Origin of the sequence: Actinomadura sp. 3N508 (assembly GCF_044326375.1) — a bacterium.
Classification (GTDB): domain Bacteria; phylum Actinomycetota; class Actinomycetes; order Streptosporangiales; family Streptosporangiaceae; genus Spirillospora.
In genome coordinates, this window is sequence record NZ_JBIRAX010000011.1 from 115,344 (window position 1) to 172,412 (window position 57,069).

Here is a 57,069-nt window from a genome sequence, read left to right on the forward strand (position 1 = left end):
TGAAGCCCTGTCAGTGCTGGTCAGGAGCCTATAGGGGGTGTTCTGGCGACGGGAGGGGGAGCACGTTGGTCGGGCCCCCGTCCGGACGTGTCGCTCCGGGGACGAAGGGCCGGGAGCTGACGAGTTCGATCGCTGGTGAACTGGCCCTTCCGGCGGACTCGGCTGGGAGCAGCGGCGATCTTGATCGGCGTCGGCTTTGCCTCCGTCGGCGTCGGCGATCAAACTCGCCAGCGGCTCACACACTGCTGCGCGTGCAAAATTCGATTTGGGCGGAGCCTTAGCACGGCTGGCGAATCGCGCCGGCGACACCGTCGAGGTCCACCTGGCCGGATCGGCGCCCGCCGACGTCGTCTATCCCGCCGTTGTCGAGGCGATGGCCGAGAAGGGCATCGACATCTTCACCAAGACACCAAACTTCCTCGCCTTCGGTGCCGTCCGCCTCCGATGTGGTGATCACCATGGGCTGTGGGACACCTGCCCGGTCTTCCTCGGCAAGCGCTACCTGGATTGGGTGATGGACGCCCCAGCGCGTCGAGAGCCTGGTCAGCGAGCTGCAGCTGCAGGAGTGAGAAGCCATCCCATAGGCAGTGCTGGTAAGCGGCTCACCGCCACTGCTGCCGATGACCAGCATGCGCGAGCAGTTCCGGCCGGTGTTGAGTCGACATCATGTGTCGTGCTCAGGCGCTGGTGTCTCGTCCTCGTCACCGCTGGCCTGCTGCTCGGCTGCACTCCCCGAGGTTCGCTCGGACGCGGACGGGTTGCGACTAGTGAGATCAGCAGCAATGCGCTGCATCTCTGCGCGCAGGCCGGGTGGAAAGGTGGCCTCGCGGACCTGGTCGCGCAGGCCGGGTGGAAACATGGCCTCGCGGACCTGGTCGCGCAGGGCGGCCGGAAACATCGCTTCGCGAATCTGGTCGCGCAGACTATCTGGGAACATCGCTTCGCGGACTTGGTCGCGCAGATGGATGATGGCTGATAGCTCACTCGGGCCGACAGAAGCCATGAACCGCAGGCGCCACTCGACTTCGGTGATCTGGCCAGCGAGTGGCTTGCCGTAGATGTCGGTTGTTACCGTGCCGCTCGTGTGGGCGTAGCCGGTGGCCGTGTCGCCATCTGATGCCGTGATGACATAGACCTTCACGCTGAAGCCCCATTTGTGCCCGTCAGTAGGGGGCTGTTCGACCTCGATATCGTCGGCTTCGGGGATGACCAGGATGTCCTCGTCGGTGAAGTCGCCGTTCTCGGTCAACATTCCCGGGATTTCCCCCGCGATGTAGCGCTGGATCGCCTGGATCATCAGGGCCAGGTGTGCGGCGTCGGCATCGCTGTCGAGCTCGCGCTGCTCCAGCAGGCTCTGGACCAGGGCGCCGATGGAGGGCCACAGCGTTAGCCGGTCCGCGACGCCGGCGACCTCGGCCTCGGCGATCAACTCCCTGTGCAGCGCACGCTCAGAGGCGGCGAAGTCTTTGTCCTGGGAGACCCAGACCACTTCCTGGTCGGGGTTGCCGGTCGCGATGTCCAGAACAGTCAGCCAGTTGAGCGTGTCGCGGTAGCCGTCGCCGTTGCTCTCCTTGCAGGGCTTGATGCGTTGGGTCTGCCGCCTCACGATCTCCATCGGGGGAACGTTCACGGGGTCGACCAACACCGCTCCGGCAGCGGCGGCGGCCTCCGTCAGGTTCGCGCGGATGGCGTCGCGTCGCTCCTGAAGGTCAGCACGGGCCAACTGAAAGCCAGAGGTGTTCCCAGCCTTGTTGGCGATCGCCGCCAAGTCCTTGATCAGTTTGTCCGCGTCCCGTTCGGCCTTGGCGACCATCTCCTCGAAGGAGACCCGTGGGATGAGTATCTGAACGTTCCAGTCGTCGCTGGCAAGGGCAAGCACCTTCCACCAGGCGTTGTGGAACGGGGTGGCAGTCAGGGCGTTTGCGTCGAACAAGACGATCACAGGCAGCATTGTGCTCTGGTTCGCGCGGTGCGGCTACTGAGTTAGCGAACGCGGCGGCGCCACGCTTCGGGCTCAGAATTACTGCCTTGCTCCGAACGCGCGGTCGATCATGTTGTCCCTGTCAGATCACGGACCGGCTCTTCTGGTAGCTCCCTGCAGCGTCCTCATCGAGAGATAGATGACTCCCTACCGCACCCGCTTCCGAGCCGTCCGCTAGTCCGGTTAAGGGTGTAATGGCTGTTGTGCGCCATGAAGTTGCGGCTCACGTCCGCGATGATGGGGAACGCCACGATCAGCATTCGGAGCGTGTCGTCCACCTCGCCCGAGATCTGCAGTGTGTACTCGTTCCCGAACCTGTTGAAGAAGTCTCTTGTGCCGCGCACTTTCGTTTGCCAATACCTGGTGGCGACCAGCTGAGCGATTTCGGTGCGGCCCCGGCGGCAGGTATAGCTGAGCGGCCCCTGCTTCGGGAGAATGCGCCTGCCGTGGTCGTCCTTGACATGCGCGAGCGCCTTCTTGTTGACGTCCTTCAACGCGAAGGCCCAGGACGCGAAAGGCCCGAACGGTCCAGTGGCGAAACCGATCACCTCGCCCTTGGGCCCGGTGACCCGGGTCCAGACGCGTTGGGGAAATCGCTGCCGTTTCTCTATCCGCAGCAGCTGCGCCCCGTCGGGTGCGCGCAGCATGAGGTCGAACCGGAACGGCTTGGGCTCCAGCGGAGGCGCGATCCGGAACAGCCGACCATTCCGCCGCTTCGAGTCGGTCGCCGTGGCGAGCACCTCGCCCTCCGCGTCGGCGTAGGTGTACTCCAGCAGCCCCGTCTCGTCGTCGAAACCCTCGTTCCTCACGATGATTGTCGGGGCGCGGAACACGGCGGACATGATCGCACGATACGGCCTGGCGCCGCGTCGCGTGGATGTACCTGATCAGAGGGCCCGATCCGCTCAACGGCGCAGGTCACGCGAGGGGTGGCCGCCCTTGTCCCGTGTTGGGGGGTCTAAACCTCGGTTGCTTGATCGGGGAGGGTTCTTTGCGCTTGTGAGCTGCGCTGTTAACCCGGCGTCCATGGCAAAGCGGGACATTTTTCGCAGTGCTGCTCGTCCCCGTTCATCGCTCGTTCACCTGGATCGGGGCGGCTGGTCACCTCGCCTGCCTAGCGTCGCTTCCGACGGTGACCCCGGCGCCCCAGAGAGCTGACCAGGAACGGCCCCGGGGGTCCCGCGAGACGATATAAGAGGAGACCCTCCGGTGAAGAACGGTTCCCGACTCGCCGCCCTGGGCGGCGTGGTCGTCGCGGGGGCACTGGCCCTCACCGCCTGCGGGAGCGATGCCAACACGACGGCGACGTCCAGCAAGGCCCCGACGGGCGACATCGACTGCGCGAAGGCCAGCGTCAACGCGGCCGGTTCCAGCGCGCAGAAGAACGCCGTCGAGGAGTGGACGAAGGTCTACGCGAGCAAGTGCGCGGGCGCCAACCTCAACTACAACCCGAACGGTTCGGGCGCGGGCATCCAGGCGTTCACGAGCGGCCAGGTGTCGTTCGCCGGCTCGGACTCGGCGCTCAAGCCCGAGGAGGTCACCGCCGCGCAGGCGCGCTGCAAGGGGAACCCGGCGCTGAACCTGCCGATGGTCGTCGGCCCCGTCGCCGTCGTCTACAACCTTCAGGGCGTGGACGGGCTGAAGCTGTCGTCCGACACGATCGCCAAGATCTTCTCGGGCAAGATCAAGACCTGGAACGATCCGGCCATCGCGAAGGAGAACGAGGGCGCCAAGCTCCCGTCCTCGCAGATCAAGCCGGTGTACCGGTCGGACGAGTCCGGCACCACCGACAACTTCACGGCCTACCTGAACAAGACCGCCCCGGACGTGTGGACGTGGGAGAAGGCCAAGAAGTGGCCGAACTCCACCGGCCAGGGCGCGCCCAAGTCCGACGGCGTCACCAGCCAGGTGAAGAGCACCGCGGGCGCGATCTCCTACGTGGAGATGTCGTACGCGGAGAACAACAAGCTGCAGACGGCGCACGTCAAGAACGGCGCCGGCGAGTACACCCAGCTGTCGCCCGACAGCGCGTCCAAGGCCGTCGCCGGGGCGCAGGTCGTCGGCACCGGCAACGATGTCGCGCTGAAGATCGACTACGGCACCAAGGAGCCGGGCGCCTACCCGATCGTCCTGGTCACGTATGAGATCGCGTGCTCGAAGGGGCTGCCCGCCGAGCAGGCCGCGTTCGTCAAGTCGTTCCTGACCTACACCTCGTCCGACGCCGGCCAGAAGATCCTGACCGACGTCGGCTACGCGCCGCTTCCGCAGACCGTGCTGACCAAGGTCCAGGCGTCCGTGAAGGCCCTGTCCTGACAGCGGACGACGGCACCCGCAGCCCCGCCGCCGGCGAGTTCGGCGGCGGGGCAGGCGTGGGTTCGGACGACCTGACCCGAGGAGGAGCCCCCATGAGCAGTGAGACCGGCGTCGAGGCCCGCTCGGGCGCCGAGTCGGTGGCCGGCGCGCGGCATCGTGCCACCGGTACCAAGATGAGCACCGGACGGGCCGGCGATAGGATCTTCGCCGGGGCGGCCCGCGGCTCCGGCATCTTCGTGCTGGGGATCGTCGCCGCGATCGGGGCGTTCCTCGTCTGGAAGGCGATCCCGGCCCTGCAGGACAACGAGGCGAACTTCCTCACCAGCGAGGAGTGGAACCCGAACGCGACACCGCCGAAGTTCGGCATCGCGCAGCTGGCGTTCGGGACGGTGATGTCCTCGCTGCTGGCGATGCTGATCGCGACGCCGGTGGCGATCGGGATCGCGCTGTTCATCTCGTTCTACTCGCCGCGGCGGCTCGCGACCGGGCTCGGCTACATCGTCGACCTGCTCGCCGCCGTCCCGAGCATCGTGTACGGGCTGTGGGGCCTGATCTTCCTGTCCAAGCACATGGAGGGCATCAGCGCGTTCCTCAACTCGGCGCTCGGCTGGTTCCCGCTGTTCGGCGGCGACAGCCCCGGCAAGAACTCGATCTTCACCGCCTCGGTGGTGCTGGCGATCATGATCCTGCCGATCATCTCGTCCATCTCCCGCGAGGTGTTCCTCCAGGTCCCGCAGGACCATGTGGAGGCGTCGCTGGCGCTCGGCGCCACCCGCTGGGAGATGATCCGGATGTCGGTGCTGCCCTACGGGCGGTCCGGCATGATCGGCGCCTCGATGCTCGGCCTCGGCCGCGCCATGGGCGAGACGATCGCCGTCGCGATGGTGCTGACGTTCGTGCCCGGGATCAACTGGCACGTCCTGGAGAACGGCGGCAGCACGTTCGCCGCGAACATCGCCAACAGCTTCGACGAGGCGGGCGTGACCGCCCGCGGCGCGCTGATCGCCTCCGGTCTCGTCCTCTTCGTGATCACCCTCGTCGTCAACATGGCCGCCCGCGCGGTCGTCGCGCGCCGGAAGGAGTTCGTGTGACCGCCATCTCCACCGGCAAGCCCGCCCCGGGCGCCCGGCTCGCGCCGGTGTCCATCGGCCGCCGGATCAAGGACCGGGCCGTCCAGGCGCTGGTCTACCTCGCGTTCGCGCTGGCACTGATCCCGCTGCTCTCGGTGCTGTGGACGGTCATCGTGAACGGCGCCAAGCGTCTGGACCCGACGTTCTTCCAGTTCTCCATGAACGCCGTCGGCGGCCGCGACGCGGGCGGCGGCGCCTACCACGCGATCCTCGGCACGCTGCAGCAGGTCCTGATCACCAGCGTGATCTCCGTCCCGATCGCCGTGCTCACCGCGATCTACCTGGTGGAGTACGCCGGGAACGGGCGGCTCGGCAAGGCGATCAGCTTCACCGTGGACGTGATGACCGGCATCCCGTCGATCGTCGCCGGCCTGTTCGTGCTTGCGCTGTGGCTGCTGACCCTCGGGTTCGGCTTCTCCGGGTTCGCCGGCGCGCTCGCGCTGACGATCCTGATGATCCCCACCGTCGTGCGGGCCAGCGAGGAGATGCTGAAGCTGGTACCGAACGAGCTGCGGGAGGCGTCCTACGCGCTCGGCGTGCCGCGCTGGCGGACGATCCTGTTCGTGGTGCTGCCGACCGCGCTCACCGGCATGATCACCGGGATCATGCTGGCGGTGGCCCGGGTGATGGGCGAGACCGCCCCGCTGCTGCTCACGATCTTCTTCACCAAGGCGATCAACGGCAACGCCTTCAGCGGCCCGCAGGGCTCGCTGCCCACCTTCATCTGGGAACAGGCGAAGGACCCGAACCAGACCTCGATCGACCGCGCCTGGACGGGCGCGCTCGTGCTGATCCTGATCATCATGCTGCTCAACCTCGCCGCCCGTCTCGTCGCGGGCCGGCGCAGGCCCGCAGGCCGCTGACACCCCCGGATAAGGAGCAACCACCCCATGGCCAAGCGGATCGAAGTCTCCGGGCTGCACGCCTACTACGGCGGCGTCCACGCCATCGAGGACATCTCGATGACGGTCGAGCCGCGCTCGGTGACGGCGTTCATCGGGCCGTCGGGCTGCGGGAAGTCCACGTTCCTGCGCACGCTGAACCGCATGCACGAGGTCATCCCCGGCGCCCGCGTCGAAGGCAAGGTGATGCTGGACGACGAGGACCTGTACGCCTCGAACGTCGACCCCGTCGCCGTCCGCCGCGTCGTCGGCATGGTGTTCCAGCGGCCCAACCCGTTCCCCACCATGTCGATCTACGACAACGTGGCGGCGGGCCTGAAGCTGAACGGCGTGCGCCGCAAGGCCCGGCTGGACGAGACCGTCGAGGAGTCGCTGCGCGGCGCCAACCTGTGGACCGAGGTCAAGGACCGGCTCGGCAAGCCCGGTGCCGGCCTGTCCGGCGGGCAGCAGCAGCGCCTCTGCATCGCCCGCGCCATCGCCGTCCAGCCCCAGGTCCTGCTGATGGACGAGCCGTGCTCCGCGCTCGACCCCATCTCCACCCTCGCCATCGAGGACCTCATCGACAAGCTGAAGACCCAGTACACGATCGTCATCGTCACCCACAACATGCAGCAGGCCGCCCGCGTCAGCGACCGCACGGCGTTCTTCAACATCGCCGGCACGGGCAAGCCGGGCAAGCTCATCGAGATCGACGACACCAGCAAGATCTTCACCAACCCCGACCAGAAGGCCACCGAGGACTACATCACCGGCCGCTTCGGCTAAGCCCTGGCAGGGGACTTCTCTTCTGCGTCGCCGGGGCGGTGGTCGGGGACGAAGCGGTAGCCGACGTTGCGCACCGTGCCGATCAGGGACTCGTACTCGGCGCCCAGCTTGGCGCGGAGGCGGCGGACGTGGACGTCCACCGTCCGGGTGCCGCCGAAGTAGTCGTAGCCCCAGACCTCCTGGAGGAGCTGGGCGCGGGTGAAGACGCGGCCCGGGTGCTGGGCCAGGTACTTCAGCAGCTCGAACTCCTTGAACGTGAGGTCGAGCACGCGGCCCCGCAGCCGTGCCGTGTAGGTGGCCTCGTCGATCGTGAGGTCGCCGCTGCGGATCTCGCCGGGGGTCTCCTCGTCGTCGGTCTCGGCGGCGGCGCGCCCGACGGCGAGGCGGAGGCGGGCCTCGACCTCGGCCGGTCCGGCGGTCTGCAACAGCACGTCGTCCAGTCCCCATTCGGGGCTGAGCGCGGCCAGGCCGCCCTCCGTCACGACGGCGAGGAGCGGGCAGTCGAGCCCGGTGGTGCGCAGCAGCCGGCACAGGCTCTTGGCCTGGACCAGGTCGCGGCGCGCGTCCACCAGCAGGACGTCGGCGGGCGGCGCGTCGATGAGCGCGGACGCCTCGGCCGGGGCGACGCGCGTGGAGTGCAGCAGGAGGCCTAGTGCGGGCAGGACCTCGTCGGAGGGCTCTAGCGCGTTGGTCAGCAGGAGCAAGCTGCTCACGTGCCGCCTCCCGTCCCTGAAAAAGACGTTAGGACCCAGGCGGCTCATCCTCCAGCCCCGGCGACGGCCGGCGGCTCAAGGACGAGGCGGCCACGAAGGGGTTACTGATGAACTCCATGGCCTCGTCGCCCGGATCCCTTCCCATGAGCATAACCGAGCACCTCCCGGCGTCCAGGGAAGGCCCGGCCGTCGCCACGACCACGCGGCCGGCCTGATCGCGCAGCGAGCCGCCAGGCGAGACGTGGCGATGCAGCGATCGCATCGCGTTTCTCGACGATGGAGGGCCCCATAAGTGTCACGCTGTGATCCCCCAGGTAGACGGGGGTTCACAAGTGCACAAGACCTCTAGGGAGCCATCAGGGGAGCCGTGATCAACTTCCCCCCGGAACCCTGACGTTCGAATGACCGTTCGAATAAGTGAGGTCACGGCGGAGAGGCCGAACGCCACGAACGTCCGGCCTCCCCAAACGCCCACCACTCGGGAAACGGCGAGAGGCGAACGCAATGGCAAGCGTACTCATCAACGGGTACAACGGCAGCATTTACCGTGAGGGCAAGGGATACACGGGCGTGCTCGATCTCGGATGCCACCCCAACGGCAAGCGCAACCGCCCCAAGCGCAAAGCAGCGACAAAAGCCGCCGTCAAGGAAAAGCTGAAGAAACTGGCTGAATCGCTCGACAAAGGTCGTACCGCCACGAAAGACAAGACCGTCACCCAGGCCGTCACGGACTACATTGACGACCTAGAACGGCAGGGACGCGCACCGAAGACCATCGAAGGTCTACGGTCATGGAATCGCAATCACATCGTGAAAATCGGCGCGCTCAAAGTGGACGCCGAACTCACTCCCACACATGTGTCGGAATGGCTGATCGGCATCGCCGAGAACCTCGCCACGACCACAATCGCGAACGTTCACGGCCTGCTTTCCAGCGCACTTGACCGCGCGATCGTTCACGGCATCACCGACCGGAACGTGTCCCGAATGGTCGCAAACATCCAGGGCAAGAACGACGGACGAGAAAGCAAGAGTTTCTCACCGAGCCAGGTTCGCGCGATTCTGGCCAGGGCCACCGCCGAGGTTCCGTTCCGCGTGCGATTCGGCGCGTACGTGATTCTCGCCCTCACCAGCGGACTACGCGGGGACGAATTGAACGGCCTCAAATGGTACGGGCTCGACCTGGACAAAGGAACGGTATCGGTCTTGCGCGCCGACCGGCACAAGGGAAAGACCAAGACAGAACAATCGTTCCGGTCACAGGAATTGGCCGCCATCGCCATTCCGGCACTCAAAGCATGGCGGGAGATCCAGGCCAAAGAATTCGCCGTGTTCGGCGGAACGGTCACCGACGAAACGCCGGTATTCACGCGCCCGGACGGCACGCAGTACACGCAGCGGACCGCGCGCTACGAATTCCGGAAGGTGCTCAAATTCGCGGGCATCGAGGACCCGGAAGCGTGGACGGTACGGGAAACGCGCACAACATTCGTCAGCGTCATGTCACACAATGGCGTCCCTCGCGAAGTAATCGCGGACATCTGCGGACACACCGTCAAGACGCTAGAAAGGCATTACCGCAAGGTATTGCGCCCGGTTCACCGGCAAAGCGCGGACGTCATCAATAGCGTGTTCCGCGCCGCATAACCACCCACCCGCAAACCCGAAAGCCCCTGACGGCCACCGTCAGGGGCTTTCGCGTTCCTACCCTTCCCCCGGATACCCTGGCACCCTGCTAGGCCGTCAGCGTGGCTCTCAGAGACGCACAGGACCTACCCGTGTCAGCATCGAGCCAGCCGACGCGATCCGAGTCCGGCCGACACGCCAGCAAAGGGGAGCCCCAGGCCGACCCCCCGGATTCTCATAGAGAATTTAGCCAGGCGAATCGGAGGTCTGAGGGCCCGCCACCTGGGGCTTTAGGCGCTGGCAGTCTTCGCGCGAACGAAAGCGGACCCGAAAGCGGACGCGCAGGCCAACGCGAAGACGGGCAGGGCAGCGAACGCGGAACAACACCCCAGGCCCGCAGGCCCGCAGCGCCACCCAGACCCCCGCCCCCCGTCCATAAGAGAGTTCCCGGCAACTGGCGGACCCGCACCGCCATTGACTAGGGGAGGCTGTGAACCGTCCGCGTATCCCGAGAGGTACGCCGAAGGGCACGCCGAGGGATACGCCGAAGAGTGCATTAAGAGACGCACCGACAGATGCACAGGCCGCACCCGGAAAAGTCCGCGCCTTTTCTGCACGGCCGCCAAATAGGACGACGTCGCATATCAAATTCCCCAAAAGTGCCGGCAAATGATCACAATTTTGTCTATTCCTGGGCGGAAACGGCTGCAAATTTAGTGCCCCTCACCGTAGACAACCTTGCCCGCATTCTTGCTGTGATCGAATTCCAGTTGTGGAGCGCCTGGCCGCTGCTCAGCATTTTCGGCCTCCCGCCTAAGCATGTCGCTCAGTGCGTGTCTTTCCAGATCCTGGAGATTGTCGAAGTCGTCAGCGTCTATCAGCTGATCTATGGTCGTGCCGAATAGCTTAGCCAGATTGCCCAGCACAAAAATAGAGGGTCGCTCTCTGCTGTTTGGCCAGCGTTCAAAACACCCTATTCGAGTCCCCGATAGTGGCGCGGTGCCTAGCTTGTCGTGAAGGTCGTTATATCTACATGCCGTGACGTCTTGAGACCATCCGAAAGCGTGCCGCCATGCGACGCGAGGACGATAGCCAAAGCGGCGCATCATTTCGTCCTTAATCATGCGGCGCGTGGCTCCGTTTTGGAGCATTCGTTCTCGCAATGCGTCGCGTTCCGCCTTGCTCGCCAACACCGACCGCCTTATTTCCCCTGTGGATATTAATGGGCCTCCGCCGTCCCTTCGGAGCACTCGGGACGGCGGAGGCCGAGAGAGGGCGGGCAAAGGGTGCGGGACCTATTAACCGCACGCGCCAGCGCCATCTCTAGGAATGGGGAGGACGCCCGGCTCCCAATCGGTCGCCTCCCCGGATGGTCTTTCTAGCGGACTCGCGAAACCAGGCCGACACGCTTACGAACCCATCGGACAACCCGGCGGACACGCTTCTTGTGCTTGTCACCATTCCCGTTCTTCGGAGCGCCGATGTTTCGGTGGGTCAAGATCTGCGACATTGAACGCTTTTCCGGATTCTTTGCGTAGGGAACTGGACTCTTGTTGCACGGGGGTGCGACGGCCATTATGCGGGCTTTCTTGGGGGTTCAATGACCGCCGCACCCCCTGCTTTTACGGGAAGGCAGGCGAACGTCACGCGGACTTTCTCACGGGCCTCCGCCGCTTTCCGAAACGTGCGTTACCTGCTTAGCCGCCTCCGCGATCAGGTCATTAATCGTCTCGGCGAGGTACTTGTGTTCCTTCAACAGCCGTTCGAGAATCGGCCACACGACGCCCCACGCGAGCGTGAGCGCTTCTGTCGAGTCCCGTTCGGGCGCTTCGCGGAGGCGGAATTCGGCCTCCTCTCGCGCGCCAGTCGCCACGACATTCAACAGCGTTAGGGAGTTACCTCGCGAACGCCAAGTCTCTTCGAATGCCGCAACCGCGACGGGAACCAAATCCGCCGGATAAGACGTGAGCGACTCCACACTCGCCGACATTGCCCGTTCCTCCCCATTCAGTCGCGCATTGCCTTTTTGATCGCGGCCGCCGCTCTCGCCACATTGTCAGTCCGCGCGAACGTCGGCATATCAGGAGTGGCAAACCACCACTCGCCGCGCCAATAGATGCACCCGACCGTAAGCGATCGCGTTCCGTCCACACGAGTAATACTCAGCACGGGATAACAGTTCTCGTCCGCGATAACCGCCGCAAGATCCGTCGCGTCCGACAGTTCCACCTGTAGCGCGCGAAAGAACTCCAGACGCTCCCCGTGCACGGGTTCGAGAATGGCGAGCACGTCGGAAGTGCTACGGGGGACCACCCCCCGGCGTGCGCGCGGTACCGGGTAGGCCGTTCCGGCCGGTACCACCGATGCACGGTGCGTCCGTGTTTGTCGCGCATGTTCGCCCATGCCCGATATCACCTCACGGGCTAGATGTATGTGCCGTACGCCACACAGGATGAGCCGCCGCGCGGTACATTCGCTACGTTCATGAACCGATTGCAACAGACGGAGCGTGGCCAGTGACCAGCGAAGAGTCGCTAGACCCGGACCGTTCGATGTGGGACTACATAGCCGTTGAGCTGCGAAAAGAGCGCCGCGCGCGGGGAGTGTCTGGGGCTGCGCTGGCACGCCTTATCGGCCGTGATCGTTCAATCGTTTCACGCATCGAATCCGGCAGGATCCCCATGCAGCTTGATCACGCGGAGATCATTGACCGCGAGTGGAGCCTAGAACGCCGGTTCACAAGGCTTGTGAAGTTCGCCAAAGAGCGCAAAGACGACGAATGGCGACTAGGGGACCTAGCGGAGCAGGAGGCGCGTGCAACACGCGTCCGACTGTGGGAGATCGGACTAGTTCCCGGCCTGCTCCAAACCCCCGACTACGCTCGCGCGGTCTTCTCCGTTGGACTCGTCCGCAACCTGGACGAGGCGGTACAGACACGGCTTGACCGACAGGCAGCCGTGTTCAATCGGGAACAGCCCCCGGAAGTATCCGTAATTCTCAACTGGGTGGTCCTAGAACAACCCGTCGGCCCGTCCGCGATCATGCGCGAGCAACTCGGCCACCTGTTGGAACTCAGCAACCTTCCCCACGTCAACGTGCGGGTACTGGAAAAAAGCGCTGGAGTCCATGTCGGGTATGACGGCATGCTTGAACTTCTGACGGTGGACGCGCGAGACATCGCATACGCCGACGCGCCCCACGGTGGCGGACTCGTGACCGACCCGAAGGACGTGCAGGACTTCGAAGTAAGGTACGACCGTATCGGTCATATCGCGGCCCCCATCGGACCATCGCGAGCGGTGATCCAACAAGCTATGGAGATGTATCAATGATCCAGTGGCGCAAGTCGAGCCGTAGCGCTACGTCGGACAACACAAGTTGCGTAGAAGTTGCAGCGCTCGCGCGAAACATCGGCGTGCGGGACAGCAAGAACCCGGAGGGTCCCGCACTCGCGCTTCCCCCCGCGAGCTTCCGCGAGCTGGTGACCGCGATCAAGCGCGGAGACCATGACATGGCCTGACGAACGCGCGAGGGCCACGCCAGACCCCCGACCTACCTCGGTAGTCGGGGGTCCCGCATTGGGCACGCTCCGAGCGACCTGGGGCCCGCTGGGGGGTGCGGCGAGGTCCCACCAGGAGGGCCCACGAACGTCCGCCAGGGCTCCCCTGAGAACCGGGGGAGCCGTGCCGGGAGCCAACCCCCGCAGATTTGCCCTGATCGTCTCTGACCCGATGGGGAGCAAGCTCGGCATTTCCCCAGGTCAACCGCTATGGGACAGACTCCGTCCGACCCCGTGACCGGCGTGTTTGACTGAGGGCCCCTAGGGCCGGAAGGAGGAGAGAAAGGCAGTATGTAGAGCATGGCCAAGGGGACACTGCGTTATTGGGCGGCGGCGAAGGCGGCGGCGGGGACGCATGAGGAGCCCTACGACGCCGGGACGCTGGCCGAGGCCGTCGCGGCGGCGCTGGCGAAGGAGGGGCGCGGCGGCGAGTTCCAGCGGGTCGTGCAGCGCAGCTCGTTCCTTGTGGACGGCGAGCCCGTGGGAACGCGCGCGCACGATTCCGTGGTGCTGCCGGACGGCGCCGTCGTCGAGGTTCTCCCGCCGTTCGCGGGCGGCTGATCTCACCGTGGTGTGATTTTTCGGGCTATGAGGTCATTCTCCGGTGCGACCCGTTCATGGGCATCCGCGCACTATGGTGTGCGCGGACTGCCATGACGGGGCGCATGACGGAGCCCGAAGGAGAAACATGCGGAAAGTACTGCTGGCCCTGCTGGTCCTCCTGGCCGTCGGCGTGGTCGCCGCCGACCGGATCGGCGTGCGGGTCGCCGAGGACAAGATCGGCGAGCAGGTGGCGGCACAGTACAACCTGCAGCAGCCGCCCGAGGTCACCATCCACGGGTTTCCGTTCCTGACGCAGGCGCTCGGCGGCGACTACGACCACATCGAGGTGACGATCGACGACTGGACGCAGCGCGGCATCACCCTCAGCAGCGTCAAGGTCGACATGCGGGGCGTCAGCGCGCCGCTGTCGGAGGTCACGCAGGGCAGCGCCGCGAACGTCGCCGCCCGCACCGCGACCGCGTCCGCCGTCATCCCCTACGACGTGATCAAGAAGGAGGCGCCGCGGCAGGTCAAGCGGATCGGCCCGAAGGGTGACGACCTGGAGGTCGACTTCGAGAGCTCCGTCCTCGGCCGCCCCCTGTCCAGCACCGCGATCGTGCAGGTCAAGCCGACCGCGCGGGGCATCACGATCTCGCCGATCTCGGTCAGCTCCGGCGGCGGCCCCGCGGTCCCGCTGGCCCTGGTGAAGCGGCAGCTCACCTGGACGGTCCCGGTCGCCGACCTCCCGCTCGGGTCGCGGATCAGCGTGATCGAGCCGACGCCGGACGGGCTGCGCGTCGGCGCCACCGCCGAGAACGTCCGGCTGAACGATCTCCAGCAGCAGCAGAAGTGACGCGGGGCTGATGAAAATCACGCGGCGCTGGTGAACCGGTGCGCAAACGCGTACGTGACAGGGATGTGGGTCCCACCGCGGATGAGGGGTTGCTGCGCGCCCTGTACAGCGAGCACGGAGGTCCTCTCCTCGGCTACGTCCTGCGGCTGACCGGTGGGGACCGCACCCAGGCCGAGGACGTCGTCCAGGAGACGCTCCTGCGCGCCTGGAAGCATCCTGAGGCGCTCGCCGGGCGTCCCGTCCGGCCGTGGCTGTTCACCGTGGCCCGCAACCTCGTGGTGGACGCGCACCGCGCGAAGCAGGCGAGGCCCCCGGAGACGGGCATCGACGAGCATGTCATGATGACCGCGTCCGGCTCGGACGACATCGACCGGGCTCTGGAGTCCTGGACGGTCGCGGAGGCACTGGCCGGGCTGAGCCCGCCGCACCGGGCCGTGCTGGTGGAGACCTACTACAAGGGCCGGTCGGTCGCGGAGGCGGCCAAGACGCTCGGCATCCCGCCCGGCACGGTCAAGTCCCGGACCTACTACGCCCTGCGCGCGCTCAAGCTCGCACTGGAGGAGCGGGGGTTGGCGCCATGAACGGCTGCGTTGACATTCGCACCTCGCTCGGGGTGTACGTCCTCGGCGCGCTCGACCCCGCCGAACGCTCCCAGGTGGAGACCCATCTGGCGGGCTGCCCGGTGTGCCGGGACGAGCTCGCCGGGCTGGCGGGCCTGCCCGCGATGCTCGGCCGGGTCGACGAGGCCCAGCTCGCCGAGCTGGCCGGACCGCCGCCCGAACTCCTCGACGGCCTCCTCGCCCGCGCCGCCGAGCAGCGCGGCGGCCGTCTCAAGCCGCTGACCAGGCGGGCGAAGGCCGGGCACGGGGTGGGCAGGCGGGTCGCCAGGTGGGCGCCGCTGGCCGCCGCCGCGTGCCTGCTGCTGGTGATCGGCGCCCTGTTCGGCGGCCTGGTGTTCCCCTCCGGGTCGGACGAGACCGTGTCGCCTCCGCCGCCGTCCGCGTCCACGTCCACGTCTCCCGGCGTGGAGCGGATCGCCGCGGCGAACCCCAAGACCAACATCAACGGCTACGTCCTGCTCACGAAGAAGAAATGGGGCACGAAGGTCGAGCTGCATCTGGCGGGCGTCCCGAAGGGGTCGCACTGCCGGCTGCAGGTGATCGCGCGGGACGGGCGCCGGGACGCGCTCGGCAGCTGGTACGTCCCGTACGACAAGGGCTACGGTGAGTACACGGGCTCGACGATGTTCCCGCGCGGGCAGCTGTTCTCGTTCGAGATCGTCGGCCTGGACGGCAAACCGCTCCTCACCATCCCCGCCTGACCGCCTCGCCGCCTTCCGCCTGCGGAAGAAGTCGCCCGCCCCTGGGGTTGTCCATGTCGATGACCGGTGCATTGATCGCGGCCGCGGTGCTCGCCGCCGCCACGCTGTTCGGCCTGCTGTGGCAGCGCCGCGACGGCGTGCTGCGCGCGCAGCGGCGGCAGAACGGGGCCGACGCGGTGGACACAGCCCTCAACCCGGATGACCTTGGCGGCGCCGAACTCGGCGAGAAGGCCACGCTCCTGCAGTTCTCCAGCGCGTTCTGCGCGCCCTGCCGCGCCACCCGCCGCGTCCTCGGCGAGGTCGCGGACATGGTCGACGGCGTCGCGCACATCGAGCTGGACGCCGAGGCGCACCTGGACCTCGTCCGCAGGCTGAACGTCATCCGCACCCCGACCGTCCTCGTCCTCGACGGCGCCGGACGCATCGTCCGCCGCGCCTCAGGAGCCCCCCGCAAACCCGATGTCATCGCCGCTCTCGGCGAGGCCATACCTACATGACCTGCGCGAAGACGAATGTAACTGTCTCGCAAGGCGAGACGGATGTGACAGCGCGTGGATTGTCGGCTTACCATCGTGTCCGTGCGTGACTGGACAGAGCAGATGCTCACGAAGCGCCGGGCGGTCGACTTCTGCCGCCTGGCCGCCTCGCTCTGTCGCATGGCCTGAGGCATCGAGCCCGTCTGCCCCCGAGCACTTCCACTTCTAGCTCGTACGCACGCTTCCCTCCGCCAGGAGCACCCTGATGCAGGTTGACCCGCGTGGGCCGCGCTTCAACGCGTCGGTCACGACAGCGGTTCTGATCGCGGTTCTGGTGACCGGAAGCTGGGCATTGCTCGCCGCTCAGGCCGTCGTGTTCGCCATCGCGACCTTCCTCGGCCTCCGGTACGCCCCGTACGGCCTGCTGTACACAGTGCTCATCCGTCCCCGGCTCGCGCCGACCAGGGAACTGGAGGACGCCGCCCCGCCCCGCTTCGCGCAGGGTGTCGGCCTCCTGTTCGCCCTGGCCGGAACGGCCGGATACGCGGCGGGGATCACCTGGCTCGGTATCGGTGCCACCGCCCTCGCGCTGGCGGCGGCGTTCCTGAACGCGGCGTTCGGGTTCTGCCTCGGGTGCGAGATGTATCTGCTGGTCCGACGTATCACCGCGAAAGTCCGTTCCGAGAGGGAGGTTCCCGCATGAGCCGCTCAGACGTCCTGGTGGACACCGACTGGGTTGAGTCCCACCTGGACGACCCCGGTCTCGTTCTCGTCGAGGTCGACGAGGACGTGTCCGCCTACGACAAGGGCCACATCCGTGGCGCCGTGAAGATCGACTGGAAGACCGAGCTGCAGGACCCGGTCCGCCGCGACTTCGTCGACAAGACCGGGTTCGAGCAGCTGCTGTCCGCGAAGGGCATCGCGAACGACGACCTGGTCATCCTGTACGGCGGCAACAACAACTGGTTCGCGGCGTACGCGTACTGGTACTTCAAGCTGTACGGGCACGACAAGGTCAAGCTGCTCGACGGCGGCCGCAAGAAGTGGGAGCTGGACTCCCGCGAGCTCGTCACCGACGTCCCGTCCCGTCCCGCGACCGACTACAAGGCGCAGGAGCAGGACCTCACCATCCGCGCGTTCCGCGACGAGGTCGTCGACGCCATCGGCAGCAAGAACCTGATCGACGTCCGCTCCCCGGACGAGTTCAGCGGCAAGCTGCTCGCCCCCGCCCACCTGCCGCAGGAGCAGTCGCAGCGCGCCGGCCACGTGCCGACCGCGCGCAGCATCCCGTGGTCGAAGGCGGCCAACGACGACGGCACGTTCCGCTCCGACGAGGAGCTCCGCGAGCTCTACACCGAGGCCGGCGTCGACCTGAACAAGGCGACGATCGCCTACTGCCGCATCGGCGAGCGCTCCTCGCACACCTGGTTCGCGCTCCGCGAGCTGCTGGGTCTGCAGGACGTGAAGAACTACGACGGTTCCTGGACCGAGTACGGCTCGCTCGTCGGCGTCCCCATCGAGCTGGGCGCACCCAAGTAAACGGAGGAGCAATGACCACCACCCAGGGCTGCGCAGCCCCCGAGCAGACGGCGCACCTGCCCGCGACCGTCGACCTGACGAACGAGGCCGTCATCCAGGGCAAGGTCACCCGGGACGGCACCCCGGTGTCCAGCGCCTACGCCCGCCTGCTCGACTCGACGGGTGAGTTCACCGCCGAGGTCGTCACCGGTGAGGAGGGCGTGTTCCGGTTCTTCGCCGCCGACGGCGACTGGACGGTGCGCGTCCTGGCCGCCGGAGGCGTCAGCGTCGACAACGCCGTGACGGCCAAGACCGGCGAGGTCGCCGCCCTCGAGGTCGCCATCTGACCGAGCCCGTCCGGCCAAGGCGTCCATGCGGGCGCCCCAAGCGGTGAAACGGCCGCCGGACCCCGCCGTCCCGACCATCCGGGACGGCGGGGTCCGGCGTTTCCACCGTCCCGGCGGCCCATGGCGCGCGGGGACGCCGCCGATCCTCTACGATCAGCGCGATGTTCGGACTGTCGGGGCGGTCGCCGCTGATACTCCCGTGGGCCACGCTGAAGCTCGCGGGACGGTTCGTCTTGCCGCTCGCCCTGTGGTTCACGGTCGGCGAGCTGCTCCGCTCCGGCGCCATGTACGCCGGCTACCGGCTCGGCGAGATGAAGGGCACGGCGGCGACGGTCGCGCCGATCGCCACCATCGGCCTGCTGGTGGTCATCACCCTCGCCGTCGCCGTCCTGATGATCCACAGCGTCCGCGAGGGCCTGGACGTGGTCCACGCCCGCGAGGCGGACGGCGACCTGACGCCCTGGGCGGTCGGGAACGAGGAGTCGGTCATCGGCGCGATGGGCCGCGCCGCGCTCCCGTTCGTCGTCTTCTACCTGGCGTGGGGACTGCAGGGCGAGGACGCCCGCGAGTTCGCCGACCAGGCCGCGAGCCGCGGCTTCCAGGAGGGCGGCCTCCAGGGGCAGCTCGACGCCCTCGACATGCTGCTCTCGCTGGAGAAGCACATCGGCCTCGCGATCGGCCTCACCGCCGGGCTGTTCGTGCTGAAGGTCGCCGCCGAGTGGCGGCTGGAGGAGCGGCTGCCCCGCGCCATCGGGGCCCTCGTCGCCTTCCTCGAGGTCAACTTCGCGCTGTTCGGCATCTTCAGCATCGACCATCTGCGCAGCAAGGGCGTCGAGTGGTTCAGCGGCCGGGAGGCCTGGACGTGGGCGACCGACGTCGCCGGTCCCGTCCTCGAACTCTGGCCGCCGTTCAAGCACGCGGTGCTCGGCGCGCTGATCTGGCTCGTGATCGCCGGGGTGATCCTCGGCCTGGACGCGGGCGACGAGCAGGTCGTGCTCGGCCGGAGCCGGGCGGCGCGGCGGCTGGCCAGGGCGGGCGGCGTCGGCCGGGTGAACAGCCCCCGCGAGCTCCTCACCCGCGGCTTCCGGGAGATGTGGCTGCCCGCCTGGTACGGGCTGCGGCTCGTCCGCCGGTCCGGGATGATGCCGTTCGCGACGTTCTGCCTGCTGTTCGCGGGCCTGGACGTGGCGGCGGACGCGTCCCGCCGCTTCGTCTACGAGCTGATCGGCCCGCACGAGGTCACGTGGTGGATCCAGGTGCTGCCGTTCATCGGGTTCGGGACGTCGCTCGTCTTCGAGATCCTGCGGATCTGCCTGCTGGCGGCCGCGTTCAACCTCGTCATGGCGAGGGTCAGTGTTCGAACCGCAGCGAAGGCAGTGGAGCCTCAGGCTTCCGTGACGTCTTCGGTGCCTGGATCACCAGTTCCAGCGAGTCCGCCTTGGCACGGGGCACCGTCCCCTTGACGATGACGCGCATCGCGACACCCGCCCTAGGGTTCGTCGCGCCGGTCGCCATCGCCGACCATTCCCGGCCCTCATCATCGACGAGCCGATAGACGATTCCATAGGAACCGACCGACTTCGCGCTGGCGGCGTCCCTGGGACGGACGGCGAGCCCGATACGCAGGTCGACCACGTCGTTCGTTTCGTCTCTCACCAGAGGCGGGGCCTGCTGCCGCCCGATGACCTTCCACTGCGCGCCGATGAGCTCGCCGATCTGCCCCGGCTGGACGCTGGTGACCTTCTCCTTCGGCTTCAGGTGCTTCTGGATGCCGTTGGTCTCGTCCACCCACTGCACGACGAGGAAGGCCGGGACGACGCACAGGAGCGCGATCGCTTGCAGAATCCTTCTGTCGCGAGGCCGCAGCCGTTCCGCCCGCTCCTCGGGCTCGGCCGCGGGTTCGGGCTCGGCCTGGACGATCGGCTGGGGCCTGGTCACGGGCGCAGTCATGAACCGCCCACCCTGATGGGGCGCCTGCCATCCGCCCGTCATGGCTTGCCCGCCCGCACGTCGTAGCGCTCGGGGGCGTTGCGGATGAGCTCGTCCGCCCGGTCACCACTGAGACCCAGGTCGATGTCGGCCGCCGCCGACAGCTGCGGCAGCAGCCCGCCCGTCCCGACCACCAGATGCGCCCCCTCCAGGCGCTTCTTCGGCAGCTCGAACACGAACGCGGTCGGCGTCCAGATCATCGGCTGGAACGTCGGCTGCGCCCCGCCGGCCGAGGAGCCCGTCCGGGGGTCCTCCTTGAAGGTGAAGCCGCCCGGCGTCTCCAGCTCCGCCGTCCGCAGCTCCAGCGGCTCGCGGTGGCTCGTCGCCCTGACCCGGACGATGAGGTAGATCCCGTCCGTGCCGACCGCGGGCGGGTTCCCGAAGCTGAGACCGGGCGCCAGCGACTTCGCCGCCTCGACCTTCTCGACCCGCACGCTGAAGTCGCGGTTGCGGACCTCCTCGCCGACCGTGCCGCCGCCCCGGATCGGCTCCAGCTCCTGCGCCTCGACCTTGGGCTTCAGCGAGTACATCCACATCGCGCCGGCGAGCAGCACCGTCCCGCCGATCCCCGCCCCGCCCTTCAGGAGCACCTTCTGCACGTTCATCGCGGGCTCACGGCGGGCTGCGGCTGCGGGCCATTGCCGATGGACGGCTGCGGCTCCGGGCCAACGCTCAGCTCCGCGACGGGAAGGGTGAGACGGCCGACGAGCTTGTCGCTCTCACGGTCGACCTTCCAGCTGTAGGCGTGGTCGGTGAACCCGTGGTCGTACGTCCATTTGCGCAGCCCCACGGTCAGCTTCCGCGGCGCGTCCGCCGGGCCCAGCTTCCACATCACCGACACCTCGACCGGCAGCTCCGGCTGCGCCACGATGGTCTCCGCGCCCCCGGCGACGCCCTCGACCTCCTCGGGCTTCACCCATTTCCCGTCCTTGGTCAGCGCCGCGACGCCGTCCGCCAGCCCGCCGATGTGGAGCGACTTGGTCTCCTTGCCCTTGTTGACGACCCTCATCCGCACGATGAGGAAGCGCTCCTTCTTGCTGCCGAAACCGCCGTCCACCAGCCCGACCCGCGCGTCCCGGACGGTGACGGTGAACAGCCCGAGGTCCAGCGCCTTGCCCGCCGGCTGGGACGGCTGCTTCGGCGTCTCCGCGAAACCGCCCGTCACCCACAGCACCGGAACGAGGACGGCCACCGCGCACAGAACGCACAGGGGCACGACCCAGCGCCGCGCGGACGCGCGCTGCGGCCGACCCCCGGCGGGCTCCGCTGGAGGCGGCGGAACCGGTGCGTACGAGTACATCCGCCCGATGGTAATGCTTCGCCACGTTCCCGGCATGGCAGACATCACCGTCAACAACCGGATGCCTGGGCCCGCGCTGCACACTCGGCCCCGGCCTTCGCCACCGGCTCGGTGCGCTGAGGGCACCGCCCGGCAGAGCCCGGTAATGTGCTAGTTGTTCATGACGCGACCCAGTCTCTGGAGGAATGGTGCTGCGGCGTTCGTCGACATTCGCTCTCGCGTCGGCCATCGCGATGACCGCCCTGTTCGTCCCCCCGCTCCAGCAGCTACCGGCGTGGGCCGCCGCGCCCTGCGAGCAGCCACTGCCCTTCGGCAACCCCGCGACCGAACTCCCCAAGCAGCTGTGGCCGCAGGAACGGCTGAACTTCACCGACGCCTGGCAGCACACCCGGGGCAAGGGCGTGAAGGTCGCGGTGATCGACAGCGGCGTGGACACCGGCCACCCTCAGCTGCGCGGGCACGTCAAGGCCTTCGACGTGACGAAGGCCGGTCTTGAGGACTGCGTCGGCCACGGCACGCTGGTCGCCGGCATCATCGGCGCGCAGGACCTGCGCGGCCAGGGCATCCCGCTCATCGGCGTCGCGCCCGAGGCCGAGCTCATCTCGGTGAAGATGGCCGTCAGGGCGCAGGGCAACCAGCCCGGCTGGGCCGCCGCCGGCATCCGCAAGGCCGTCGACCTGGGCGCCAAGGTGATCAACATTTCGTCCCAGTCGCCCGACCTGCCGGACCTGCGCAGGGCCGTCCAGTACGCCCAGCAGCGCGACGTCGTGATCGTCTCGGTGGCCGGCAACCTCACCGACCAGACCAAGCAGACCCCGCAGAAGGCGTACCCGGCGAGCTATCCCGGCGTGATCTCCGTCGGCGCCCTGACCAGTGACGGCAAGCTCGCCGGCTTCTCCAACACCCTGACTCCGGTCAGCGTGACCGCGCCCGGCCAGAACGTCGTCAGCACCTGGCCCCGCAACTCCTACAAGCTCGACAACGGCACCAGTCTCGCCGCCCCCTACATCGCCGGCACCGCCGCGCTGATCCGCTCCTTCAACCCGAACCTGAACTACATGCAGGTCAAGCAGCGCATCGAGCAGACCGCGGACGGCGCCCAGGTCGAGGGCACCGGCTCCGGCGTGGTCAACCCGCTCCGCGCGGTCACCTCCGTCAGCACGGGCAGCACGGGCAGGCCCCCGGCCGCCGCGGGCGTCCAGCGCGTCTCCATCGACCAGCCACCCCCCGAAGACCGCCTCGGCCGCAACCTGGCTCTCTCCTTCACCGCCGCCTCCCTGGCGGCCGCCGCCATCGTCGCCGCCGCGGCCATAGCCGTCCCCGCCGCCCGCCGCCGCCGCAACCACCCACCCACCTGACTCCGCCGACCCCAGGCCTCCCAACGCCGGAAGCCCGCCCCCTCGTAAGGGGGCGGGCTTCCGGCGTTGCACTCGCTGCTCTCCGGTGACTTCGCGCGCGGCGGAGCCTTATTCGCACCGTATGCAGTTGTGGTTTCCCTCGTGAAGCCGTCAGCTCGTGAGGGTCATTGGGGGGTGTCGTTGCGGTGGGCGGTCTGGATCAGGCGGGTGCCGGTGCGGCGGTCGATGTGGTAGCCGCGGCCCGGGGGAAGTTTGTGCGGTTTGACGTTGCCGAGGAGGATGCCCTCGTCCTTGTTGCCGGACATGAGCAGGCCGGGGGAGGCCATTTCCTTGATGCGGGTGACGGCCGGGTCGAACATGCCGCGGCCGGCGCCGCCCATGGCGCGGGCCAGGATGATGTGCAGGCCGATGTCGCGGGCCTGCGGGAGCAGTTCCACGAGGGGGCGCAGCGGGTTGTCGGACGTCGCGACCATCTCGTAGTCGTCGATGATGAGGAACAGGTCGGCGCCCGTCCACCAGGAGCGGGAGCGGAGCTGGTCCGGGGTCAGGTCGGCCGGTGGCAGCCGCTGCATCATCGCGCCCCGGACGTCGTTGACCAGCGACGTCGCGGCCGGCGCCGACGCGCCGAACCCGATCTGGTGCTCGGTGTTCGCGACGTCGAGCAGGGAACGGCCGTAGTCGATGAAGATGATCCGGGCCTGCTCGGGGGTGTAGCGGCTGGTGATGCCGGTGGCGATGTGCCGCAGCAGGTTCGACTTGCCGCACTCGGCGTCGCCGATCATCAGGAAGTGCGGGTCCTGCGTGAAGTCGAGGTAGACGGGGGTCAGGGACTCCTCGTCGATCCCGATCGGGATGCGCATGCCCGTCTCGGCCGGGGACGGCAGCTCCGACACCGACAGGACCTCCGGAAGCATCCGGACCTGCGGGGCGCGCGGTCCCGACCAGTTCTCGGAGATCGCCTGGCACATCTTCAGGACGCCGTCGTTCATCGACTCGTCGGCGCCGCCGCCGTCGATCCGGGGGACGGCGGTGAGGAAGTGGAAGCCGTCGCGTGACAGGCCGCGCCCGGGGCGCCCCTCCGGGACGTTGTCGGCGAGCTTGCGGTCGATCTCCGACTCGTAGGGGTCGCCGAGCCGGAGTTCCAGCTTGGTGCCGAACAGGTCGCGGACGTTGGTGCGGAACTCCGTCCACTTGTTGGACGCGGCGATGACGTGGATGCCGTAACCGAGACCGCGGGCGGCGAGCTGGGTGATGGTGTCCTGGATCGCCTCGTAGTCCTGGCGGAGCGTGAGCCAGTTGTCGACGACCAGGAACACGTCGCCGTAGCCGTCGCCGGGGTGCTCGCCGGACGCGCGCATCCGCCGGTAGGTCGCGATCCCGTCGATGCCGCGCTCGGCGAACTCCCGCTCCCGCTGCTCCAGCAACTGGCTGACCTCGGCGACCGTCCGGCGGACGCGGTCGGCGTCCAGCCGGGTGGCGATCCCGCCGACGTGGGGGAGGTCGGACATCGAGGCGAGCGCGCCGCCACCGAAGTCGAGGCAGTAGAACTGCACCTCGGCAGGGGTGTGGGACAGCGCGAGGGACGCCATCAGCGTGCGGATCGTGGTGGACTTCCCGCTCTGCGGGCCGCCCGCGATGCCGACGTGCCCGGCGCCGCCCGACAGCTCCAGCCAGTACGGGTCGCGGCGCTGGTGGAACGGCTTGTCGACGATGCCCGCCATCGCGTAGAGCTTGCCGCGGCCCTCCCAGCCGGCCGTGGTCAGGCCGTACTCCGGGGTCACCTGGAGCTGCGGCATCATGTGGTTCAGCGCGGGCGGGTCGTCCAGCGGCGGCAGCCAGATCTGGTGCGCCTTCGAGCCGTGCCCGGCCAGCTGCCCGACCACCACGTCGAACAGCGACGCCTGGTTCTTGTTCTCCTCGGGCCGCTGCTCCTGCTCGGTCTGTTGCTGCTCGATGACCTGCGGCCGGATGTAGCCCGGCAGGTACGGGACGAGCTGCGTGGCGACCTGGCCGCGCTGCTGGTTGTTCTCCTGCTGGTTCGGCTGCTCGTCCACCGGGCCGGACACGTACGCGGCCTTGAACCGCACCATCGGCTCGGTCGCGAACTTCAGGTACCCGTTACCGGGCGCGGGCGGCAGCTCGTAGGCGTCGGGCACGCCGAGAACGACCCGGGACTCCATCGCCGAGAACGTCCGCAGGCCGATCCGGTACGACAGGTGCGTGTCCAGCCCCCGCAGCTTGCCCTCCTCCAGGCGCTGCGAGGCGAGGAGCAGGTGCACGCCGAGCGACCGGCCGAGGCGCCCGATCATGACGAACAGCTCGGCGAAGTCGGGCTTGGCGGACAGCAGCTCGGAGAACTCGTCGAGGACGAGGAACAGCGTCGGCATCGGCGGCAGGTCGGCGCCGTCCAGCCGGGCCTTCTCGTAGTCGCGCAGCGAGGCGTAGTTGCCCATGGACCGCAGGTACTCCTGCCGCCGCACCATCTCGCCGTGCAGCGCGTCGTACATGCGGTCGACCAGGGGGAGCTCGTCCTCCAGGTTGGTGATGATGGCGGAGACGTGCTCCAGGCCGTCCATCCCGAGGAACGTCGCGCCGCCCTTGAAGTCGACGAGGACGAAGTTGAGGATGTCGGGCGCGTGCGTCATGGCGAGGCCGAGCACCAGCGTGCGCAGCAGCTCCGACTTACCGGAGCCGGTCGCGCCGATGCACAGGCCGTGCGGGCCCATGCCGCCCTGCGCCGACTCCTTGATGTCGAGCTCGATGGGCCGGCCGTCGGCGTCCAGCCCGATCGGCACCCGGAACCGGTTGCGCTGCGCGCGCGGCCGCCAGACGCGTGCCGGGTCGACCGCGTAGGGGTTCTCGACGCCGAGCAGCGACGTCAGCGTCATGTTGCCGGACAGGACGTCCTCTTCGACCTCGGTGTCGCTCTGGCTGCTGCGGAACGGCGACAGCTGGCGGGCGAGGCTCTCCGCCTGGGGGATGTTCACCTTGTCGGGCGTGCCGATCGGGGACGGGACGTCCTTGCCGGTGCGGTCCTTCTTGAGCATGACGACCCGCTCGCGGGACACGTTCAGCCGCAGCGTGCCGGCCTCGGAGGTGTGCCCGACGGTCTGGCCCAGGTCGATGACGCAGACGCCCTCGATGCCGTCGGCGGCGAGCTGCGAGTCATAGGACGCGAGGCCGCCGTCCACCACGACGATGTGCAGCGGCAGCTCGCCGGACGGGCGCCCGGCGACGAACCGGGACCGGTCCTTGACCTCCTGGCCGAGCATGACCTCCAGCTCCGACATCGTCGGCGCGATCCGCCGGACCTGCCCGGCGGCGTCGTGCTCGGTGGGATGCAGGGCATGCGGCAGCCACTTCGCCCAGTCCCAGTACTGAAGGTGCTCCTGGGAGGTGCAGATGCTGATCTGGACGTCGTCGGGGGAGTGGAACGCGGCCGTCTGCATCAGCATGGCGCGCAGCATCGCCCGGCCCGCCGTCACGTCGCCGGACAGGAAGACGCGGGAGAACGAGCGGAGGTTGATCGCGACGGGGAGCGCCGGGACGGTCGAGTGCGTCCGGATGAACCGGCGGAGGGCGCCGGCGCTCATCGGCTCAAGGTCTTCGACCGGCTTGGTCTCGGGGGCGACGAGCTGGACGGCGAGCCGCTGCGGCCCGGCACCCACCCGCACCTGGCCGAAGTCGCCGTCCTCGGGGCGCCGTTCCCACAGCCGGGAGCTCATCGCGATCGACCACAGCCGCGACGGGTCCGGGTTGTACCATTCCAGGGCCTCGCGCTGCTGGGAGGCGGCCTTGCGGACCTTCGTCCTGACCTGCCCGAGATAGCGCAGGTAGTCGCGCCGCTCGGCGTTCAGCTTCGACTTGCGCTCGCCGGAGCGCTGGCCGACCTGGCTGAACATCATGCCGAACATCGACAGGCCCATCATCCCGCCCGCCACCATCTGCAGCGGGTTGGAGTTGGGGTTGAGGAACATGAACGCCATCGCGCCGGACCCCGCCGCCATCGGCAGGAAGGTGAGCACGTTGCGGAAGCCGTCGGTGCTGACCTCGGGCAGCTCGGGCGGGGACTCGAGCAGGACCTCCCCCCGAGGCATCTCGGGCGGCTTGCGGCGTTCCTTGCGCCGCACCAGTACCGTGCTCACTGGACTGGGCTCCCCTCCTGGCTGTCAAACGTCACAGGCCCCGACATCATACGGAAAAGTTCGCGTCGGCGGCTTTTGGGCCGCTGGGCCGCAACCCAACGGACGCTATCAATGGTGACCCGAACCACGGGATAGGGTCTAGCGTCACTAACTGAACCCCCTTCGCAAACCCAACGGACGATCATGGAACACGGAGACAGAAGATGTTCGGACCGGACGGCGTCGACCTCGAAGACCTAATGCGCCAGTCGCAGGAGCGAATGGCCAAGCTCGCTGCGGTCCGGGAACAAATGGCCGACCTCAAAGGGCGGGCGGAGACACCCGACGGCCGCGTCAGCGTGGTCAGCACCGCACAGGACCCGCTCGCCGAAATCAAGATCGATCCGCGCGCGATGCGGATGGGTTCGGAAGAGCTGGCGACCGCGATCAGGGAGACCGCCCGCCTCGCCCGGCAGGACCTCGACGCCCAGGTGCAGGAGCTCACCGCCGGGACCTACGGCGAGGAGGGCAACCCGCTGGACGCCCTCAAGAACCAGGACGCGCTGAAGAAGTCGCTCGACGACATGCAGGACATCTTCAAGGACGCCGGGCGCAGGTCCGAGCAGATGATGGAGGAGCTGCAGCGCAAACTGGGCATCCGGGACCCCGGGCGGTGATCGCGGACGCGTCCGGCGCGGCGGTGATGCCGCTGGCCCAGCAGGATCCACTGGACGGCACCGGGGGTCGGCTCGCGCTGATCTTCGTCCTGCTGATCGTGCTGGCCGGCCTCTTCGTCGCGGGCCTGATGGCCTTCACCGGGCGCTGGCGATCGTGGTACTCCGACAGCTGGCGGGCGAACTACAAGCCCCTCGCGGCGCCGTGGTTCGCAGGCGCCCTCTTACTGATGGCCGCGCTGGTAGGGCTGAACTTCCTGCTCGACCCGGCACCGGCTCCGGTCCTGGCGCTGGGATCGCTGCTCGCCATGGCCGGGATCATCGTCACCGGCATCTACGCCATTCACCCTCCGCGCCGGATGCTTCCCAGATGGATCAGGGCCATCGAGGACGACCCCCTCGGCCCCGAAGCCCGCGCCGAGCCGGCCCTGGACGAAACCTTGTCGAGTTGGAAGTCGAAATGGGAGCGAAGCGCCTTGAGAAACAAGCTCATGGTCGGAGTCCTGTGTGTGGCGATACCCCTGGGGCTCTTCTACCTGGCGCGGCCGCTGTGGTGGTACGCCACAGGCACGTCGACGACGGCGGTGGTGGAACGCTGCGTCGACCCCGGCAGGGAGCAACTCCAGTGCGCCGGACGGTGGACGCTCCCAGACGGTGAGAACGTCCGCGGGGACGTCGCGGGCGCCGGAAGAGGCGACGTGGGGCAAAGCGTCAAGGTGCGCGCCACCACGTCACACGCCGCGAAGCTCACGCTCCGGCTCCTCTACGGCCCCCTGCTGATGCTGCTCGTCATCGCGGTGCTCGGCTACACGAGCTACCGGCAGTACCGGCAGCGGTCCCGCAGAAGGGCGGGGCAACAGGAGGCCCCGCCCTCCTGACGGTCAGCGGTGAGGCTGGGTCTCGTCGACGTACTCCTGCCCGTCGGGCTTGCCGTCGTTGTCCCCGTCCTCGGAGCCGTACGAGGCCCCGACGCCTGAGAACGGAATGCCCAGGATGTTGCCCCCGTTCAGGGTGTCGGCCGTCATCAGCGTCCCGGCGAACTTCTCGGCCGTCGTCATCGCCCCGACCCGCGAGGACAGGGGGACGCCCAGCGCGGTCGCCGGATTCGCCCCGAAGACCCCCGCGGTCCGCTTGGTCAGCAGGTAGGCGAGGGCGCCCTTGAGCATGTCGTCCGCGCCGTTCATGGTCGCCTTCCCGAACGTGGCGAAGACGTCGGTGTTGCCCTTGAACAGCTGCCCGACCATGTTGGTGGTGAGGAAGGCGCCCCAGACGATCGCGGCCCCCTTCGAGACCAGCTCGATGGCCGTCGAGCTGACGTTGAGCACCTTGTAGGCCATGGCGGCGTACTGGTTCGCCTGCGCCTCCAGCTGCAGCGCGGCGGGCGCGCCGACGATCGTCCCGGCCGCGATGCAGATGGCCGTCGCGAAGATCGCCAGCAACGTCATGATGATGAACATGATGTAGATGAACACGGCGATGAGGACGGCCAGGATGTACAGCGCCACGATCACCGACCAGGCCATGACGATGGCGAAGTCGAGCTGGGCGGAGTAGTCGTCCATCTTGCTTTCGAAGGCGTCGCGGTCGTCGCCGGCCCACTGGCTCTCGGCGACGCGGCGCGTCAACTCCTCGATCTTCTGCTGGGACTGCTCCAGCTTGCCGACCATCTCCTTCCAGCCGTCGGCGGCCCGCCACAGCTTGCCCGGGTTCCCCTGGGCCTGGTATGCGATCGGCACGATCGGGATCGCCGCCGGGATCACCACCGATACCCAGAGAGATTCGAAGAAGGCCGCCTTCGCCAGGCCCTCCGCCGCGTCGAGTGCTCCGGCCGACATCAGATCCCCTTCAGCGTCGACATGCGCTCGGCCTCGTCCTGGATGCCGGCCGTCTTGATGAGCTTGTCGTTGATCTCCATGGCGTGCTTGCTCTTGTCGATGAGGTCCTGGTCGGCGAACTCGATCATCTGCGTGTAGGTCAGCGCGGCCGCGATGGCGAACATCGTGTAGGTGTCCGGCTGGGCGTCGCGGGGCTCGGCGTTGAGCTCGTTCCGCGCCTGCTTGAACAGATCCATGAGCTCCTTCTCGACGGCGGCGCCCAGCTTCTTCAGCTCGTCCGGGGAGAAGCGCACCTCACCGCCGGACTTGCCGCCGCCGTTCGGCGATGACTGCGGGGAGGGGGACGTCTGCGGGGAGGGAGACGGCGTGCCGGCAGGGGGCCCGCTTCCGGATGTTGTCGGCGATGGGGACGGGCTGGGCCCGTTCAGGGCTTGCGCGACTCGATTCTCACCCAATCGGTGCCTCCGTTCATGGGGAGCGGGCGCCGGGACCACCACTCGTCGCCCGGCTTCGGACGCGGGCGCCGCTGGATCTCGCGACGCCGCGGGCTGTCCGGCCGGCCTGAGTGGGCCGGATGACAGGCTGGTTCGGTCCAATCATGACACCTGGTGGCCAGATGCACGACAAACCGTATGCAATGACCCTTGGTGATCCTGCTACCGTGCTTTCCGCGGTGGAACAGTGCGGTACCCCGTGATGTCACAATGCATCTTGTTACGGTTTCGCCGGGTGTCCGGACGCTCCCCAAGGGGCCATGCCTACATGTGAGGAAGAACAGTGGCTTCAGTCACCGGAGCGGAGCTGTGCAGGGTCACGGTGGTGGCCCCAAAGCGCCGCATCGACATATCGCTCCCCGCGCACGTGCCGTTCGCCCAGTTCTTTCCGGCGATCCTGCACTATTCCGGCGCCCAGATGGCCGACGCCGGGCTCGCGCACGGCGGCTGGGTCCTGCAGCGGCTGGACGAGGCCCCCTTCGACGGGGGGATGACGCCCGCGCAGGCGAACGTCCGCGACGGCGAGGTCCTCTACCTGCGGCCGGGCATGTCCCAGCTGCCCGAGCTGGCGTTCGATGACGTCCCCGACGTCGTCGCCACCGCGGTCCGCGACCGCCGCGACCGCTGGCGGCCCGAATGGACCCGCCAGTTCTCGCTCTCCGTCGGCGGGGGCGCCTCGGTGGTCGCCGCGGCCGTGGTCCTGCTGGCCGGGCCGTCCTGGATCGTCCCCTCCATCGCCGCGGGACTGACCGGCCTGCTGTTCATCGCTGGGGCGGTCGCGGTGTCGCGGTCGACGGGCGACGAGCAGGCGGGCACCGTGCTCGGCTTCGCCGCGCTGCCGCACGCGTTCCTCGCCGGCCTGCTCGGCCCGGCGCGCGACGATCCCTTCTCCGCCCTGGACGCCCTCAACACCCTCGCCGGATTCGGCGTCCTGGTGCTGTTCGCGGTGATCGCCGTCGTCGGCGTCACCGGCGGCGCGTCGGTGTTCTGGGGCGCCGTCCTCGGCGGGCTGCTCGGCGCGATCGCCTCCGGCTTCGCGCTGCTGTTCGATGACCTGTCCGCCGCCGGCATCGCCGCGGTCACGGTGGTCGTCGCCATGATGATCACTCCGCTGACCCCGACGCTGGCGTTCCGGTTCTCCAAGGTCACGCTCCCGCCGGTGCCGCAGAGCGCGGAAGACCTCCGGCGCGACACGATCATGGTGGACGGGCAGCAGGTGCTGACCCGCACCGGCCGGGCGAACCGGTTCATCACCGGCTTCACCGCCGGGCTCGGCGTCATCGCCTTCCTCGGGCTCGTCCCGTCGGCGTTCGACGACGGCTGGCTCGGCCCGACCACCGCGGGCGTCATCTCGCTCCTGCTGCTGCTGCGGTCCCGGCTGTTCCGCGGCCGCGCGCAGCGGCTGAACCTGCTGGTGCCCGGCATGCTGGGCCTCGGCACGGTGGCGATCGGGCTGTCCTGGGACTCCTCGCCCGTCACGATGGTGGTGTCGTCGCTCGTCCCGCTCATCGCCATCGCCTCCACCGTGGTCGGAGTCGGCCTCTGGCTCCCCGGGCACAGGCCCTCGCCGTTCTGGGGCCGGGCCGGTGACATCCTGGAGATGTTCCTGCTGATCGCCCTCATCCCGCTGGCGCTCGGAGAGTGCGGGCTGTTCGCGTACATGCGCGGTCTCGCCGGTTAGGAGCGCCTCGTGCAGACTCGCAAGGACCTGCTGCAAGCCCACCGCCTGATGACCCAGCGCGCCTCGCTCGCGCTGATCTCCGGTGAGCCGGACAACCCCGAGCTTCCGCTGCGCCGCATGAACATCGCCGCGTTCAGCGGCATCATGATCGGCATTCTGGTCTGCGCCGCGTTCGGCATCTGGGGCGTCATCCGTCCCGGCGGCGCCACCGGCCTGGAAAAGGCCGGAATGCTGATCGTGGAAGAGGAGACCGGCGCCCGCTACGTGTGGTGCGAGAACGGGAAACTCTGCCCGGTCAGCAATTACGTGTCGGCGCGGCTGGTCGCCGGCGCCGACAAGGCCAGCCGCAAGACCGTCAACCGCGCGTCCCTCAAGGAATTCGAGCGCGGTCCCACGATCGGCATCCCGGGCGCGCCGAACACGCTCCCCGAACCCGGTGACCTGACCCAGGCGCCGTGGGCGGTGTGCGTGCGGACGGTGGAGAGCACCTCGCTCGGCCGCCAGCCGCTCGTCACGCTCACCGCCGGCCGCAAGGTCGGCGGCACCCCGTTGCGCGACGACCAGGCGATCGTCGTCAGCGCCGGCCCCCAGAACTGGCTGCTCTGGCGAAACATGCGGATGCGGATGACGCCGTACGCGCTGACCACGCTCGGCGCGACCGCCACCCCCATCGCCGAGAAATGGCTGAACTCGGTGACGCAGGGCCCCGACTTCGCCGCGCCGCGGATCCCCGGCCTCGGCCAGCCCGCGAACGGCCCCGGCGGAGCCGCACGGGTCGGGCAGGTCTTCAGCCTGAACACCGCGTCCGGCGCGGCCTCCTCGTTCGTGCTCCTCGCGGACGGGCTCGCTCCCATCACCGCGATCCAGCGGGACCTGCTGGTCGCCGACCCACAGACGCGAAAGGCCTACGGCGCGAACCCCGCCCGCCCGGTACAGATCGACGCCGGCCAGGTCAACTCGTTCGGACGGTCGGCGCAGCGGCTACATGACCCGAAGCTCGAAGGAAAGGCGCCGAGCATCGTCACCCTCAGCGGGCCGAGCCCGCTCTGCGCCCTCTACAACGACCAGAGCGGGAACAGCGACGCCGTCCTGACCCTCAACGGCGACCTGCCCTCGCCGCCCAGCGCCGTCAGCCCGCAGGGCGCGGACCAGCTCGTCTTCCCGCCCGGCAGCGCGGCCCTGGCCGGACAGGTGCCGAGCCCCGGGCAGGCCGAACAGGTCAACACCTACTACCTCGTCGCCGAGGGCAAGCGGTTCCCGATCAAGGACCAGCAGACGGCGGAGAAGCTCGGCTACTCGCTGCCGGGTGACGCGTCGAAGGTGCCCGCCGGCGTTCTGGAGCTCATCGCGCAGGGACCGGTGCTGGATCCGGATGCGGTGTCCACCCCGCCGACAACCGCGCAGGCAGGGAACTGATTTCAAATGATCTGCGCTTTGGCCGAACCACAATGGGATCTAATGCGTCTCTATCAGGTGAGAATGGTTGGACACTGGTGGATGAAGATCCTATGCTAGTGAGAACTCTGCGGTGCGACCCCCCGCCGTCCAGGCCACAGGGTGCATTTGCGCTGCCGAAACGGGGGCATGCGGTGTTGGCCCGGCACCTGTGTTCCGAAGATCACCCTCGCGGGTCATGACTACGAGTCACTGGAGGTGACCGATGGGACAGCAGTCTGCCGTCGACAGAGCATCGATGAAGCAGGCCGCGGACGACATCGACGCGTCCGCGAACATCATCAAGGGCCTGCAGAGCCAGCTCGAAGGGCATAAGCAGCAGGTCCGTTCGGCCTGGGAGGGTAATGCCTCCATGGCCTTCGAGTCGGTCTTCAACCGGTTCAACGAGGACTTCAACAAGGTTCTGAAGGCGCTGGAGGGCATGCACCAGAGCCTGGTCCAGACCAAGATCACCTACGAGTCCAAGGAAGAGATGTCCGAGCAGGCCGTGAGCAAGGTCCAGTCCCTGCTCAACGGCAGCACCTGAGGGTGAATCCCGCTAAGGGTGAATCCTGAGGGCTATTCGGATTAGGTGACCAGGGCTGGAGAAGGAGAATCATGAGTTACACCAGGGCCAATTTCGGGGGCCTGACCGAGGGTGAGGCGCAGTTCAGCCAGGCGGCGCGTGCGCTGATGGACGAGCTGAACGACCTGGAGGGCAAGCTCCGCACCAAGCTGAACCAGTGGGAGGGCTCGGCGCAGGAGGCGTACTGGGTCTTCCAGAAGCAGTGGGACGGCGCGGCCAAGGACATGCAGAACGTGGTGGCGCAGCTGGGTCTGGCGATCCGCGACGCCAACGACAACTACCAGCAGGCCGAGCGCAGCAACTCGGGCATCTGGGGCTGAACAGCCGACGATGACCGTCCCCGGGCATACGGGGCTGTCGCGGGCCCTGGCCGTCACCAACGGCCAGGGCCGGCTTCGCCGAAGTGGAACCGGCTCGGATCGGTGCCGTCTTGTCTCCCGGACAGCCGAAGAGGCAAGAGGCTGACTAGGAGGTAAGAACATGGGTCACCCCAAGTACCTGCCCCAGACCGGGGGCAAAGAGATCAAGGTCGACCACGACACGCTCGACGACATCGTGAAGCAGCTCGAAAAGGACCTGATCGACCTCAAGAAGTACCCGACGCACTCCCGGAAGGTCACCGAGGAGACGCCGTCCGAGGCCGCGATGGGGGACTACCAGGCGGGCCGCACCATGTACGGCACGATCACGGCTGCGCGCGACGCCATCGGTGGCACTTTCGACCAGTTCATCACCGCCTATGAGCAGACGATCGAGGCCCTCCGGGCATCGAACAGGAACCACCGCAAGGCCGACGACGCATCCAAGCGCGGCGTAGAGGCCGCTGGTAACCCGAACAGCGCCGTCTGACCAGCCACGAGTACGGAAAGGGGGCCCTTCCGTGGGTCAGCAAAAGATTCGGGTAGCTGAAATTCGGGATGGTGACGAGGGCACCGGAGGCCTGAACAAGCTTGCGTTCTGGAAGGACAATTTCGACAAGGTTCGGAAAATTGTCGATTCCATGCAGCCTAGCAAGATGCACAGCGGTGCGCTGGCCTACAAGAACATGGCCACGCGGATGGACACATCCGTCGACCTCATCTACAAGCAGGCGACGCGGCTGGTCGAGGCATGGGGTGGCGAGGACGCCAACAAGGCCATGATTCAGATGGACAAGGCCTTCCAGGCGGCGAAGGAAATCTACACCAAGGCCGACACCACCAGTAAGGCGCTGACGGCCCACGGCAATCAGCAGAGTAACTGGAAGCAGCAGTACGGCAGCGGCAGCGCCACCGACAGCTGGGTCAACAACACGTTCAACTGGGGCATGAAGCACATTGCGACCAGCCCCATCGCCGTCAGCACCTTCCTCGGAAACAACTTGTCGGCCGACGACGCCATGGACGCCATTCACGAGGGCACCAGGCAGTCCAACGAGAACTTCCCCGAGGGCATCCGCCAGGACATGCCGACGACGAACCCCAGTATTTTTGACGAAAAGCCTCCACCTGGCACGGGCAAGCCCCCGGGTTCTCCCAAGATGCCCGGTGGCGGCCCTCCTCCAGGTGGCCCCCCCGGTGACATTCCTGGCGGCCCCAACGACATTCCCAAGGGCCCCACGGGTCCCGGCGATCCCCCCGGTGTCCCCCCGGGCCCGGGCGGTCCCGGGGGCCCCGGTGACATTCCCGGCGGCCCCGGTGGTCCTGGCGACATCCCCGGTGGCCCGGGCGGTGTTCCCGGCGGCGGGACGGACCTTGCGAGCATGCCGGGTGGCGGCCCAGGTGGTGGCCCCGGCCTCGGCGGCGGTGGCATGCCCGGCGGTGGCCCAGGTGGTGGCCCCGGCCTCGGCGGCGGTGGCATGCCCGGTGGCGCCCCGGGCGGGCTCGGCACCGGTGCCGGTGGCATGATCGGTGGCCCTGGCGCAATGGGTGCCGGCAAGGCCGGCATGGGCAAGGGCGGCATGACCGGCATGGGAATGCCCATGGGTGCCGGCGGCGGCGGTCGTGGCGGCGAGGGCAACGAGCACGAGCGCAGCACGTGGCTGACCGAGGACGAGGACGTGTGGGGCGGCGACGACGACACGGCCCCACCCGTTATCGGCTGACGCAGAGACGTCGTGTGGCGAACATGACAGTATCGGCAGACCGGGCGACGCCCGGTCTGCCGATGCTTTGTGTAGAACCGCTTACTTAGGCGAGGAGTGCGAAATGCTGCGGCGGAGTCGAAAGGTCGTAAGCTCGGCCTTGGCCATGCTCGTTCTCGGAGCAGTCGCCTGGCCCGGCTCGGCCGCGGCGGCGCCCAACCCGCTGCCACAGGAATGGTGGTTCGAGAGTTGGGGCGTGCAGAGCCACCTCTGGCCGATCACCAAGGGCAACGGTGTCACCGTCGCAGTGATCGACACGGGCGTCCAGGCGAATCTGCCAGAACTCCAGGGCGTAGTGGTGCCCGGGGCGAACGCTGAGGACGGTACTGGGGACGGGAAGCAAGACCTCGACCGTTTCGGCTCTGGCCATGGAACGGCGATGGCGTCCCTGATAGCCGCACAGGGTAGCGGCACCGGAATGCTGGGAGTCGCTCCAGAGGCCAAGATTCTTCCGATTTATGCACACAGCAACCCCGGCTACGGTAAAGGCATTCGCTTGGCGGCGGACCGCGGCGCTCAGGTGATCAACCTGTCTCAGGCCATAGCCGGACCGTGCCCCCGCGATTTGCAAGAATCCATCGCATACGCGCTGGGCAAGGACGCCGTCGTCGTGGCCGGCGCGGGCAACGACGGAAATGGCGCGAACTCGAGCAATTCGCCAGCCAATTGCAAAGGTGTTCTTTCCGTTGGCGCGGTCGACCCGAAGTTCAACCCTTGGGAGAAGACGCAACGCCAGTCCTACGTGACCGTTGCCGCTCCAGGCGAAAATACCCTGGCGGTCTTCGGAGACGGGAAGATCCATTATGGTGGTGGGACCAGCGCTGCGACGGCGCTAACTTCCGGTGCCATTGCTCTTATTCGAGCCAAGCATCCGGACATGAAGAACCGCGAGGTTGTGCGGCAGCTTATCGCGTCCGCGAAGGACATCGCTGAGAAGGGTAGGGACAACCGGACCGGGTACGGCATCATCCGTCCCTACCGGCCGCTGGCGGGCCAGGCGCCGACGGGCACCGCGAACCCGGTGTTCGAGGAGTTCGACAGCTGGATGAAGACCAATCATCCAGAAGGCAGCAAGTCGGCCCCACAGCCGGGTAACCACGAAGCCGGCCTTGCGCCCATCCCGATCGTCCTCGCCGGGATCCTCGTCGTGGCTGCGATCGGTGGCGTGATCTGGTTCGTCATCTCCCGCCGGAAGCGCTCCGGCCCGCCCCCGCCCCCGTTCATGGGCCCTGGCCCGGGCGCGCCCCCGGGTTTCGGGCAGCAGCAGCCGCCCGGCCCGCCACATGCGGCGCAGCCGATGGGCGGGCAGCCGATGGGGGGCCAGCCTGGACAGCCCATGGGCGGACGCCCGCAGTTCCAGCCACCGCAGCAGCCCGAGGGCGCACCGCCGCAGCAATGGCGGCCGGAGGGCGATCACCGCCCCGGGCCGCCCCGCTAGCAACTCTTCCTGGAACGACGACCCACGGCCGCCACCGGCTCTGCGCACCGCCACCACGGCTAGCGCAAGCGGGTGGCGGCCGTGGCGGTTTCGATCCAGACCATGCAGATCCGCACGCTGCACGTCAGGTGACAGAGGCTGAGACCGGACTCACCGCGACGAAGCAACAGACAGGGCGAGTTCGCGGGGCCTAGGCGTGCCGGTGGCCACGGGCCAGCCGAGCCACCACCTCGCCTGTGCAAGGGCAACAGTCGCATGACCAAGGAAGCGTGACGCCATGACAGAGCCCGTTGGTGGCGAGTAGCAGACCCCGATGAACTGTGCGGTCTCCCGTGGCAGATGCAGCGGTGACCGCTCGACGCAGGGAGAGGCACGGCCGCCATGCGCTTCACGCTGCCGGCCGCGCCGGGCGCGAAGTGGTGACGCGGACGGAAGTATCTGCGGACCTTGGCGTCGGCGGTTTCGGTCCGAACATGACTGCGTCAGTGGTGTGTCCATTGGTCCCGCAGTGAGTGTCTCTGGGGCGAACCCACGGGCACGGTGGCCTAATCCGTGATCAGCGATGCAAGGACTGTGGCGTCGTGACCTGCAGTGACGCTGGGGCGGGCGCATTGAACAGCCTCGGTCGTCCCTCGTACGGCCTGCGGGAGAAGCACTGGCCCACGCCGTCCACGTGATCGAAATCGCGACCAGGCCGACGGCAGCGCCATACGCAGGACGAACCCGTTCGCGCTCCTGGCCTTCTGGGCTATGCCACGCCGCCTCTCAGGAAGGTCAGTGGGCTGACCACCTGTCCATGTGACCCACTCGGCGAGCCTTCGGATGCGCCGTTGGAGCGACCCCGAATAGTCGTGTTTGGGGAGGTGGGAACGGTTCTCGATGGTGTAGGGCTCTGCCGTCCCTTGATCAGAAACGGATTGATTGACACGTAGGAGACAGCGACATTACAGAATTGGTCCTGGTGTGTCTGTCTGGTAAGGGAATGGCTGGACAATCGGCAATCCGGGCCCTATGGTTGGGGAATCCTGTCGCGCGACCCCCCGCCGATCAGGCCTCAATGTCCTTTTGTGCTGCCCGAAACAGGGTGGCTGAAAGGGAGGCAGGTGGGAGTGGCCCGGCATCTGTGTCCCGAAGGATCATGTTTCGCCCGGGCTCACGGTCGAAGTCACTGGAGGTGACCGATGGGACAGCAGTCTGCCGTCGACAGAGCATCGATGAAGCAGGCCGCGGACGACATCGACGCGTCCGCGAACATCATCAAGGGTCTGCAGAGCCAGCTCGAAGGGCACAAGCAGCAGGTCCGTTCGGCCTGGGAGGGTAATGCCTCCATGGCCTTCGAGTCGGTCTTCAACCGGTTCAACGAGGACTTCAACAAGGTTCTGAAGGCGCTGGAGGGCATGCACCAGAGCCTGGTCCAGACCAAGATCACCTACGAGTCCAAGGAAGAGATGTCCGAGCAGGCCGTGAGCAAGGTCCAGTCCCTGCTCAACGGCAGCACCTGAGGGTGAATCCCGAAGGCTATTCGGATTAGGTGACCAGGGCTGGAGAAGGAGAATCATGAGTTACACCAGGGCCAATTTCGGGGGCCTGACCGAGGGTGAGGCGCAGTTCAGCCAGGCGGCGCGTGCGCTGATGGACGAGCTGAACGACCTGGAGGGCAAGCTCCGCACCAAGCTGAACCAGTGGGAGGGCTCGGCGCAGGAGGCGTACTGGGTCTTCCAGAAGCAGTGGGACGGCGCGGCCAAGGACATGCAGAACGTGGTGGCGCAGCTGGGTCTGGCGATCCGCGACGCCAACGACAACTACCAGCAGGCCGAGCGCAGCAACTCGGGCATCTGGGGCTGAACAGCCGACGATGACCGTCCCCGGGCATACGGGGCTGTCGCGGGCCCTGGCCGTCACCAACGGCCAGGGCCGGCCCGGCCAATCTGGGCCGGTGCCCGGCGGATGCCGCTCCCCTCTCCCAGACGGCCGATGAGCACGAGACCAACAGGAGGTAAGAACATATGGGCTACCCGCCCATGCCTCAGGCCGGAGGCAAGGAGATCAAAGTCGACCACGATGCGCTCGCAGACATCGTGAAGAAGCTCGAAAAGAATCTGCACGCGCTGGAGAACGCGCGGTTCACTCAGCAGATCCAGGACGCCACGCCGTCCGAGGGTGCGATCGGCAACTACAAGGCAGGACAAGGTCTCCACAGCACCGTCCGAGCGGCACGCGATTCCATTGGCATGACCCACGACCAGCTCATCAGGTCGTACAAACAAGTGATCGAAGCCATCCGGAATTCGGACAAGACTCATCGCAAGGCCGATGACGCCTCCAAGCGTGGCGTGGAATCCGCCGGCTCCCCGCAGACTTACATCTAGAAGGAAACGAGCGGACAGGGGTGCGCAGCAGTGGGGCATGAACTAGAGATTAGGAAGACTGTCGCAAAGGACGCCGAGGGCGTTGGCAACTGGTACAACGCTCTCGAGGTCTGGAATGACAATTACGACAAGGTCCGCGAGATCGTCGACAGCATGGACCCTGGCCAGCTGAAGAGCGGCGGACGCGTCTACGGCAATCTCGCAAAAGAGATGAACGGCGCTGCGAATCTGCTGTACAACCAGGGGATTCGCATGGCTGAGGCCTGGGGCGGTGAAGACGCAAAAAAGGCCTTAGAGGCCATGGACAAGACCTATCGGCAGATGCAGGAGATCGCGAAGGTCTCCGACCAGACCAGCAAGGCGATGACGTCGCACGCCCAGCAGCAGCACGAATGGAAGAACGCGTACGGCAGCGGCAGCGGGATGGCCGGCTGGATGGCCGACGCGGTCAACTGGGGACGTAACATCCTCAGAACCAATCCCATCGCCGCCCAAGCCGCCGTCAGTAACATGATCGGCAATAATGCCGGTGCGGCCAAAGCAATGGGCGCCATCAACGACGGCACTGAGCAAACCAACAACAACTTCCCGCCTGGCATCCGCCAGGACCTCGCGAGCACCAACTTCCGGGACGGAGAATTTCCCCAGCAGCCCGGCTCGGGTGGTGGTGGCCCTGGTTCCCCTGCAATGCCCGGCGGCGGTGCGCCTCCTGGCGGCGGTCCGGGTGATATCCCAGGTGGTCCTGGCCAGATTCCCGGTGGTCCTGGTGGCCCCGGCCATGTCCCTGGAGGCCCCGGTGACATTCCCGGTGGCCCTGGCGGCGGTATTCCCGGCGGCGGGACGGATCTCGCGAGCCTGCCCGGAGGCGGTCCAGGTGGTGGTCCTGGCCTCGGCGCCGGTGGCCTCGGCGGCGGCCCAGGTGGCGGCCCAGGTGGCGGCCCCGGCGGTGCTCCTAACCTGGGCGCGGGCGGTGCGGTCGGCGGCCCAGGAGGACTGGGAGCAGGGCCGGGCGCAGGCCCTGGCGGGCTGGGCGGTAGGGCCGGCATGGGAAAGGGTGGCATGACCGGGATGGGAATGCCGATGGGTGCCGGCGCCGGCGGTCGTGGCGGCGACGGCAACGAACATGAACGCAGTACATGGCTGTCCGAGGACCAGGACATCTGGGGCGGTGATGATGACACGGCCCCACCCGTGATCGGCTGACGGCGAGGTGCTGACAGCGAGCGCGAAAGTATCGGCAGGCCCGGTTCCGCCGGCCTGCCGATACTTGATGCAGAACCGGTCGTATAGGCAAGGAGTACTGATGCTGCGGCGGAGACAGAGAGTGGCCAGGTCCGCCTTGGCCTTGCTCATTTTCGGAGTGGTGGCCTGGCCTGGCTCGGCTGCGGCGGCACCCCAGCCGCTCTCGAAGGAGTGGTGGTTCAAGTCCTGGGGGGTGCAGAGTCACCTTTGGCCGTTGTCCACGGGCGAAGGCATCACGGTTGCCGTGATCGACACGGGTGTGCAGGCGGACTTGCCGGAACTGCAAGGGGTAGTGCTTCCCGGCATGAACGCGGAGAGCGGCGGCGGTGACGCTCGGCAGGATCTCGATAGCGTCGAAGATCCCCCAGGCCATGGCACTGCGATGGCGGCGCTCATAGCCGCCCAGGGGCGTGGCACCGGCATGGTCGGCGTCGCTCCGGACGCAAAGATCCTTCCGGTGGTGGCGCAGAGCATTGCCGCCTATACCAAGGGAGTCCGGTTCGCGGTTGATCACGGTGCTCAAGTAATCAACCTGTCGCAGGGAGTCCCTGGCCCCTGTCCCGAAGACCTACAGGAGTCGATCGCCTACGCGCTGAGCAAGGATGCGGTCATCGTCGTTGGTGCGGGCAATGATGGAAACGTCGGTAACGCCAGTAACGCCCCCGCTAACTGCAAGGGCGTGCTGGCAGTGGGTGCTGCTGACGCGCAAGGGAATCCGTGGGAGAAGACGCAGCGGCAGCCATATGTGATGGTGGCGGCTCCCGGCGTCCACACGGTGACGGTACTGAGAGACGGAAAGCTATACCCGGGAAGCGGGACGAGTGACGCGACGGCGCTTACGTCTGCTGCTGTGGCTTTGATTCGGGCCAAGCATCCGCAGATGACGAATCGTGAGGTTGTGCGGCAGCTCATTGCGTCTGCGGCGGATCTTGCTGAGAAGGGGAAGGACGACCGGACCGGGTACGGGATGATTCGTCCGTATCGGCCGCTGGCGGGGAAGGTGCCGAACGGCACCGCGAACCCGGTGTTCGATGAGTTCGATCGCTGGATGAAGACGCAGCATCCCGAAGGCGCCAAGTCGGCGGCGCCGAAGGCGTCGGACGGCGGCGGTCTGGGCACTGTCATCTTCTTCATCGCCGCGGCGGTGGGCATTGTCGTGGCGGGCGTCTTCGCTTTTGTGATCTCCCAGCGGAAGGGGCCTCGTCCGCCCGCGCCGCCGATGGGGCCCGGTCCCGGTGCGCCGCCGGGGTTCGGGCAGCAGTATCCGCCCGGTCCGCCGCCGGCCGCGCAGCCGATGGGGGGACAGCCGCAGTACCAGCCGCCTGGGCAGCCCGGTGGTGCTCCGCCGCCTGGGTGGGGTCCGCCGCAGGGTGGGCCTCCCGGGCCGCCTCCCCGTTGACGGCGGGACGCCTGGCCGTCCGCGGTGCGTGGGGGGCTGGGCGTCTCGTAGGCTTGCGGCGGAGAAGGGAGGCAGGTGTCGGATTCAACGTGGCAGCAGGCCGTCCTGCGCGATCTCGGTGTTTCACAGCGGGGATTGCAGGTGCTCGCGACGGTGCCGTCCTCCGCTGCCCAGGAGGCATGGGGAGCCGAGGCTCCACCGCAGCCCGCGCCCGAGCAGCGGGCGGCCGCCGCGCCGGTCGTGATGCCCGATCCGCCGGCCCAACCGCTTCCTCCCACCGAGCCGCACGCAGCCCCTGAGCCGACGCCTCCACCCCCACCTCCACCTCCGGCTCCCTTTGCCGCGCCGTCCCAAGGCGGTGCGGAGGCGCCTCCGCCTCCGCCGCCTCCGCCGCCTCCCCGGCCGGCGTTCCCGGCGCCTGGGCAGGAGGACCCGCCCGCGCCGCCTCCCGCCCCGCCGTTCCTGCAGCAGCCGGTGGCGGGCGAAGCCGCGGAGCAGCCGGCGGACGCCTCGCCCGAGCAGCAGGCGCCGCCCCCCGAGTTCGACTGGGCGGCGGCCGTCAACCCGCTGATCGGGGTGGACACGTCGGAGGCCCCGCTCGCCGAGCAGGTCGGTACCCATCAGCCGGCGGCGCCGCCTCCGGAAGCCGCGGCTCAGGCTCCCGCTCCGGGCCAGGTCGGTCCGGTGGGTGCGGGCCAGCCCATCCCGGCCGAGGATCTGATTCGCAAGCATCAGCATGGTGATCCGCTGGCCCGCCGGATGGGCCGCAGCGTCCGCAAGGCGGTTGGCGGCGGTACCCGCGAGGCGCGTGACATGGCCGCGTTCGTGGATTTGATGCAGCGGCCGGTGCCGAGTACCCGGCAGATCGCGGTCGCCAGTGTGCGCGGTGGCGCGGGCAAGACGACGATGGCCGCGCTGGTGTCGACCGAACTGGCGCGGCACCGGCGGGATCGGGTGCTGGCGGCCGACGCCGACGCCGAGCTGGGCTCGCTGCCGTTGCGGCTCGGTGTCCGTCCGCAGCTGTCGCTGTTCGATCTGGCCGGGCAGAATCCGCGGTCGTTCGAGGAGGCGGCGCGTTTCCTGGCCCCCACGCCCGAGGGGCTGCTCGTGCTGTCGTCCACGAGAGGCGGCCGCATCGCCGGCGAGTTCACGCTGGAGATGTTCCAGAACGCGGTCAGCCAGGTCGCCCGGTACGTCGGGACGACGGTCATCGACTGCGGCGCGGGGATTCTGACCGAGCTGAACCGGGGCGTGGTCGCGGCGTCACACGGTCTCGTCCTGGTGACGCCGGGGACGGTCGACGGCGCACTCAGCGCGCGCGGGGCGCTGGAATGGTACGCGGCCAACAACCAGCGCGACCTCCTCGCCCGGACGGTGATCGCGATGGTCTCGCACGCCCCTCAGGTGGGCGCCGACCTCCAGCGGGCGCAACAGATGCTGGCCGCGTGGGGCCTGCCCGTCGTGCCGGTCCCCTATGACCGGCACCTCGCGACCGGCGGCTCGCTGAACATGTCGATGGTCTCCGCGGCGGCACGGGCGGCCGTGACCCAGATCGTGCACGAGGTGTTCGCGCGCTCGCTGGGCGCCGGTGGCTGAGCGCGAAGGAGCCCTGCCGGGCCCGGCGTGTCCGGGCCCGGATCGTGCGGGTCAGTCACTCCAGATGAGGGTGTTCTTCACCTCGATGCCCAGTTCGCCGGCGGTGGTGAAGACGCTGCTGGTGCGGCCGCCGGTTGCGGCGCCGGTCGACCAGTACGACTGGGCGTAGACGACGCTGGAGCCCTGCGGCCACGAACGCGTCCAGTAGGCCGGGTTGGCGCGGGGCTGCGGGAGGCCGCTCGCGTCGGACGGGGTGAGCAGCAGCGGCCAGCCCTTGCTGGAGGTGAGCCGGCTGACGCTCGCCGCCGCCGTCGAGCTGGAGAACTTCGCGATCGACACCGCGGTGATGATGTTCCTGGACGGGTTGGCGTAGACGGCCGAGTGCATCACCCCGATGCACGGATACGTGCTCAGCGTCGCGCGGAGCTTGGTGTTGGCGCGGCTGGTGCAGGACGCGGTGCGGGTGCCCGCGCGGGTGAAGGTGTTGCCCTGCGCCGTCCGGATGGTCGGGCCGAGCACCGAGGCCGGGTCCGACCCGCCCCCGCTGGACGGCGTGCTCCTGGGCTCCGGAGTGTCGGCGGGCGAGGACGGAGTATAGGACGGGAACGAAGTCGTCCTTCGGGGTTCTTCGTCGTCGTCGCCTGCGACGACGACGACGAAGGCGCCGAGGCCGACCAGGGCCAGGAGGCCGACCACACCGAAGATCAGCAGCGGGACCAGCGCCCCGCCACCGCTGCGGCGCGGCGGGGGAGGCGGCGGGAAGCCGGACCCCCCGGGCATCGGCGGCCCCGGTGGCGCGGGCGGCGGGAAGCTGGGGCCACCTGGGGGCTGACCAGGCCATTGGGGGGAATTCATGGACGCTCCGTGCTAGGTCTCGCTGGCGGGTGGCGATTTCGGTCGGACCAGAGTAGCGGTCGAGAGCTGGCGTTTTAACAGGGGATGGTAGGTATGACGGGATGTGCGTGCCGGCCGACGGCGGCGGCGCGCGCGGATGTCTCATAGGGTTGCGTTGGAGAAGGGAGGCAGGTGTCCGACTCAAGCCGGCGAGCGTCCGCCGCGCGCGGTGGCGGCCCGCCCAGTCCGCCCGACGCTGGGATGACCCGATGAGCAGTGACCTGGTGGCGCTGGTGCGCCGCCGTCCCGATGTGCACGCCGTGGCCGACGGCATGATCGCCATGGGTGAGGCGCTGGAACTGCGCGGCGGGGAACCCGAGCCGACGCTCATGTACGACACCGAAGGGCGCCTGCTCGTCTCGATCGAGGACGCGGTGCAGGTGTCGGCGCAGAGCGAGATCCGGCGGCTGCTCGGCCCGGAGTTCGCCGAACGCGTGACCGCTCCCGTGTGGTGGGTCGACGTCCGCGCCGTCGCCGACCTGCCCGACGCGATGCGGGTCGCCCGTAGGTTCGCCGAATCGCTGGCGCACTGGGCCGGCGGGACCGTCTACCCGGACGGGGCGAGCGAGCCCCCGGCGCGCAGCTGGAAGGCGTCCGATCAAGGCGGCGGCCCGAGCGGCGGCGCGGTCCCCGGGCAGGACGGGGCCGCCTACCAGGGTGGCGTCATCGGCGGCTAGCCGATCGCCCGGTCGCGCGTGGCGGCTTATGGCCAGTCGCGGGTCAGGTCCAGGGCCCAGGGGACGGTGTTCCAGGGGCTGTCCGGCTCGGCGGCGAGGTTCTCGATGAGGCGCTCGTACTCCGACCGCGCCTTTCCGCCGCCGACCGACCAGAGCAGCCGACCCTGCAAGTAGCAGGTCGCCATGTCCTGCCAGGACGAATAGCGCCGCTGGATGTCGATCGCCAGCGGAAGCATCCGCTCCCAGCAGTACTCCTCTGTGAGCCAGCCGACCATGTGGCCCCAGCGGTAGAGCATGAGGGCTCGTCCGTAGTCCCAGATGAGGAAACGGCCCACGTTGGCCCGCAGCGCCGGGTCGGCGAGGGCCTTGAGGCGGTGCAGTTCCTCGGACGCGTGGTTGCGGTCGTTGAAGAGATGGTGGAGGAACTGGGCGAGTTCGGCGCCCTCCTCGCTGACGTCCGCGCCGGGCTCGTCGCGCAGCACCCGCGGGACGAGCCACGCGTACGAGCCGCCCTCGTCGCCGTACCGGACGCGCACCAGCTCGATGAGCCGCTCGACGAACGGGGGCTCGAGCTCGTCGCGGGCGATGAGGTCGTCGACCTCGCGCAGCAGCGTCCGGTACTCCTCCTGCGCGGCGGGGGAGCGGGCGGCGAGTTCGGCGTCCTGGGCGAAGTCGGCGCGGTGACCGTCCTGGACGAGCCAGTTGACGGCGCCGAGGAGCTGTTCGAGATCGTAGGCGCCCCACGGGTCCTGGAGGATCTCCTGGGCGGTGCGGCGGTCGGAGGCCGCCGCGTCCACGCCGGGGGCCGTGCCGAGCCGGTCGAGCCGGAACCCGTTGATCGCGCCGTACGGGGCGCCCGCCGCGATGATCCAGCGCTGGACGGGCGTGAGGACGCTGCCGTTGGCGGCAGGGGTGGTGCCGTCGGTGCCCGGCGGGTTCGGGGTGGAGATCAAGGCCCACAGGTGCCGGTGGAACTCCCTGGCCTGGCGCTCCTCGCCGTCCGAGAAGCCGACGAGCAGCTTGCGGAGGGACGGGTGCCAGAGGTACAGGCGGCGGAGGAACCGTCCGTCCTTCCAGACGAGGTGTTCGGGGCGCAGTTCACCGAACGGGATGCGGGTCCGCCGGTGCACCATCGCCTGTTCCGCGAACCGCAGTTCCAGGACGGACCACAGGCGCCGCAGCGGCGTACGGCTCAGGATGAAGACGAGCACGAGCAGGGCCGTGCCGGGTGCCAGGGCCCAGCGCGCCGCGTCCTGCAGGCCCGTGAGTGACAGGACGGCGCCGATCAGCAGCAGGCCGATTCCGCAGCCGCGGAGGACGCGGGACCAGCCGGTCGTCAGGGCGCGGGCGCTTTCGATGCGGAGCACCGCCGCGTCGCCGTCGAACTCGAACGATCCTTCGGCGCGCGTCCCCTTGACGGCCCGCTCGAGCGCGTCGAGCCGGCCGGCCTGTCCCATGGTCAGGACCGTACATCATCCTTTACGGGTAGATCATCAGCGGTGTCCGGAGTCTGTTGCGATGCTCGCCGAAAGCCCGTTTCGGTCGACGGCACGGCGGTCCGCCAATGGTCTGCCGAGGGTCAGGCGGATGGTCAGGCGGGTGGGGCAGGCGGGCGGGCGGTCCGGCGGGTGGTCAGGCGGACTGGAGGTGCTGCATGAGCATGCTGTGGCGCTGCCAGCCGTCCGGGGAGCGTCCGTCGCCGAGCGGGAAGAGGGTCAGCGGGGCGCGGGGCGGGCCGACCTGCTGGCCGGGCAGGCCGTTCGGGCCGCTGACGGTGCCCGCGACGGCGAGCGCGACGGGGGCCGGGGCGCCCGTCCAGCGGGGCTCGGTGGTGAGGTCGGCGCGGCCGGGCGTGACCTGCACGAACAGCGACGCGATCTTCTGGTCGGCGGCGAGCGCGCCGACGAGCGTCGGCAGGTGCTGCAGGGGCGGCGGGTCTTCCGGCATGTAGCCGACGGTGACGGTGCTGACCTCGGCGACGTCGCCGCCCGTACCGGCGGTGAAGTCGCAGATCGCCTGGGCGGGACGGGGACCGTCGCCGCCGACGAGGAGGCGGGCGGTGGAGCGTCCGCGCGCGTACTCGGTGAACCGGTCGGCGCGCCACGGGTGCTCCAGCGGCTCGGTGGCGCCGAGCGCGCCCGGGGGCTTGCCGGTGAGGAGCTGCAGGAGGCGCTCGACGGGCCCGCCGAGATCGCCTTCGGGGCCGTGCTTGGTGCGGTAGACGAGGGTGAGCTGCGAGCCGATCCGTGCGCTGGGACGGGTGGTGAACCCCGGCGCGTAGTCGCGCGCCTCGGGGACGGGGACGAACGTCGTGCCGCTCCACTTCAGCGGACGCCCGGTCAGGCCCTCGTAGTAGCCGTCGCCGTTCCGGACGACCCACTGCATCTCGTTCCCGGCCGCGACGGTGCGCAGAGGAAGGGAGAGCCGGGAGTCCAGAGGCGTGACGAGCTGCAGGGTCCGGCCGCTCGCGGTGCAGTCGCCGAGAGCGTTGTTCAGCCAGGCGCTCAGCGGCACCAGAGGCCTGTCCTGCAGCACGACCATCGCCTGGTCGGTCAGCGCGTCTACTGTGCTCATCTCCGGAGGAGTCTAGCGACCGGGGCCCGCCCGTGGCTGCCGTCCAGACGTCCCCGGCGTACCCCGACGTCCCGCGTTCCACCGTCTGGACGTTCCGCCGCCCCGACGGGCGCATTCGACTTTGCTGTGACGCCCGTGGCAACTGTCCATGATGTGCTGAAATGTAACGGATGCAGCGAAGCGCCGCGCCGTCCTCCGTGTACCTCGCGTCCAACGCCCCGCCCGCACCGGAACCGCCGGCGCGGGGGCGGGTATGGCGCGTGCTCGGCTGGCTGTCGATCGTGCTGTCGGTGGCGCTGGTCGGCACCAGCCTCACCGCCTACGGGTTCTGGCGCCGCCTCGACAGCCAGATCGACCGCGAGAACGTGGAGGACCGGCTCGGCGACAACCGTCCGGAGAAGCTCAACAACTCGCTGAACATCCTGCTGATGGGGTCGGACAGCCGGAAGGGCGAGAACGCCCGCTACGGCTCGGAGTCGGGGCAGCGGTCCGACACCACGATCCTGCTGCACATCTCGCCCGGCGGCGAGAGCGCCATCGGCATCAGCTTCCCGCGCGACTCGATGGTGCAGATGCCGCCCTGCAAGAAGAAGAACGGCAGCACCGTCCCCGCCCAGTTCGGGATGATCAACGTGGCGTTCTCCAACGGCGGCCCGGCCTGCACCTGGCGGACCATCGAGTCGCTCACCAGGATCCACATCGACCACTACGTCGAGGTGGACTTCTCCGGCTTCAAACGGGTCGTGGACGCGCTCGACGGCGTGGAGATCTGCGTGCCCCGCCGCATCGACGACCCCAAGGCCGAACTGCACCTCAAAGCGGGACGCCAGGTCGTGCGCGGCGAGCAGGCGCTCGGGTACGTCCGCACCCGGTACGTGCTCGGCGACGGCTCCGACCTCGACCGGATCAAGCGGCAGCAGGCGTTCATGGCGTCCGTCGTGCAGAAGGCCACCGACAAGGGCATGCTCACCGACCCGGGCCGGACGTACGAGTTCCTGTCCGCCGTCGCCAAGTCGATCAAGGCGGACGACAAGCTCACGCTCTCGGTGATGCAGAAGCTCGCGGGCAGCCTGCGCGGCATGAGCGCGGGGAAGGTGCGGTTCGTCACCGTCCCGGTGCAGGCGTATCCGCAGGACACCAACCGCGTCCAGTTCAACCGGGCCCTCGCCGAGCCGCTGTTCAGGGCCGTCCGGGAGGACAACAAGCTGCCCGAGCCCGCCCCTCCGGCGCCCGTCGCGGCGCAGGGCGCGCCCCAGCCCGTCCCGCCGGAGCAGGTCAAGGTCGCCGTCTACAACGGGACCGGGACCATGGGCCTGGCGCAGCGGACGGCGGACCAGCTCACCGAGCGCGGCTACAAGGTCGTCAAGGTCGGCACCAGCAAGAAGCGCTTCGCCCGCACCCAGATCCTGTACGGGGTGGGCGCCGAACGGCAGGCCGCCGCCCTGGCGCTCGCGCTGCCCGGCCGCAAGCCGCAACCCGGGTCGACCGCCAAGCCCGGCTGGGTCTACCTGGTCATCGGCAAGGACGGCGCCGCGCTCCGCGGCCAGAACGCGGCGGTCCCGAAGGTCGCCGGCGAGATCCGCGCCGACCGCGACGTCTGCGCGAAGACCTGACCGGACGGGTATGCCTGGATTGTCCACTGGCGCCGTGCCAGTGCCCGGTGTCCGGTCCCGGCCAGACCTCGCCGACCGTCCGATGCCGGCTGTTCGAGGACGAGGTTCCCGGTTGTCGTGATACACCGGTATTTTGACCCCCGCGTACCAACAGCTCCCCGCGCAAACCGATATCTCCGGTGAAGCGTCGAAGCTATGACAGCTCAGTCACATCTCCGACAACTCAACTGAATCCTCCCGACCTCTGCCCCGAGGAGCCGCCCCCCGCAACGGGCTCTACCGGGCGCTCACGCCCCCCTCGGAACGGACGCATGCAGCCCGAACCCTTCGCCCTGTTGATGACCGTCTACGGCGGTGATCGTGAGGAGCACCTCCGGGACGCGTTCCGCAGCGCCGTGCACGATCAGACCCTCCGCCCCGACCAGGTCGTCCTGGTGCAGGACGGCCCGGTCTCCGAAGAGCTGTCGGCCTGCCTGCGGGAACTCGTCGAAGGCAGCCCCGTCGAGGTGTCGTTCGTCCAGCTGGAGCACAACCGCGGGCTCGGCCCCGCCCTGGACGCGGGCCTGCACGCCGCCCGGCACGACATCGTCGCCCGGATGGACGCCGACGACATCGCCATGCCGCAGCGGTTCCAGATCCAGGTCCCATTGGTGCGCGCCGGCGCCGACCTCGTGGGCGCCGGACTGCTGGAGTTCGGCGCCGACCTCGCCGACATCGTCGGGCGGCGCATCCCGCCGAGCGACCCCGCCGACATCGCCCGCTACTCCCGGCTGCACGACCCGTTCAACCACCCGACGGTCGTCTACCGGCGCAGCGCCGTCATCGCCGTCGGCGGCTACGGCGACCTGCCGCTGATGGAGGACTACTGGCTGTTCGCGCGGATGATCGCGAACGGCGCGCGGGTCGTGAACGTCGCCGAGCCGCTCGTCTACTACCGGGTGGGGGACGGCGCCTACGAGCGGCGCGGGGGCCGTGACCTGCTCCGCTCGGAGCTCCGGCTGCAGCGCGAGATGCTCGGCGAGGGCTTCATCTCGCGCCCTCAGTATTTGCGCAACGTCGTCGTCCGCGGCGGCTACCGGCTCGTCCCGACCCTGATCCGGCGGCCCTTCTACCGGATGGTCGTCGCCCCGTACGGGGCGCGCCGCAACCGCTCGCGCGAGCGCGCCGTCGCCGCCGCGCCGCCGCCCTTGACCTATATCCCCCGGCATGGGCGCGCCCCGGAGCAGACCCGCCTGTCCGAGCAGACCCTCCTGCCGGAGGAGACGCGCGGGCCGGAGCAGACCCGCGCGCCGGTGGTGCCCCTCCCGGCGCCGACGGAACCGCCCGTCCCGCCCGCCCGCTGATCGGGCCGGCGCATCGGCCCCTCCCGGCCGGGTCGACCGCGATCAAACCCGGCGCGGGCCGCGATCAGTTCGTGCGTGACCAGAGGACGGGCTGGTCGCCGTTGCCGTCCACGCTGCGGCCCACGCCGAGCAGCGTGCTCTTGAAGGCCGCCAGACCGGTGATCTCCTGGTCGCCGACGCCGCCGAGGCCGGTGCCGCCGGGCGTCGCTGCGGTCCAGGTCGTGCCGTCCGCGGACGTCCACGACACCACGTCCGCGGCGCCCGCGGACCCGGTCGTGCCGGCGGCGGCGAATCCCTTCGGCGTCGCGGTCAGCGCGGTGACGGTGACGACCGCGTCGCCGCTCGGGGAGGGCAGCGGCCGCCACGACTTGCCGCCGTCGGTGGAGGCGTAGCCGAGCCAGTTCAGGCCCTGCGCCGTCGCCGCGATGCCGGTGGCGACGAGCGTGTTCCCGCGCGCGGCGACGTGGGTGAGGTGGCCCGCGGTCACGCCGCCGGGCAGCGGCAGCTGCTGCACCGCCCACCTCCTGCCGTCGGGCGACGACCACACAGAAGGCTGGTTGCCCTTGGCGTCCTGGACACCGCCCACCGCCGCGTACCCGGACGGAAGGGCGGCGACGTCGAACATCCAGCGCGCGGTGCCCTTGGCACCACGCAGCGTCTTCGGGTCGGCTCCGGCGCCCGCCACCCAGTTCTTGAGGTCCTTGCTGGTCCAGGTGGCGCCCGAGAAGCCCTGCGTGCCGACGATCACGTATCCGGCGTTCCCGGCCGCGGCGGCGTAGGTGATCGGTATCCCGGTCCTGTCGCCCGCGAAGACGGTGGCGGAGTCGGCGGCCTCCCACGTCGCACCGTCCTTGGAGGTGACGACGAGCGGGCGGCGCGGAGCCGCCTGGTCGTAGCCGACCGCCAGCCAGCCGGACGCGCCGCCGGCGACGTCGTTCAGCTGCTGCGGCCCGGGCCGGGTGAACGCGGCGCCGAGCCCTTGGGCGGGCTTCCAGGACGCACCGTCCTGCGATGACCAGACCGCCGCGTCACCGCGCACGCTGCCCACGGCGACGGTGAGCGCATCGGTCGCGCCGACGGAGCGGACCGAATGGTCGGGCCGGATCACGCCGGGGATCTTCGTCAGGTCGACGGGGACCGCGGTGCCGGACGCGTCCCAGACGCCGAGCATCGGGTCCATGTCGCCGCCGCCCGGCTCCCGGCCGCCGATGATCGTCTGACCGCCGGCCAGCGCGGCGCCCGAGAACTCGCGGCCGGGTTTCGCCTCGGCCGTTCCCGCGTCCTGCCACGCCGCGCCGTCGGCGCTGCGCGACAGCAGCACGTCCCGGCCCCGGAGGACGACGGCCGCGAACCCGGCGCCGTCGCCGAGGACCCGGCTGGTCCGCGTGTAGCCGGAGGTCTGCAGCGCGCCGGCCTTGGCCCAGGCCTTGCCGTCCTTGGACGTGAACGCCTGCCCGAAGAGCTTCCCGGACGCCTTGATCTCGCGTATCGCCAGGAACCCGGCCTGGCCGCCGCCGACCATGAGGCCGCGGCTGCCCTTGGGGACGGGCACATCGGAGGTCGCCCACGTCCGGCCGCCGTCCTCGGAGCGCCACACCACCCGGTAGGGGCCCTGCTTCCCGGACGCGGGCGTGACGAGCCCCTCCAGAAGGATCACGTTGCCGCTCGCGGCGGCCTCGACCAGCAAGAACGTGCCGCTGCTGACCTGGACCCCGATCTGGTCGCCGACCCGGGCCTCCCAGCGCCGGCCGTCGGCGGACAGCCACACGGCGGGCTCGGAGTCGGTGAAGTCGCCCTTCTTGGAGTTGTCGCCGATGGCGAGGAACCCGCTCTCGGTGGCGACGATCCGCCGGACGCGGTTGCCCTTGCCGAACACGTCGCCGACGGCGTCGGGCTGCCTGCGCCAGTTCAGGCCGTTCTCGCTGGTCCACACGGCGCCGCGGAGCCCCGGCACGGAGCCGATGGCGACCCAGCCGCGGGAGGAGCCGCCGACCGCGTCGGGGATGCCGCCGGGCGGTGCGACACCGCCGTCGGTGCCCTGCTGGGTGACGGGCTTGAACGTCCGGCCGCCGTCCGAGGAGGCCAGGAACATGCCCCGGGTGTTCTGCGCGTCGGTCTCGCCGCCGACCGCGACGACGGTGGTGCCGACCGCCGCGACGTCGGTGATCTTCTGGTCGCGGCCGTCGGTGCGGGCCGCGCCGCTCGCGGGGAACAACCCGGCGGCCAGCTTCGCGCCTTCGCCGCCGTCACCCTCGCCGTCGTCTCCGAGCAGGCCGGGCACGACGAGCACGCCCGCGGCGGCCAGGCCCGCCACGGCGAGCACGGCCACACCGATGAGCAGCGGCTTCTTGACGCTGCGGCGAGACCTCGACGGGCCGCCCGGCGTCCGCCACGGCTCTTCGATCGCCGGGGGCGGCACCGGCGGCTGGACGGCGTTCTGGCCCGATTGGCCCGGTTGGCCCGGCTGCACCGGCGCGGCGGGCTGCCCCGGCTGAGGCGCGCCGGGAACCTGCTGCGCCCACGGGAACGGTTCCGCGGCCGGCGGGCTGGGCGGTGTGCCCGGAATCTCCTGCGCCCACGGGAACGGCTCAGGCGCGGCGGGAGCCGAGGGACCGGGAGCGGGGGTGCTGGGAATCTGCTGCGCGTACGGGAACGGCTCCTGGGCCTGGGGGCTCTGGGACGGTGCCGCCGGTGGCCGGCCCGGCGGAGGCTGCGGCGGTGCCGATGGCTGCTGCGCCTGCGCGGGGAACGGCTGTGCCCTGGTCGCGTCCGGGATCTCCTGGGCGTAGGGGAACGGCGGCGGCGCCGGCGACTGCACCTGCGTCGCGTCCGGCATCTCCTGCGCGAACGGGAACGGCGGCGGCGCCGGGATGTCGGTGGACGTGGCCGGCGGGATGTTGGCGGGCGGGCTCTGACCGGCGGGCGGAGCCGGAGGAGGGGGCGGCTGCGCCGCGTCCCCGTCCGGGGCGTCCTCGTTCGGCGGGCTCTCGCCCGAGGGGGAGTGGCCGCCGATGACCACGGTGTGCATGGCCTCGTTCAGGCCGGGGCCGGGGCCGGCGTCGGAGCCGGGGTCTTCGGCTTCGGGTGCGCCGGTGGACGCGGCCTCGGCCTCCGGCTCGGCCTCGTCGGCGCCGTAGTCGGGAAGCAACTGGGCGGCCGAGCTCGGCCCTTCGTTCAACCACTGCGGTGGTGGCGGCGGTGCCTGAGCCGGTTCGGGACCCTCCACCTCGTGGTCGTCATCCGGCTTTCCGGTTGGAGTCACACCCGATCTCCCCGCATCAACTCATCCGCATGATCACTGTGCATTCACAGTCGCCAGCGATGATAGCGGCGCATAAAGGACACGATTCCCTCAGCGGCTCCGGCCCGCGGTGGTGCAGGTCTCGCCGGTGCAGTGGGTGAGCGCGTACAGCAGGTCCGAGAGGTGGCGGCGCCGCTGTTCCGGCAGCGTGCGGACGATGTTGTTCAGCTCGTGGGGGTCGCGGCGGCGGTCGTAGTACTCGCGCTCCCCGTTGGCGTACTCCACGTACAGCAGGTCGTCGTTGCGGAGCGCGTTGTAGGTGGTCGGCGCGCCGGGAAGGGAGTCCTGCCGGTCCGGGTCCTCGGGCGAGGGCGGCGGTTTGACGTGCTCGACCAGCGCCGTCTGCCGCCAGTCGGGCGGCCTGCCGCCGCGCAGGAACGGGACGAGCGAGCGGCCGTCGGTCGCGGGCGGCGGGCGGACGCCGCCGAGCTCCAGGAACGTGGGCGCGAGGTCGGTGTTCTGCGCGCTCTCCCCGACCCGGTGACCAGGAGGGACGCCCGGGCCCACGACGATGTACGGGACGCGGATGTCGGTGTCGAAGGCGGTCATCTTGCCCCCGGCCAGCCGGTGTTCGCCCATGTGGAAGCCGTTGTCGGAGCCGAACATCACATAGGTGTCGCGGTCGAGGCCGGACTGCTTCAGGGTTGTCCGGATCCGGCCGATCATCTCGTCCACGGACTGGACCATCCGGACCCGGTCGCGAAAGCCCGCGTCGATGCGCGCGATCCCCGGCTTGCGCAGCAGGCCGTGCGACCGCAGCCAGGACGGCTTGTCGCGGATGTCCGCCTCGTTGAACGAGAGCGAGCGCGGCGCGCGGAGGGTGGGGAACTTGCCGGCGTGCCGCGGCGCCGGGATGAACGGCCCGTGCGGCGCGAACGTCGAGATCTCCATGAAGAACGGCTGCGACGACGCCTGGGCCCTCCTGATGAAGTCCAGGCCCTTGGCCGCGAGAACGTCGGTCAGATAGTCCTGCGGCCTGCTGCCGTAGGGGACGATCCGCCCGTTCTCGTTCATGTTGTAGTTGTACTCGGGGTAGCCGTTGCCGGTGACGTACCACTCGGTCCAGCCCGGCGGGACGTACGGTCCCGGCCCGCCTTGCGTGTCGTGCGGCCGGTAGCCGTTCATGTACTTGCCGAGCAGCGCGGTGCGGTACCCGGCCTTCTGGAGGAGCGGCGCGAACGACGCCTGCTCGCCGCCGTTCGCCTTGAAGACCTGGTGGCCGCCGTCCGGCGGGAAGTTGGTGCGTACCCCGGTGTTGTGCGGATACCTGCCGGTGAAGATCGTCGCCCGGGAGGTGCAGCACAGCGAGTCCGCCATGAGGAAGTCGTCGAAGGTGAGCCCTTCGCGCTGCATGCCGAGCACCTGGGGCATGTGCGCGATCAGGTTCCAGGAGAGGTCGTCGGTGAGGACGAACACGATGTTCGGCTTCTTCGCCGGCTTCACCTTCCGCGCACCGTCGTCCGGCTTCCCCCGCGTCCCGATGCCGCTGCAGGCGCTGAGGCCGAGCACGGCGACGAGGCAGAACACGGCCGCGAGCCGCCGATGTCGGATCAACGTCCGTCTCCTTCGATGTGCAGGTGCTGATCAAGGGTAACGAGCATGGGGACGTTTCGCGCATGAAGGACGTTCTCCCCATCAAGGGAGGTCGTCCTCCCGATCAGGGAGGGTTCCGCGGGCGGTGGCGACCACATGGGTTCGCCGTCATGTGCGGGTTGTTGGCATGATTCGGAAGCTATGAGGAGGACGGGCGGGGATCTGCGGGCGCTCGCGCCGGTGTTGCCGCTGCTCGCCGGCGCCGGCATCAGCGCCCTGGTGGCGCTGATCGTCGCGGTCGCCTCCTGGGGGCCGCTGTCCGGTGGGGCCGGCGCGCAGCCGTCGCCCGGCGCCGCGAAGGGGCGCCCGGAGGGGCAGGGACCGCCGCTGCCGAGCCCGGCCGGGTCCCCGGTGCCCATCGACCCGCCCGGCTACTCGCCCGTGCAACCGGTGATCCGCACCTCGTTCGCCGACCCGACCGTGCTCAAAGTGGCGGGCGGGTACGTCGCGTACGGCACCAACAACTCCACCGCGACGATGCCGGTCGCGACGGCGACGTCCCCGACCGGGCCCTGGAAGGTGCTGCCCGGCGACGGTCTCGCCAGGCTTCCGGCCTGGGCGATGGAGGGACGGACATGGGCGCCCGAGGTCGTCCCGCCGGGCGGCGGGTCCGGCTCGTACGTGCTGTACTTCTCGGCCCGCCGCAAGGGCGGCGACGAGCAGTGCATCGGCGTCGCGACGGCGTCGTCCCCGGCCGGGCCGTTCATCCCGCGGGAGGGCGCACCGCTGGTGTGCCCGCTGAACCTCGGCGGCGCGATCGACCCGGCGTCATACATCGAGACGGACGGCACGCGCTACCTGCTCTACAAGAGCGACGACCGGCGGACGGCGGCGATCCACCTCGTCAGGCTGTCACCGGACGGGCTGACCCTGGCCGGTCCGCCGAAGCAGATCATGGCGCGGCGCGCGGACGAGCCCGTGCTCGTGGAGGCCCCCGACCTGGTCCGGCGGGGCGGCAGGTACGTGCTGTTCTACGCCTCCGGCTGGTACTTCAAGCCGAACTACCAGACCCGCTACGCGGTCGCGTCGTCGATCGAGGGCCCCTACCTGAAGGCGGCGTCGCCGCTCCAGTCGACCGGCGGCTACGGGGGGAGGATCGCGGGGCCCGGCAGCGCGGACGTCCTCGCCGACGACAGCGGCGACTACCTGGTCTTCCACGGCATCCTCGGCTACCACGGCGGGACCACGGTGACCCGGGGCATGTACGTCACCCGGCTCGGCTGGGACGGTGCGCGTCCCGCCATCCGGGGCGTTCCCGTCCGGTACGAGGCGGAGCGGGCGCGGCTGAACGGCTGCGTGGGCGCGCCGGTGCGGCCGACCGCGTCGGGCGGCCGGACGATCGGCCCGTTCACCCATGACGGGTGCCGCGTCGACGTTCCCGTGTTC

General features: G+C 69.0%; 55 protein-coding genes (1 of these 55 cut by a window edge). 38 read left to right on the forward strand and 17 right to left on the reverse strand.

The window, feature by feature from the left end; genetic code table 11:
- Window positions 1-277: 277 nt before the first annotated feature.
- The 3 genes from ACH34S_RS32795 to ACH34S_RS32805 form a co-directional block, all read right to left on the reverse strand.
- Window positions 278-460 carry a hypothetical protein gene (locus tag ACH34S_RS32795; RefSeq protein WP_395956738.1) on the reverse strand — a complete coding sequence of 61 codons (183 nt, stop codon included), beginning with the start codon at window positions 458-460 and terminating at the stop codon, window positions 278-280.
- A gap of 204 nt (window positions 461-664) precedes the next feature.
- Window positions 665-1,942, reverse strand: a complete 1,278-nt coding sequence (locus ACH34S_RS32800) for a PIN domain-containing protein (protein WP_395956739.1) — start codon at window positions 1,940-1,942, stop codon at window positions 665-667.
- A 164-nt stretch (window positions 1,943-2,106) separates the two neighbouring features.
- A complete protein-coding gene (locus ACH34S_RS32805; RefSeq protein ID WP_395956740.1) occupies window positions 2,107-2,823 on the reverse strand; it encodes a hypothetical protein in 717 nt (238 codons plus the stop codon).
- Between the two features lie 367 nt (window positions 2,824-3,190).
- Here ACH34S_RS32805 and pstS point away from each other — a divergent pair, with 367 nt between their 5' ends.
- From pstS to pstB, 4 genes are all read left to right on the forward strand, one after another.
- Entirely contained in the window at window positions 3,191-4,294 is a 1,104-nt protein-coding gene (gene pstS / locus ACH34S_RS32810; RefSeq protein WP_395956741.1) for a phosphate ABC transporter substrate-binding protein PstS, read from the forward strand.
- Window positions 4,295-4,386: 92 nt separating this feature from the next.
- On the forward strand, window positions 4,387-5,385 hold the full coding sequence (gene pstC, locus ACH34S_RS32815; protein WP_395956742.1) for a phosphate ABC transporter permease subunit PstC: 999 nt from the start codon (window positions 4,387-4,389) through the stop codon (window positions 5,383-5,385).
- The gene (gene pstA, locus ACH34S_RS32820) at window positions 5,382-6,287 is read left to right on the forward strand and encodes a phosphate ABC transporter permease PstA (protein ID WP_395956743.1); all 906 of its coding nucleotides are present in this window, start codon (window positions 5,382-5,384) and stop codon (window positions 6,285-6,287) included. Before pstC ends, pstA begins: the two co-directional genes overlap by 4 nt.
- Window positions 6,288-6,314: 27 nt before the next feature.
- Entirely contained in the window at window positions 6,315-7,091 is a 777-nt protein-coding gene (gene pstB / locus ACH34S_RS32825) for a phosphate ABC transporter ATP-binding protein PstB (RefSeq protein ID WP_395956744.1), read from the forward strand.
- On the opposite strand, the gene ACH34S_RS32830 is transcribed toward pstB, so the two are convergent.
- Window positions 7,088-7,804: a winged-helix domain-containing protein gene (locus tag ACH34S_RS32830; RefSeq protein ID WP_395956745.1), complete on the reverse strand. Its 717-nt coding sequence runs from the start codon at window positions 7,802-7,804 to the stop codon at window positions 7,088-7,090. The genes pstB and ACH34S_RS32830 overlap by 4 nt on opposite strands.
- 504 nt (window positions 7,805-8,308) lie before the next feature.
- Between ACH34S_RS32830 and xerC the strand changes: the two genes are divergently transcribed.
- Together xerC and ACH34S_RS32840 are read left to right on the forward strand one after the other, a co-directional pair.
- On the forward strand, window positions 8,309-9,451 hold the full coding sequence (xerC, locus tag ACH34S_RS32835; protein WP_395956746.1) for a tyrosine recombinase XerC: 1,143 nt from the start codon (window positions 8,309-8,311) through the stop codon (window positions 9,449-9,451).
- A 638-nt stretch (window positions 9,452-10,089) separates the two neighbouring features.
- The gene (locus ACH34S_RS32840) at window positions 10,090-10,335 is read left to right on the forward strand and encodes a hypothetical protein (protein ID WP_395956747.1); all 246 of its coding nucleotides are present in this window, start codon (window positions 10,090-10,092) and stop codon (window positions 10,333-10,335) included.
- Between the two features lie 752 nt (window positions 10,336-11,087).
- On the opposite strand, the gene ACH34S_RS32845 is transcribed toward ACH34S_RS32840, so the two are convergent.
- On the reverse strand, window positions 11,088-11,420 hold the full coding sequence (locus ACH34S_RS32845) for a hypothetical protein (protein WP_395956748.1): 333 nt from the start codon (window positions 11,418-11,420) through the stop codon (window positions 11,088-11,090).
- A gap of 17 nt (window positions 11,421-11,437) precedes the next feature.
- Window positions 11,438-11,719, reverse strand: coding sequence for a hypothetical protein (locus tag ACH34S_RS32850; RefSeq protein ID WP_395956749.1), 282 nt, complete (start codon window positions 11,717-11,719; stop codon window positions 11,438-11,440).
- A gap of 227 nt (window positions 11,720-11,946) precedes the next feature.
- On the opposite strand from ACH34S_RS32850, the gene ACH34S_RS32855 reads away from it, so the two are divergent.
- The 12 genes from ACH34S_RS32855 to ACH34S_RS32910 all read left to right on the forward strand — a co-directional run bounded on the left by ACH34S_RS32855 (window position 11,947) and on the right by ACH34S_RS32910 (window position 19,510).
- Window positions 11,947-12,762, forward strand: a complete 816-nt coding sequence (locus tag ACH34S_RS32855) for a helix-turn-helix domain-containing protein (RefSeq protein WP_395956750.1) — start codon at window positions 11,947-11,949, stop codon at window positions 12,760-12,762.
- Entirely contained in the window at window positions 12,759-12,950 is a 192-nt protein-coding gene (locus tag ACH34S_RS32860) for a DUF397 domain-containing protein (protein ID WP_395956751.1), read from the forward strand. The genes ACH34S_RS32855 and ACH34S_RS32860 overlap by 4 nt, the downstream gene beginning before the upstream one ends.
- 339 nt (window positions 12,951-13,289) lie before the next feature.
- The gene (locus tag ACH34S_RS32865; protein WP_395956752.1) at window positions 13,290-13,550 is read left to right on the forward strand and encodes a MoaD/ThiS family protein; all 261 of its coding nucleotides are present in this window, start codon (window positions 13,290-13,292) and stop codon (window positions 13,548-13,550) included.
- Window positions 13,551-13,677: 127 nt separating this feature from the next.
- Window positions 13,678-14,385 (forward strand): DUF2993 domain-containing protein, encoded by a 708-nt coding sequence (locus ACH34S_RS32870; protein ID WP_395956753.1) that lies wholly within the window; start codon window positions 13,678-13,680, stop codon window positions 14,383-14,385.
- A 92-nt stretch (window positions 14,386-14,477) separates the two neighbouring features.
- Window positions 14,478-14,966 carry a sigma-70 family RNA polymerase sigma factor gene (locus ACH34S_RS32875; RefSeq protein WP_230421025.1) on the forward strand — a complete coding sequence of 163 codons (489 nt, stop codon included), beginning with the start codon at window positions 14,478-14,480 and terminating at the stop codon, window positions 14,964-14,966.
- Entirely contained in the window at window positions 14,963-15,706 is a 744-nt protein-coding gene (locus ACH34S_RS32880) for an anti-sigma factor family protein (RefSeq protein ID WP_395956754.1), read from the forward strand. Before ACH34S_RS32875 ends, ACH34S_RS32880 begins: the two co-directional genes overlap by 4 nt.
- A 176-nt stretch (window positions 15,707-15,882) precedes the next feature.
- Window positions 15,883-16,203, forward strand: coding sequence for a TlpA family protein disulfide reductase (locus ACH34S_RS32885; RefSeq protein ID WP_395956933.1), 321 nt, complete (start codon window positions 15,883-15,885; stop codon window positions 16,201-16,203).
- 102 nt (window positions 16,204-16,305) lie between these two features.
- Window positions 16,306-16,371, forward strand: coding sequence for a putative leader peptide (locus ACH34S_RS32890; RefSeq protein ID WP_360610734.1), 66 nt, complete (start codon window positions 16,306-16,308; stop codon window positions 16,369-16,371).
- A gap of 76 nt (window positions 16,372-16,447) precedes the next feature.
- On the forward strand, window positions 16,448-16,885 hold the full coding sequence (locus tag ACH34S_RS32895; protein ID WP_395956755.1) for a DUF4395 domain-containing protein: 438 nt from the start codon (window positions 16,448-16,450) through the stop codon (window positions 16,883-16,885).
- Complete coding sequence (locus ACH34S_RS32900; RefSeq protein ID WP_395956756.1) at window positions 16,882-17,721, forward strand: sulfurtransferase; 840 nt, start codon at window positions 16,882-16,884, stop codon at window positions 17,719-17,721. Before ACH34S_RS32895 ends, ACH34S_RS32900 begins: the two co-directional genes overlap by 4 nt.
- Before the next feature lie 11 nt (window positions 17,722-17,732).
- Window positions 17,733-18,047, forward strand: coding sequence for a DUF1416 domain-containing protein (locus ACH34S_RS32905; RefSeq protein ID WP_395956757.1), 315 nt, complete (start codon window positions 17,733-17,735; stop codon window positions 18,045-18,047).
- Window positions 18,048-18,208: 161 nt separating this feature from the next.
- Window positions 18,209-19,510, forward strand: coding sequence for a hypothetical protein (locus tag ACH34S_RS32910; RefSeq protein WP_395956758.1), 1,302 nt, complete (start codon window positions 18,209-18,211; stop codon window positions 19,508-19,510).
- Here the strand turns inward: ACH34S_RS32910 and ACH34S_RS32915 are convergent.
- The 3 genes from ACH34S_RS32915 to ACH34S_RS32925 are packed head-to-tail and all read right to left on the reverse strand — an operon-like array spanning window position 19,398 to window position 21,336.
- Window positions 19,398-19,997: a hypothetical protein gene (locus tag ACH34S_RS32915; RefSeq protein ID WP_395956759.1), complete on the reverse strand. Its 600-nt coding sequence runs from the start codon at window positions 19,995-19,997 to the stop codon at window positions 19,398-19,400. The genes ACH34S_RS32910 and ACH34S_RS32915 overlap by 113 nt on opposite strands.
- Before the next feature lie 38 nt (window positions 19,998-20,035).
- Window positions 20,036-20,641 carry a hypothetical protein gene (locus tag ACH34S_RS32920; protein ID WP_395956760.1) on the reverse strand — a complete coding sequence of 202 codons (606 nt, stop codon included), beginning with the start codon at window positions 20,639-20,641 and terminating at the stop codon, window positions 20,036-20,038.
- Window positions 20,638-21,336, reverse strand: a complete 699-nt coding sequence (locus ACH34S_RS32925) for a hypothetical protein (RefSeq protein WP_395956761.1) — start codon at window positions 21,334-21,336, stop codon at window positions 20,638-20,640. The genes ACH34S_RS32920 and ACH34S_RS32925 overlap by 4 nt, the downstream gene beginning before the upstream one ends.
- A 185-nt stretch (window positions 21,337-21,521) precedes the next feature.
- On the opposite strand from ACH34S_RS32925, the gene ACH34S_RS32930 reads away from it, so the two are divergent.
- Entirely contained in the window at window positions 21,522-22,694 is a 1,173-nt protein-coding gene (locus ACH34S_RS32930; RefSeq protein ID WP_395956762.1) for a S8 family serine peptidase, read from the forward strand.
- A gap of 164 nt (window positions 22,695-22,858) precedes the next feature.
- Here the strand turns inward: ACH34S_RS32930 and eccCa are convergent, their stop codons facing one another.
- Window positions 22,859-26,839 carry a type VII secretion protein EccCa gene (gene eccCa, locus ACH34S_RS32935; protein WP_395956763.1) on the reverse strand — a complete coding sequence of 1,327 codons (3,981 nt, stop codon included), beginning with the start codon at window positions 26,837-26,839 and terminating at the stop codon, window positions 22,859-22,861.
- 203 nt (window positions 26,840-27,042) lie between these two features.
- Here eccCa and ACH34S_RS32940 point away from each other — a divergent pair, with 203 nt between their 5' ends.
- Both ACH34S_RS32940 and ACH34S_RS32945 read left to right on the forward strand, forming a co-directional pair.
- On the forward strand, window positions 27,043-27,495 hold the full coding sequence (locus tag ACH34S_RS32940) for a YbaB/EbfC family nucleoid-associated protein (RefSeq protein WP_395956764.1): 453 nt from the start codon (window positions 27,043-27,045) through the stop codon (window positions 27,493-27,495).
- Window positions 27,492-28,370, forward strand: coding sequence for a hypothetical protein (locus tag ACH34S_RS32945; protein WP_395956765.1), 879 nt, complete (start codon window positions 27,492-27,494; stop codon window positions 28,368-28,370). The genes ACH34S_RS32940 and ACH34S_RS32945 overlap by 4 nt, the downstream gene beginning before the upstream one ends.
- A 3-nt stretch (window positions 28,371-28,373) precedes the next feature.
- Here the strand turns inward: ACH34S_RS32945 and ACH34S_RS32950 are convergent, their stop codons facing one another.
- The gene (locus ACH34S_RS32950) at window positions 28,374-29,327 is read right to left on the reverse strand and encodes a hypothetical protein (RefSeq protein WP_395956766.1); all 954 of its coding nucleotides are present in this window, start codon (window positions 29,325-29,327) and stop codon (window positions 28,374-28,376) included.
- Entirely contained in the window at window positions 29,327-29,620 is a 294-nt protein-coding gene (locus ACH34S_RS32955; RefSeq protein WP_395956767.1) for a hypothetical protein, read from the reverse strand. Before ACH34S_RS32955 ends, ACH34S_RS32950 begins: the two co-directional genes overlap by 1 nt.
- 484 nt (window positions 29,621-30,104) lie before the next feature.
- Between ACH34S_RS32955 and eccD the strand changes: the two genes are divergently transcribed.
- The 13 genes from eccD (at window position 30,105) to ACH34S_RS33020 (ending at window position 43,688) form a co-directional block, all read left to right on the forward strand.
- Window positions 30,105-31,502: a type VII secretion integral membrane protein EccD gene (gene eccD / locus ACH34S_RS32960; protein ID WP_395956768.1), complete on the forward strand. Its 1,398-nt coding sequence runs from the start codon at window positions 30,105-30,107 to the stop codon at window positions 31,500-31,502.
- Between the two features lie 9 nt (window positions 31,503-31,511).
- Window positions 31,512-32,918 (forward strand): type VII secretion protein EccB, encoded by a 1,407-nt coding sequence (gene eccB / locus ACH34S_RS32965; protein WP_395956769.1) that lies wholly within the window; start codon window positions 31,512-31,514, stop codon window positions 32,916-32,918.
- Window positions 32,919-33,162: 244 nt separating this feature from the next.
- Entirely contained in the window at window positions 33,163-33,483 is a 321-nt protein-coding gene (locus ACH34S_RS32970; protein ID WP_395956770.1) for a WXG100 family type VII secretion target, read from the forward strand.
- Window positions 33,484-33,554: 71 nt separating this feature from the next.
- Window positions 33,555-33,842 carry a WXG100 family type VII secretion target gene (locus ACH34S_RS32975; protein WP_132178298.1) on the forward strand — a complete coding sequence of 96 codons (288 nt, stop codon included), beginning with the start codon at window positions 33,555-33,557 and terminating at the stop codon, window positions 33,840-33,842.
- A 160-nt stretch (window positions 33,843-34,002) separates the two neighbouring features.
- A complete protein-coding gene (locus tag ACH34S_RS32980) occupies window positions 34,003-34,371 on the forward strand; it encodes a hypothetical protein (protein ID WP_395956771.1) in 369 nt (122 codons plus the stop codon).
- 31 nt (window positions 34,372-34,402) lie between these two features.
- Window positions 34,403-35,605: a WXG100 family type VII secretion target gene (locus ACH34S_RS32985; protein ID WP_395956772.1), complete on the forward strand. Its 1,203-nt coding sequence runs from the start codon at window positions 34,403-34,405 to the stop codon at window positions 35,603-35,605.
- A 145-nt stretch (window positions 35,606-35,750) separates the two neighbouring features.
- On the forward strand, window positions 35,751-37,082 hold the full coding sequence (locus tag ACH34S_RS32990) for a S8 family serine peptidase (RefSeq protein ID WP_395956774.1): 1,332 nt from the start codon (window positions 35,751-35,753) through the stop codon (window positions 37,080-37,082).
- Window positions 37,083-38,263: 1,181 nt separating this feature from the next.
- Window positions 38,264-38,584: a WXG100 family type VII secretion target gene (locus ACH34S_RS32995; protein ID WP_395956770.1), complete on the forward strand. Its 321-nt coding sequence runs from the start codon at window positions 38,264-38,266 to the stop codon at window positions 38,582-38,584.
- Between the two features lie 55 nt (window positions 38,585-38,639).
- A complete protein-coding gene (locus tag ACH34S_RS33000) occupies window positions 38,640-38,927 on the forward strand; it encodes a WXG100 family type VII secretion target (protein ID WP_132178298.1) in 288 nt (95 codons plus the stop codon).
- 161 nt (window positions 38,928-39,088) lie between these two features.
- Entirely contained in the window at window positions 39,089-39,451 is a 363-nt protein-coding gene (locus ACH34S_RS33005) for a hypothetical protein (RefSeq protein WP_395956775.1), read from the forward strand.
- Between the two features lie 30 nt (window positions 39,452-39,481).
- Window positions 39,482-40,654, forward strand: a complete 1,173-nt coding sequence (locus ACH34S_RS33010; protein ID WP_395956777.1) for a WXG100 family type VII secretion target — start codon at window positions 39,482-39,484, stop codon at window positions 40,652-40,654.
- 253 nt (window positions 40,655-40,907) lie between these two features.
- Window positions 40,908-42,092 (forward strand): S8 family serine peptidase, encoded by a 1,185-nt coding sequence (locus ACH34S_RS33015; RefSeq protein ID WP_395956778.1) that lies wholly within the window; start codon window positions 40,908-40,910, stop codon window positions 42,090-42,092.
- A gap of 75 nt (window positions 42,093-42,167) precedes the next feature.
- Window positions 42,168-43,688 carry a MinD/ParA family protein gene (locus ACH34S_RS33020; protein WP_395956780.1) on the forward strand — a complete coding sequence of 507 codons (1,521 nt, stop codon included), beginning with the start codon at window positions 42,168-42,170 and terminating at the stop codon, window positions 43,686-43,688.
- A gap of 51 nt (window positions 43,689-43,739) precedes the next feature.
- Here ACH34S_RS33020 and ACH34S_RS33025 read toward each other — a convergent pair whose 3' ends face one another.
- Window positions 43,740-44,468: a hypothetical protein gene (locus ACH34S_RS33025; RefSeq protein ID WP_395956781.1), complete on the reverse strand. Its 729-nt coding sequence runs from the start codon at window positions 44,466-44,468 to the stop codon at window positions 43,740-43,742.
- Window positions 44,469-44,791: 323 nt separating this feature from the next.
- Here ACH34S_RS33025 and ACH34S_RS33030 point away from each other — a divergent pair, with 323 nt between their 5' ends.
- The gene (locus tag ACH34S_RS33030) at window positions 44,792-45,259 is read left to right on the forward strand and encodes a hypothetical protein (protein WP_395956783.1); all 468 of its coding nucleotides are present in this window, start codon (window positions 44,792-44,794) and stop codon (window positions 45,257-45,259) included.
- 26 nt (window positions 45,260-45,285) lie between these two features.
- Here ACH34S_RS33030 and ACH34S_RS33035 read toward each other — a convergent pair whose 3' ends face one another.
- Window positions 45,286-46,716: a DUF1266 domain-containing protein gene (locus ACH34S_RS33035; RefSeq protein WP_395956784.1), complete on the reverse strand. Its 1,431-nt coding sequence runs from the start codon at window positions 46,714-46,716 to the stop codon at window positions 45,286-45,288.
- A gap of 175 nt (window positions 46,717-46,891) precedes the next feature.
- Window positions 46,892-47,833 carry a DUF6177 family protein gene (locus ACH34S_RS33040; RefSeq protein WP_395956785.1) on the reverse strand — a complete coding sequence of 314 codons (942 nt, stop codon included), beginning with the start codon at window positions 47,831-47,833 and terminating at the stop codon, window positions 46,892-46,894.
- Window positions 47,834-48,003: 170 nt separating this feature from the next.
- Here ACH34S_RS33040 and ACH34S_RS33045 point away from each other — a divergent pair, with 170 nt between their 5' ends.
- Window positions 48,004-49,446, forward strand: coding sequence for an LCP family protein (locus tag ACH34S_RS33045; RefSeq protein ID WP_395956786.1), 1,443 nt, complete (start codon window positions 48,004-48,006; stop codon window positions 49,444-49,446).
- Window positions 49,447-49,757: 311 nt separating this feature from the next.
- Window positions 49,758-50,789, forward strand: a complete 1,032-nt coding sequence (locus ACH34S_RS33050) for a glycosyltransferase (RefSeq protein WP_395956787.1) — start codon at window positions 49,758-49,760, stop codon at window positions 50,787-50,789.
- Between the two features lie 64 nt (window positions 50,790-50,853).
- On the opposite strand, the gene ACH34S_RS33055 is transcribed toward ACH34S_RS33050, so the two are convergent.
- On the reverse strand, window positions 50,854-54,051 hold the full coding sequence (locus ACH34S_RS33055; protein WP_395956788.1) for a hypothetical protein: 3,198 nt from the start codon (window positions 54,049-54,051) through the stop codon (window positions 50,854-50,856).
- Window positions 54,052-54,141: 90 nt separating this feature from the next.
- A complete protein-coding gene (locus tag ACH34S_RS33060) occupies window positions 54,142-55,644 on the reverse strand; it encodes a sulfatase (RefSeq protein WP_395956789.1) in 1,503 nt (500 codons plus the stop codon).
- Between the two features lie 180 nt (window positions 55,645-55,824).
- On the opposite strand from ACH34S_RS33060, the gene ACH34S_RS33065 reads away from it, so the two are divergent.
- Window positions 55,825-57,069 carry the 5' portion of a family 43 glycosylhydrolase gene (locus ACH34S_RS33065; protein WP_395956790.1) on the forward strand. Its footprint extends 237 nt past the window's final position, so the window shows 1,245 of its 1,482 coding nt (coding positions 1-1,245); the start codon lies at window positions 55,825-55,827; its stop codon lies off the right edge, out of view.

Coding starts and splice junctions, on each gene's coding strand:
- ACH34S_RS33025 (WP_395956781.1), bottom strand. CDS start 44,468: ATGCCCGGGGGGTCCGGCTTCCCGCCGCCTCCCCCGCCGCGCCGCAGC.
- ACH34S_RS32905 (WP_395956757.1), top strand. CDS start 17,733: ATGACCACCACCCAGGGCTGCGCAGCCCCCGAGCAGACGGCGCACCTG.
- ACH34S_RS32895 (WP_395956755.1), top strand. CDS start 16,448: ATGCAGGTTGACCCGCGTGGGCCGCGCTTCAACGCGTCGGTCACGACA.
- ACH34S_RS32995 (WP_395956770.1), top strand. CDS start 38,264: ATGGGACAGCAGTCTGCCGTCGACAGAGCATCGATGAAGCAGGCCGCG.
- ACH34S_RS32930 (WP_395956762.1), top strand. CDS start 21,522: ATGGTGCTGCGGCGTTCGTCGACATTCGCTCTCGCGTCGGCCATCGCG.
- ACH34S_RS32865 (WP_395956752.1), top strand. CDS start 13,290: ATGGCCAAGGGGACACTGCGTTATTGGGCGGCGGCGAAGGCGGCGGCG.
- ACH34S_RS32925 (WP_395956761.1), bottom strand. CDS start 21,336: ATGTACTCGTACGCACCGGTTCCGCCGCCTCCAGCGGAGCCCGCCGGG.
- ACH34S_RS32910 (WP_395956758.1), top strand. CDS start 18,209: ATGTTCGGACTGTCGGGGCGGTCGCCGCTGATACTCCCGTGGGCCACG.
- ACH34S_RS32860 (WP_395956751.1), top strand. CDS start 12,759: ATGATCCAGTGGCGCAAGTCGAGCCGTAGCGCTACGTCGGACAACACA.
- ACH34S_RS32920 (WP_395956760.1), bottom strand. CDS start 20,641: ATGAACGTGCAGAAGGTGCTCCTGAAGGGCGGGGCGGGGATCGGCGGG.
- ACH34S_RS32970 (WP_395956770.1), top strand. CDS start 33,163: ATGGGACAGCAGTCTGCCGTCGACAGAGCATCGATGAAGCAGGCCGCG.
- ACH34S_RS32845 (WP_395956748.1), bottom strand. CDS start 11,420: ATGTCGGCGAGTGTGGAGTCGCTCACGTCTTATCCGGCGGATTTGGTT.
- pstB (WP_395956744.1), top strand. CDS start 6,315: ATGGCCAAGCGGATCGAAGTCTCCGGGCTGCACGCCTACTACGGCGGC.
- ACH34S_RS32975 (WP_132178298.1), top strand. CDS start 33,555: ATGAGTTACACCAGGGCCAATTTCGGGGGCCTGACCGAGGGTGAGGCG.
- ACH34S_RS32915 (WP_395956759.1), bottom strand. CDS start 19,997: ATGACTGCGCCCGTGACCAGGCCCCAGCCGATCGTCCAGGCCGAGCCC.
- ACH34S_RS32940 (WP_395956764.1), top strand. CDS start 27,043: ATGTTCGGACCGGACGGCGTCGACCTCGAAGACCTAATGCGCCAGTCG.
- ACH34S_RS33045 (WP_395956786.1), top strand. CDS start 48,004: ATGCAGCGAAGCGCCGCGCCGTCCTCCGTGTACCTCGCGTCCAACGCC.
- ACH34S_RS33000 (WP_132178298.1), top strand. CDS start 38,640: ATGAGTTACACCAGGGCCAATTTCGGGGGCCTGACCGAGGGTGAGGCG.
- ACH34S_RS32980 (WP_395956771.1), top strand. CDS start 34,003: ATGGGTCACCCCAAGTACCTGCCCCAGACCGGGGGCAAAGAGATCAAG.
- pstC (WP_395956742.1), top strand. CDS start 4,387: ATGAGCAGTGAGACCGGCGTCGAGGCCCGCTCGGGCGCCGAGTCGGTG.
- ACH34S_RS33035 (WP_395956784.1), bottom strand. CDS start 46,716: ATGGGACAGGCCGGCCGGCTCGACGCGCTCGAGCGGGCCGTCAAGGGG.
- ACH34S_RS32870 (WP_395956753.1), top strand. CDS start 13,678: ATGCGGAAAGTACTGCTGGCCCTGCTGGTCCTCCTGGCCGTCGGCGTG.
- ACH34S_RS33050 (WP_395956787.1), top strand. CDS start 49,758: ATGCAGCCCGAACCCTTCGCCCTGTTGATGACCGTCTACGGCGGTGAT.
- ACH34S_RS32900 (WP_395956756.1), top strand. CDS start 16,882: ATGAGCCGCTCAGACGTCCTGGTGGACACCGACTGGGTTGAGTCCCAC.
- ACH34S_RS32950 (WP_395956766.1), bottom strand. CDS start 29,327: ATGTCGGCCGGAGCACTCGACGCGGCGGAGGGCCTGGCGAAGGCGGCC.
- ACH34S_RS32990 (WP_395956774.1), top strand. CDS start 35,751: ATGCTCGTTCTCGGAGCAGTCGCCTGGCCCGGCTCGGCCGCGGCGGCG.
- ACH34S_RS33040 (WP_395956785.1), bottom strand. CDS start 47,833: ATGAGCACAGTAGACGCGCTGACCGACCAGGCGATGGTCGTGCTGCAG.
- ACH34S_RS32805 (WP_395956740.1), bottom strand. CDS start 2,823: ATGTCCGCCGTGTTCCGCGCCCCGACAATCATCGTGAGGAACGAGGGT.
- ACH34S_RS32795 (WP_395956738.1), bottom strand. CDS start 460: ATGGTGATCACCACATCGGAGGCGGACGGCACCGAAGGCGAGGAAGTT.
- ACH34S_RS33005 (WP_395956775.1), top strand. CDS start 39,089: ATGGGCTACCCGCCCATGCCTCAGGCCGGAGGCAAGGAGATCAAAGTC.
- ACH34S_RS32880 (WP_395956754.1), top strand. CDS start 14,963: ATGAACGGCTGCGTTGACATTCGCACCTCGCTCGGGGTGTACGTCCTC.
- ACH34S_RS33030 (WP_395956783.1), top strand. CDS start 44,792: ATGAGCAGTGACCTGGTGGCGCTGGTGCGCCGCCGTCCCGATGTGCAC.
- xerC (WP_395956746.1), top strand. CDS start 8,309: ATGGCAAGCGTACTCATCAACGGGTACAACGGCAGCATTTACCGTGAG.